Origin of the sequence: Roseovarius aquimarinus, assembly GCF_043661195.1 — a bacterium.
Classification (GTDB): Bacteria; Pseudomonadota; Alphaproteobacteria; order Rhodobacterales; family Rhodobacteraceae; genus Roseovarius; species Roseovarius aquimarinus.
Genome location: NZ_JBIHMM010000003.1, coordinates 556,314 through 611,001 on the forward strand (window position 1 = coordinate 556,314; position 54,688 = coordinate 611,001).

General features: G+C 68.3%; 57 protein-coding genes and 1 tRNA gene (2 of these 58 only partly in view). 37 read left to right on the forward strand and 21 right to left on the reverse strand.

All coding sequences use genetic code 11. The features are described 5' to 3' along the window. The 4 genes from ACGRVM_RS13290 to ACGRVM_RS13305 all read left to right on the forward strand — a co-directional run. Positions 1 to 907, forward strand: partial view of an amidase gene (locus tag ACGRVM_RS13290; RefSeq protein ID WP_377172363.1) — the 3' portion only. 422 nt of this gene lie to the left of the window's left edge; 907 of the gene's 1,329 nt are visible here — the last part of the coding sequence; its start codon lies off the left edge, out of view; it ends in the stop codon at positions 905 to 907. 389 nt (positions 908 to 1,296) lie between these two features. Further along, the gene (locus tag ACGRVM_RS13295; RefSeq protein ID WP_377172364.1) at positions 1,297 to 4,314 is read left to right on the forward strand and encodes a DNA translocase FtsK; all 3,018 of its coding nucleotides are present in this window, start codon (positions 1,297 to 1,299) and stop codon (positions 4,312 to 4,314) included. A 57-nt stretch (positions 4,315 to 4,371) separates the two neighbouring features. Then, positions 4,372 to 4,983: an exopolysaccharide biosynthesis protein gene (locus tag ACGRVM_RS13300; RefSeq protein WP_377172365.1), complete on the forward strand. Its 612-nt coding sequence runs from the start codon at positions 4,372 to 4,374 to the stop codon at positions 4,981 to 4,983. Between the two features lie 102 nt (positions 4,984 to 5,085). After that, positions 5,086 to 5,700: a LolA family protein gene (locus ACGRVM_RS13305; RefSeq protein WP_377172367.1), complete on the forward strand. Its 615-nt coding sequence runs from the start codon at positions 5,086 to 5,088 to the stop codon at positions 5,698 to 5,700. A 37-nt stretch (positions 5,701 to 5,737) separates the two neighbouring features. Here ACGRVM_RS13305 and ACGRVM_RS13310 read toward each other — a convergent pair whose 3' ends face one another. Then, entirely contained in the window at positions 5,738 to 6,322 is a 585-nt protein-coding gene (locus ACGRVM_RS13310) for a transglycosylase SLT domain-containing protein (protein WP_377172368.1), read from the reverse strand. Positions 6,323 to 6,577: 255 nt separating this feature from the next. On the opposite strand from ACGRVM_RS13310, the gene hspQ reads away from it, so the two are divergent. Next, the gene (hspQ, locus tag ACGRVM_RS13315) at positions 6,578 to 6,904 is read left to right on the forward strand and encodes a heat shock protein HspQ (protein WP_377172369.1); all 327 of its coding nucleotides are present in this window, start codon (positions 6,578 to 6,580) and stop codon (positions 6,902 to 6,904) included. Positions 6,905 to 6,928: 24 nt separating this feature from the next. Here hspQ and ACGRVM_RS13320 read toward each other — a convergent pair whose 3' ends face one another. The 3 genes from ACGRVM_RS13320 to ACGRVM_RS13330 form a co-directional block, all read right to left on the reverse strand. After that, positions 6,929 to 8,506, reverse strand: coding sequence for a gamma-glutamyltransferase family protein (locus tag ACGRVM_RS13320; RefSeq protein WP_377172370.1), 1,578 nt, complete (start codon positions 8,504 to 8,506; stop codon positions 6,929 to 6,931). Between the two features lie 291 nt (positions 8,507 to 8,797). Next, the gene (locus tag ACGRVM_RS13325) at positions 8,798 to 9,286 is read right to left on the reverse strand and encodes an ATP-binding protein (RefSeq protein ID WP_377172371.1); all 489 of its coding nucleotides are present in this window, start codon (positions 9,284 to 9,286) and stop codon (positions 8,798 to 8,800) included. Between the two features lie 17 nt (positions 9,287 to 9,303). Further along, positions 9,304 to 9,642, reverse strand: a complete 339-nt coding sequence (locus tag ACGRVM_RS13330; protein ID WP_377172372.1) for an STAS domain-containing protein — start codon at positions 9,640 to 9,642, stop codon at positions 9,304 to 9,306. Positions 9,643 to 9,765: 123 nt separating this feature from the next. On the opposite strand from ACGRVM_RS13330, the gene ACGRVM_RS13335 reads away from it, so the two are divergent. From ACGRVM_RS13335 to ACGRVM_RS13370, 8 genes are all read left to right on the forward strand, one after another. Further along, positions 9,766 to 10,218: a GAF domain-containing protein gene (locus ACGRVM_RS13335; protein ID WP_377172373.1), complete on the forward strand. Its 453-nt coding sequence runs from the start codon at positions 9,766 to 9,768 to the stop codon at positions 10,216 to 10,218. A gap of 92 nt (positions 10,219 to 10,310) precedes the next feature. Then, the gene (locus ACGRVM_RS13340) at positions 10,311 to 10,883 is read left to right on the forward strand and encodes a helix-turn-helix domain-containing protein (protein ID WP_377172374.1); all 573 of its coding nucleotides are present in this window, start codon (positions 10,311 to 10,313) and stop codon (positions 10,881 to 10,883) included. 12 nt (positions 10,884 to 10,895) lie between these two features. Next, entirely contained in the window at positions 10,896 to 11,516 is a 621-nt protein-coding gene (locus tag ACGRVM_RS13345) for a LysE family translocator (protein WP_377172375.1), read from the forward strand. Between the two features lie 2 nt (positions 11,517 to 11,518). Then, on the forward strand, positions 11,519 to 11,911 hold the full coding sequence (locus ACGRVM_RS13350) for a GFA family protein (protein WP_449619169.1): 393 nt from the start codon (positions 11,519 to 11,521) through the stop codon (positions 11,909 to 11,911). Next, complete coding sequence (locus tag ACGRVM_RS13355; RefSeq protein ID WP_377172377.1) at positions 11,905 to 12,282, forward strand: GFA family protein; 378 nt, start codon at positions 11,905 to 11,907, stop codon at positions 12,280 to 12,282. Before ACGRVM_RS13350 ends, ACGRVM_RS13355 begins: the two co-directional genes overlap by 7 nt. Positions 12,283 to 12,298: 16 nt before the next feature. Next, on the forward strand, positions 12,299 to 14,740 hold the full coding sequence (locus ACGRVM_RS13360) for a GcvT family protein (RefSeq protein WP_377172378.1): 2,442 nt from the start codon (positions 12,299 to 12,301) through the stop codon (positions 14,738 to 14,740). After that, a complete protein-coding gene (locus tag ACGRVM_RS13365; protein ID WP_377172379.1) occupies positions 14,740 to 15,195 on the forward strand; it encodes a pyridoxamine 5'-phosphate oxidase family protein in 456 nt (151 codons plus the stop codon). Before ACGRVM_RS13360 ends, ACGRVM_RS13365 begins: the two co-directional genes overlap by 1 nt. Positions 15,196 to 15,276: 81 nt before the next feature. Next, entirely contained in the window at positions 15,277 to 17,754 is a 2,478-nt protein-coding gene (locus tag ACGRVM_RS13370) for a GcvT family protein (protein WP_377172380.1), read from the forward strand. Here the strand turns inward: ACGRVM_RS13370 and ACGRVM_RS13375 are convergent. After that, positions 17,735 to 18,352 carry an enoyl-CoA hydratase/isomerase family protein gene (locus ACGRVM_RS13375; RefSeq protein WP_377172382.1) on the reverse strand — a complete coding sequence of 206 codons (618 nt, stop codon included), beginning with the start codon at positions 18,350 to 18,352 and terminating at the stop codon, positions 17,735 to 17,737. The two genes, ACGRVM_RS13370 and ACGRVM_RS13375, sit on opposite strands and share 20 nt — an antisense overlap. Continuing rightward, positions 18,349 to 19,113 (reverse strand): SDR family oxidoreductase, encoded by a 765-nt coding sequence (locus tag ACGRVM_RS13380; RefSeq protein WP_377172384.1) that lies wholly within the window; start codon positions 19,111 to 19,113, stop codon positions 18,349 to 18,351. Before ACGRVM_RS13380 ends, ACGRVM_RS13375 begins: the two co-directional genes overlap by 4 nt. A gap of 157 nt (positions 19,114 to 19,270) precedes the next feature. Between ACGRVM_RS13380 and ACGRVM_RS13385 the strand changes: the two genes are divergently transcribed. The 4 genes from ACGRVM_RS13385 to ACGRVM_RS13400 all read left to right on the forward strand — a co-directional run bounded on the left by ACGRVM_RS13385 (position 19,271) and on the right by ACGRVM_RS13400 (position 24,209). Next, complete coding sequence (locus ACGRVM_RS13385) at positions 19,271 to 20,791, forward strand: hypothetical protein (protein WP_394624060.1); 1,521 nt, start codon at positions 19,271 to 19,273, stop codon at positions 20,789 to 20,791. Between the two features lie 146 nt (positions 20,792 to 20,937). After that, on the forward strand, positions 20,938 to 22,284 hold the full coding sequence (locus tag ACGRVM_RS13390) for a TldD/PmbA family protein (protein WP_377172386.1): 1,347 nt from the start codon (positions 20,938 to 20,940) through the stop codon (positions 22,282 to 22,284). Beyond that, on the forward strand, positions 22,271 to 23,044 hold the full coding sequence (locus tag ACGRVM_RS13395; RefSeq protein ID WP_377172387.1) for a 3'(2'),5'-bisphosphate nucleotidase CysQ: 774 nt from the start codon (positions 22,271 to 22,273) through the stop codon (positions 23,042 to 23,044). Before ACGRVM_RS13390 ends, ACGRVM_RS13395 begins: the two co-directional genes overlap by 14 nt. Before the next feature lie 163 nt (positions 23,045 to 23,207). Then, positions 23,208 to 24,209: a phosphotransferase enzyme family protein gene (locus ACGRVM_RS13400; RefSeq protein WP_377172388.1), complete on the forward strand. Its 1,002-nt coding sequence runs from the start codon at positions 23,208 to 23,210 to the stop codon at positions 24,207 to 24,209. A gap of 10 nt (positions 24,210 to 24,219) precedes the next feature. On the opposite strand, the gene ACGRVM_RS13405 is transcribed toward ACGRVM_RS13400, so the two are convergent. The 6 genes from ACGRVM_RS13405 to ACGRVM_RS13430 are packed head-to-tail and all read right to left on the reverse strand — an operon-like array spanning position 24,220 to position 28,319. Continuing rightward, positions 24,220 to 24,474, reverse strand: coding sequence for a hypothetical protein (locus tag ACGRVM_RS13405; RefSeq protein WP_377172389.1), 255 nt, complete (start codon positions 24,472 to 24,474; stop codon positions 24,220 to 24,222). Next, a complete protein-coding gene (gene plsY, locus ACGRVM_RS13410; RefSeq protein ID WP_377172390.1) occupies positions 24,471 to 25,076 on the reverse strand; it encodes a glycerol-3-phosphate 1-O-acyltransferase PlsY in 606 nt (201 codons plus the stop codon). The genes ACGRVM_RS13405 and plsY overlap by 4 nt, the downstream gene beginning before the upstream one ends. Further along, positions 25,077 to 26,366: a dihydroorotase gene (gene pyrC, locus ACGRVM_RS13415; protein WP_377172391.1), complete on the reverse strand. Its 1,290-nt coding sequence runs from the start codon at positions 26,364 to 26,366 to the stop codon at positions 25,077 to 25,079. It abuts the gene before it with no gap. Continuing rightward, the gene (locus ACGRVM_RS13420; RefSeq protein ID WP_377172392.1) at positions 26,363 to 26,815 is read right to left on the reverse strand and encodes a hypothetical protein; all 453 of its coding nucleotides are present in this window, start codon (positions 26,813 to 26,815) and stop codon (positions 26,363 to 26,365) included. The genes pyrC and ACGRVM_RS13420 overlap by 4 nt, the downstream gene beginning before the upstream one ends. After that, the gene (locus tag ACGRVM_RS13425) at positions 26,812 to 27,366 is read right to left on the reverse strand and encodes an FHA domain-containing protein (RefSeq protein ID WP_377172393.1); all 555 of its coding nucleotides are present in this window, start codon (positions 27,364 to 27,366) and stop codon (positions 26,812 to 26,814) included. Before ACGRVM_RS13425 ends, ACGRVM_RS13420 begins: the two co-directional genes overlap by 4 nt. After that, the gene (locus ACGRVM_RS13430; protein ID WP_377172394.1) at positions 27,363 to 28,319 is read right to left on the reverse strand and encodes an aspartate carbamoyltransferase catalytic subunit; all 957 of its coding nucleotides are present in this window, start codon (positions 28,317 to 28,319) and stop codon (positions 27,363 to 27,365) included. The genes ACGRVM_RS13425 and ACGRVM_RS13430 overlap by 4 nt, the downstream gene beginning before the upstream one ends. 160 nt (positions 28,320 to 28,479) lie before the next feature. On the opposite strand from ACGRVM_RS13430, the gene ACGRVM_RS13435 reads away from it, so the two are divergent. The 5 genes from ACGRVM_RS13435 (at position 28,480) to ACGRVM_RS13455 (ending at position 35,363) form a co-directional block, all read left to right on the forward strand. Then, complete coding sequence (locus tag ACGRVM_RS13435) at positions 28,480 to 29,277, forward strand: uracil-DNA glycosylase (RefSeq protein ID WP_377172395.1); 798 nt, start codon at positions 28,480 to 28,482, stop codon at positions 29,275 to 29,277. Next, positions 29,274 to 29,891 (forward strand): LysE family translocator, encoded by a 618-nt coding sequence (locus tag ACGRVM_RS13440; protein ID WP_377172396.1) that lies wholly within the window; start codon positions 29,274 to 29,276, stop codon positions 29,889 to 29,891. The genes ACGRVM_RS13435 and ACGRVM_RS13440 overlap by 4 nt, the downstream gene beginning before the upstream one ends. 3 nt (positions 29,892 to 29,894) lie before the next feature. Further along, entirely contained in the window at positions 29,895 to 30,437 is a 543-nt protein-coding gene (gene moaB / locus ACGRVM_RS13445; RefSeq protein ID WP_377172397.1) for a molybdenum cofactor biosynthesis protein B, read from the forward strand. Positions 30,438 to 30,506: 69 nt separating this feature from the next. Further along, positions 30,507 to 31,979, forward strand: a complete 1,473-nt coding sequence (locus tag ACGRVM_RS13450) for an efflux RND transporter periplasmic adaptor subunit (RefSeq protein ID WP_377172398.1) — start codon at positions 30,507 to 30,509, stop codon at positions 31,977 to 31,979. Between the two features lie 3 nt (positions 31,980 to 31,982). Further along, positions 31,983 to 35,363 (forward strand): efflux RND transporter permease subunit, encoded by a 3,381-nt coding sequence (locus ACGRVM_RS13455; RefSeq protein ID WP_377172399.1) that lies wholly within the window; start codon positions 31,983 to 31,985, stop codon positions 35,361 to 35,363. A 4-nt stretch (positions 35,364 to 35,367) separates the two neighbouring features. Here the strand turns inward: ACGRVM_RS13455 and ACGRVM_RS13460 are convergent, their stop codons facing one another. Beyond that, positions 35,368 to 36,180, reverse strand: coding sequence for a protein-disulfide reductase DsbD domain-containing protein (locus tag ACGRVM_RS13460; RefSeq protein WP_377172400.1), 813 nt, complete (start codon positions 36,178 to 36,180; stop codon positions 35,368 to 35,370). Between the two features lie 100 nt (positions 36,181 to 36,280). Here ACGRVM_RS13460 and ACGRVM_RS13465 point away from each other — a divergent pair, with 100 nt between their 5' ends. The 10 genes from ACGRVM_RS13465 to ACGRVM_RS13510 all read left to right on the forward strand — a co-directional run bounded on the left by ACGRVM_RS13465 (position 36,281) and on the right by ACGRVM_RS13510 (position 44,510). Then, complete coding sequence (locus tag ACGRVM_RS13465; protein WP_377172401.1) at positions 36,281 to 36,889, forward strand: YqgE/AlgH family protein; 609 nt, start codon at positions 36,281 to 36,283, stop codon at positions 36,887 to 36,889. Positions 36,890 to 36,975: 86 nt separating this feature from the next. Then, entirely contained in the window at positions 36,976 to 38,325 is a 1,350-nt protein-coding gene (locus ACGRVM_RS13470) for a glutamine synthetase family protein (RefSeq protein WP_377172402.1), read from the forward strand. Between the two features lie 179 nt (positions 38,326 to 38,504). Then, the gene (locus ACGRVM_RS13475) at positions 38,505 to 38,675 is read left to right on the forward strand and encodes a hypothetical protein (RefSeq protein ID WP_394624061.1); all 171 of its coding nucleotides are present in this window, start codon (positions 38,505 to 38,507) and stop codon (positions 38,673 to 38,675) included. Then, on the forward strand, positions 38,672 to 38,839 hold the full coding sequence (hemP, locus tag ACGRVM_RS13480) for a hemin uptake protein HemP (RefSeq protein ID WP_377172403.1): 168 nt from the start codon (positions 38,672 to 38,674) through the stop codon (positions 38,837 to 38,839). Before ACGRVM_RS13475 ends, hemP begins: the two co-directional genes overlap by 4 nt. A 54-nt stretch (positions 38,840 to 38,893) precedes the next feature. Then, entirely contained in the window at positions 38,894 to 40,156 is a 1,263-nt protein-coding gene (locus tag ACGRVM_RS13485) for an imelysin family protein (protein WP_377172404.1), read from the forward strand. Between the two features lie 27 nt (positions 40,157 to 40,183). After that, positions 40,184 to 40,450: a (2Fe-2S)-binding protein gene (locus ACGRVM_RS13490; protein ID WP_377172405.1), complete on the forward strand. Its 267-nt coding sequence runs from the start codon at positions 40,184 to 40,186 to the stop codon at positions 40,448 to 40,450. After that, positions 40,425 to 40,910 carry a bacterioferritin gene (gene bfr / locus ACGRVM_RS13495; protein ID WP_377172406.1) on the forward strand — a complete coding sequence of 162 codons (486 nt, stop codon included), beginning with the start codon at positions 40,425 to 40,427 and terminating at the stop codon, positions 40,908 to 40,910. Before ACGRVM_RS13490 ends, bfr begins: the two co-directional genes overlap by 26 nt. Continuing rightward, entirely contained in the window at positions 40,882 to 42,420 is a 1,539-nt protein-coding gene (locus tag ACGRVM_RS13500; protein ID WP_377172407.1) for a di-heme oxidoreductase family protein, read from the forward strand. The genes bfr and ACGRVM_RS13500 overlap by 29 nt, the downstream gene beginning before the upstream one ends. 1 nt (position 42,421) lies before the next feature. Beyond that, on the forward strand, positions 42,422 to 43,438 hold the full coding sequence (locus tag ACGRVM_RS13505; RefSeq protein ID WP_377172408.1) for an imelysin family protein: 1,017 nt from the start codon (positions 42,422 to 42,424) through the stop codon (positions 43,436 to 43,438). Positions 43,439 to 43,442: 4 nt separating this feature from the next. Then, complete coding sequence (locus ACGRVM_RS13510; RefSeq protein WP_377172409.1) at positions 43,443 to 44,510, forward strand: DUF1513 domain-containing protein; 1,068 nt, start codon at positions 43,443 to 43,445, stop codon at positions 44,508 to 44,510. On the opposite strand, the gene ACGRVM_RS13515 is transcribed toward ACGRVM_RS13510, so the two are convergent. The 5 genes from ACGRVM_RS13515 to ACGRVM_RS13535 all read right to left on the reverse strand — a co-directional run bounded on the left by ACGRVM_RS13515 (position 44,507) and on the right by ACGRVM_RS13535 (position 48,134). Beyond that, positions 44,507 to 44,989 (reverse strand): nucleoside deaminase, encoded by a 483-nt coding sequence (locus ACGRVM_RS13515; protein WP_377172410.1) that lies wholly within the window; start codon positions 44,987 to 44,989, stop codon positions 44,507 to 44,509. The genes ACGRVM_RS13510 and ACGRVM_RS13515 overlap by 4 nt on opposite strands. A gap of 85 nt (positions 44,990 to 45,074) precedes the next feature. After that, positions 45,075 to 45,151 (reverse strand) — tRNA-Pro (locus tag ACGRVM_RS13520). A gap of 89 nt (positions 45,152 to 45,240) precedes the next feature. After that, positions 45,241 to 46,347 (reverse strand): 3-isopropylmalate dehydrogenase, encoded by a 1,107-nt coding sequence (gene leuB / locus ACGRVM_RS13525; protein WP_377172411.1) that lies wholly within the window; start codon positions 46,345 to 46,347, stop codon positions 45,241 to 45,243. A gap of 157 nt (positions 46,348 to 46,504) precedes the next feature. Continuing rightward, entirely contained in the window at positions 46,505 to 47,173 is a 669-nt protein-coding gene (locus ACGRVM_RS13530) for an OmpA family protein (protein WP_377172412.1), read from the reverse strand. Positions 47,174 to 47,291: 118 nt separating this feature from the next. Continuing rightward, a complete protein-coding gene (locus tag ACGRVM_RS13535; protein ID WP_377172413.1) occupies positions 47,292 to 48,134 on the reverse strand; it encodes a methylated-DNA--[protein]-cysteine S-methyltransferase in 843 nt (280 codons plus the stop codon). A 99-nt stretch (positions 48,135 to 48,233) separates the two neighbouring features. On the opposite strand from ACGRVM_RS13535, the gene nth reads away from it, so the two are divergent. Then, positions 48,234 to 48,878: an endonuclease III gene (gene nth, locus ACGRVM_RS13540; RefSeq protein WP_377172414.1), complete on the forward strand. Its 645-nt coding sequence runs from the start codon at positions 48,234 to 48,236 to the stop codon at positions 48,876 to 48,878. Beyond that, entirely contained in the window at positions 48,875 to 49,861 is a 987-nt protein-coding gene (locus ACGRVM_RS13545; RefSeq protein ID WP_377172415.1) for an adenosine kinase, read from the forward strand. Before nth ends, ACGRVM_RS13545 begins: the two co-directional genes overlap by 4 nt. A gap of 259 nt (positions 49,862 to 50,120) precedes the next feature. On the opposite strand, the gene ACGRVM_RS13550 is transcribed toward ACGRVM_RS13545, so the two are convergent. Beyond that, positions 50,121 to 50,939 (reverse strand): sulfotransferase family protein, encoded by an 819-nt coding sequence (locus ACGRVM_RS13550; protein WP_377172416.1) that lies wholly within the window; start codon positions 50,937 to 50,939, stop codon positions 50,121 to 50,123. Between the two features lie 149 nt (positions 50,940 to 51,088). Between ACGRVM_RS13550 and ACGRVM_RS13555 the strand changes: the two genes are divergently transcribed. From ACGRVM_RS13555 to ACGRVM_RS13565, 3 genes are read left to right on the forward strand one after another with little or no spacing between them, the layout of a single operon-like run. Continuing rightward, on the forward strand, positions 51,089 to 52,666 hold the full coding sequence (locus ACGRVM_RS13555) for a DUF5928 domain-containing protein (RefSeq protein WP_377172417.1): 1,578 nt from the start codon (positions 51,089 to 51,091) through the stop codon (positions 52,664 to 52,666). Between the two features lie 12 nt (positions 52,667 to 52,678). Continuing rightward, positions 52,679 to 53,059 carry an HIT domain-containing protein gene (locus tag ACGRVM_RS13560; protein WP_377172418.1) on the forward strand — a complete coding sequence of 127 codons (381 nt, stop codon included), beginning with the start codon at positions 52,679 to 52,681 and terminating at the stop codon, positions 53,057 to 53,059. Next, the gene (locus ACGRVM_RS13565; RefSeq protein ID WP_377172419.1) at positions 53,056 to 53,421 is read left to right on the forward strand and encodes an antibiotic biosynthesis monooxygenase family protein; all 366 of its coding nucleotides are present in this window, start codon (positions 53,056 to 53,058) and stop codon (positions 53,419 to 53,421) included. Before ACGRVM_RS13560 ends, ACGRVM_RS13565 begins: the two co-directional genes overlap by 4 nt. Here ACGRVM_RS13565 and ACGRVM_RS13570 read toward each other — a convergent pair. Continuing rightward, complete coding sequence (locus ACGRVM_RS13570) at positions 53,413 to 53,781, reverse strand: cupin domain-containing protein (protein ID WP_377172420.1); 369 nt, start codon at positions 53,779 to 53,781, stop codon at positions 53,413 to 53,415. The two genes, ACGRVM_RS13565 and ACGRVM_RS13570, sit on opposite strands and share 9 nt — an antisense overlap. Positions 53,782 to 53,839: 58 nt before the next feature. Next, positions 53,840 to 54,688 carry the 3' portion of an ABC transporter ATP-binding protein gene (locus tag ACGRVM_RS13575; protein ID WP_377172421.1) on the reverse strand. 81 nt of this gene lie beyond the right edge of the window, so 849 of the gene's 930 nt are visible here — the last part of the coding sequence; its start codon lies off the right edge, out of view — the gene reads right to left on this strand; the stop codon is at positions 53,840 to 53,842.

The window sequence follows — 54,688 nt, forward strand, 5'->3', positions numbered from 1 at the left end:
GCCGCCTTGCGTGAACGATGCGGGTGCGGTCGCGGGCGGCTCCTCCTCGGGTGCGGCGTCGAGTGTGGCGCATGGGCTGGCCGCCGCCGGGATCGGCAGCGACACGGGCGGCTCGGTCAGGGTTCCGGCGGCCTGGAACGATCTCGTGGGTCTCAAGACGACGGCGGGGCGCATCTCCTGCAAGGGCGCCGTCCCGCTCGCCGCGCGCTTCGACACGGTCGGCCCGATCGCGCGCAGCGTCGAGGATGCGGCGCTGCTTCTAGGCGTGCTCGAGACCGCGCCGCCCGTCGATCTGCGCGGCACGTCGCTTCGGGGCATGCGCTTTGCCATGCTGCAAAGCACGGTGATGGACGATCTGCGCGAGACGCCCGCGCGCGCCTATACGGATGCCTGCGCCCGGCTCGAGGCGGCGGGCGCGACGCTCGTTCCGCTGACGGCGCCCGAAGTGGACGAGGCGATGGCGCTTTCGGCCACGCTCTTCGCCGCCGAAGCCTACGGCACATGGCGCGACGTGATCGAGGCGGACCCGGACAAGATGTTCGGCCCGATCCGTGACCGTTTTCGCGGCGGACGCGAGGTGAGCGCGCCCGATTACGTCGCCGCCTGGCAGAAGCTCGATGCGCTGCGCGCCGCATGGGCCGCGCGGGTGGCGGGCTTCGACGCCGTTCTGATGCCGAGCGCGGCCAACATGCCGCCCGATGCCGCGCGCCTCATGGAGGACGGCGACTATTACGTCACCGAGAACCTGCTGACCCTGCGCAACACCCGCGTCGGCAACCTGATGGGCCTCGCCGCGATCACCCTGCCGACCGGAATTCCGAGTTGCGGGATCATGCTCTGCGGGGCCGCGATGGGCGAGCGGCGGCTCTTGCGCACCGCCCATGCGGCGGAGGCGGCGCTCGGGTAAAGCCTTGGGATCGGGTGTTTATCTTAAGAAATAGCCCCGATGCGCGCCCGGATGCGGCGCGATTGCCAAAAATGCCACAATGGCGCGGCGCGCGGGATGGTTTTGCTGGACGCAAGCGCGCGCACCGCGTAGTTTTGCAGCATACGGGGCGACAATGATCCCGAACCTGAGGCAGTATACATGTATCCCGAGCGGTTTTCGAACCATGCGGTCCGTCTTGTGATGCGCCCCGTCCGGGCTTTGGACGCGCGCGCATCCGGCTTTCGGACCCGGATCCATCCCCCTCAGGTCGATGATGAAACGAGACCGGCCGGGCGCTTCCGCGCGCCGCTGGCGGGGCAGGCGGGCGGTCGTGGCCGCTCCTGCAGGGCGTAAGGACGAGGGACGACATGGCATATCAGACACGCGGGCGCGATCCTCTCTTGGACAGCAACATGGCGCTGGCCATCGAGAAGCGCGGCAAGGAGCTGCTGGGCCTCGGCCTTCTGGGCCTCGCGGCGGTGGCGATGATGATGTTCGCCTCCTACAGCCCCGACGATCCCAGCTGGCTCTCGGCGGTGGACACGCCGGTGCGCAACTGGATCGGCCAGACCGGCGCCACGATCTCCGCGACGCTCTTCATGGTGGTGGGCCTCGGCGGCTGGGGCGTGGCCATCGTGCTGGCGGCCTGGGGGCTGCGCTTCATCCTGCACCGGGGGCAGGAGCGGGCGATGGCGCGGGTCATCTTCGCGCCCATCTGGATCGCGCTCCTGTCGCTCTACGCGGCGTCGCTGACGCCGGGCGCGGAATGGTACGCGAGCCACAGCTTCGGCCTCGGCGGAATTTTCGGGGATACGGTCATGGGCGCGGCGCTGGGCATCCTGCCCATCGGCGCGGCGGCGGGGCTCAAGATCCTGTCGCTGCTCCTTGGCCTCGGCATGCTCGTCATGGGCGCCTTCGTCAACGGCTTCGAGCGCAGCGAGATCCGGCGCGGCCTGCGCTGGACGGCGCTCGGGCTCGTGATGGCCTATTCGCTCGTGGTCGCGCTTCTGTCGCGGGGCGCCACGGGCGCCGCCGGCGCCGCGCGTCAGGCCCGCGCCTCGGTGCAATCGGCGGCCGCCGCCCGCCGCGCCGAGCCGGTGCTGCGCGAAAGCCAGGACCGCAGCCGCAGCGCGCAGCCGCAGGTCCGCCGCAGCGCCCATGCCAAGGTCTACGACGAAGCCTATGACGCGGCCTATGACGGGGCCTTTGACGCCGAGGACATGGACAGCCAGTATCACACGGCGCCGCTCCACGCGCCGCAGCGCGCGTCCGCAAAACCCGCGGGTGGCCTTCTGGGCCGGATCAACCCGCTCGCCCGGAAGCCCGAGCCGATGCCGACGCCCGAACTGGTCGAGCCGCAATCCGTCGCGGGCGATCAGCCGATGCCGGGCGAGGACCGCATCAAGGCGAAGATCGCCGACATCATCAAATCGCGCGTGCGCGCCGCGCCGCAGGCCCCCGTTCAGCAGGCGGCCGCGGCCGCCATCGCGCGGGGCGGACGGCGCGGGCCGATGCCGCTCTTGCTCGACACCACGCGGCGGGGCGGCCTGCCGCCCGAGCCGCCGCTGACCTCCGCCGCCGCGCAGACCCTGCCGCCCGAGCCGCGCCTCAGCGCCGCGATCCCGCCCGCGCCCGAGCCGATCGCCTATGACGCGCAGCCGGATACCTATGCGGATTACGACATGGACGATCTCGACGAGGCGGTGATCCTCGACGACAGCGCCCCCGCCGCGCCCCAGCAGGCGCCGCGCGTGCAGGCGCCCGAACCCAAGAAGGTCGTCCAGCACCTTCAGCGCAAGGCGCCCGCTCCGTCCGCCCGCGCCGCCGCCGAGGCGCAGCCCGCGCTGCAATTCGAGGAGGCCGCGCAGGTCCAGTACGAATTGCCGCCGCTCAGCCTTCTGTCGAGTCCCGACAACATCACTCGCTACCACCTGAGCGACGAGGCGCTCGAGGAGAACGCCCGCATGCTCGAGGTCGTGCTCGACGATTACGGCGTCAAGGGCGAGATCGTCAGCGTGCGTCCCGGCCCTGTCGTGACGATGTACGAGCTCGAGCCGGCGCCCGGCCTCAAGGCCAGCCGCGTCATCGGCCTTTCGGACGATATCGCACGCTCGATGTCGGCCCTTTCGGCGCGGGTCAGCACCGTGCCGGGCCGCACCGTGATCGGGATCGAGCTGCCCAACGACAACCGCGAGATGGTGTCCTTGCGCGAGATCCTGTCGAACCGCGATTTCGGCGACGGCAATCACAAGCTGCCGCTGGCGCTGGGCAAGGATATCGGCGGCGACGCGATGATCGCGAACCTCGCCAAGATGCCCCACCTTCTGATCGCGGGCACCACCGGCTCGGGGAAATCCGTCGCCATCAACACCATGATCCTGTCGCTTCTCTACAAGCTGACGCCGGACGATTGCCGGATGATCATGATCGACCCCAAGATGCTGGAACTCAGCGTCTATGACGGCATTCCGCACCTTCTCAGCCCCGTCGTGACGGACCCCAAAAAGGCGGTCGTCGCGCTGAAATGGACCGTGGCGGAGATGGAGGAGCGCTATCGCAAGATGTCCAAGATGGGCGTGCGCAATATCGACGGTTACAACAGCCGCGTGGCCGATGCGCTCGCCAAGGGCGAGATGTTCAGCCGCACCGTGCAGACGGGCTTTGACGACGAAACCGGCGAGCCCGTCTTCGAGACCGAGAAATTCGCGCCCGAGAAGATGCCCTATATCGTCGTCATCGTCGACGAGATGGCGGACCTCATGATGGTCGCCGGCAAGGAGATCGAGGCCTGCATCCAGCGCCTCGCGCAGATGGCGCGGGCGAGCGGCATCCATATCATCATGGCGACGCAGCGCCCCTCGGTCGATGTCATCACCGGCACGATCAAGGCCAACTTCCCGACGCGCATCAGCTTCCAGGTGACGTCCAAGATCGACAGCCGCACCATCCTGGGCGAAATGGGCGCCGAGCAGCTTCTGGGCATGGGCGACATGCTCTATATGGCCGGCGGCGCCAAGATCACCCGGTGCCACGGCCCCTTCGTTTCGGACGAAGAGGTCGAGGACGTCGTCAACCACCTCAAGAGCCAAGGCCCGCCCGTCTATGTGGGCAGCGTTCTGGAAGGCCCGGATGAGGACAAGGCGAGCAATATCGACGCCGTTCTGGGCCTCTCGACGGGCGGCAACACCGATGGCGAGGATGCGCTCTACGATCAGGCCGTGCAGATCGCGATCACGGACCGGAAATGCTCGACCTCCTATATCCAGCGCAAGCTGGCCATCGGCTACAACAAGGCCGCGCGCCTCGTCGAGCAGATGGAGGAACAGGGCGTCGTCTCGGCGGCGAACCACGTGGGCAAGCGCGAGATCCTCGTCCCCGAGCAATAGCGCCCCGGAACCGGCTGCGCGCCGCGCCGTTAAGCCAGCGGGCAGTCGGAGAAACGCATGGCACGCCAGAGAACCACGGAAGTCGAGGACATGCTCGACTCCATCCGCGATCTCGCGCGGCGGGACGGGCAGGAGACCGTCTCGGTCGGCGAGGTGACGACGGCGATCGGCGGGCGCGGCTTCGGCCCGCTTCTCTTCATCCCGCCCCTTTTCGAGATCACGCCCATCGGCGCCGTGCCGGGCGTGCCCACCTTCATCGCGCTCATCTGCGCGATCTTCGCCGCGCAGCTCGTCGCCGGACGCAGCGATGTCTGGCTGCCCGGTTTCATCGACCGCATGTCGCTGCGCGCCGACCGCGTCGAGAGCGCGGTGCGATCCCTGCGCGGCACCGGCGCATGGCTCGACCGGCATTTCGGCCAGCGGCTCGACATTCTGGCGGGCCGTGTCGGCTCGCGGATCGCGGGAACGCTCATCCTGCTCTTGTGCCTGATGGTGCCGCCCCTCGAATTGGTGCCCTGGGCAAGCTCGGCGCCGATGCTCGCCATCGCCTTTCTCGGGCTCGCCATGACGGTGCGCGACGGGCTCTTGATCCTCGTGGGCCTCATCGCGGCGGCGCTCGCCGCCTTCGGGGCCTATTGGTTCCTCGCCGGAAGCGGGGCGGGCGCCTGAGACCGCCGCATGAAACCGCCGCCCCCCGGCGCATGTTATCGCATATCATCCGCAAACCTGCGACATTGCTCGCATCGAGACCGACAAGACAGGGCCAAACCCATGCATCCTATCAAGACCGCCGCAGCCGCCGTGACACTCCTTCTGGCCGCCAGCCTTCCCGCCGCCGCCGAGAAGCTGTCGCTGGCCGAAGTGTCGCGCTATCTCAACAGCTTTCAGACGGCGAGCGGCGCCTTCACGCAGATCAACGATGACGGCACGATCAGCGAAGGCCGCATCCTCATCAAGCGTCCGGGCCGCGTGCGCTTCGAGTACAAGCCCCCCGAGGAGATGCTGGTGGTGGCCGACGGCGATACGGTGGGCATCATCGACGGCAAGTCGAACGAGGGGCCGCAGGGCTATCCGCTCAATCGCACGCCCCTGTCGATCATCCTCGCGCGCAATGTCGATCTGACCCGCGCGCGCATGGTCACGGGCCATTCGAGCGACGGCACGACCACGACGGTCCGCGCGCAGGATCCCGAGAACCCCGATTACGGCAGCATCGAGCTTGTCTTCACGGCCAACCCGACCGAGCTGCGCCAATGGGTCATCAACGATTCGGGCGGCAGCCGCACGACTGTGGTGCTGGGCGATCTGACGACCGGCGTCAGCATTCCGAACGAGACATTCGTCATACCGGGGATCGGAACCGGCGAAGGCCGGGTCGAGCGCTAGGCACGGCGCGCGGGCGGCAGGTGCCGCCCGCGAACGCTCAGTTGCAGCGCCGCAATTGCGCCTGATAGCGCGCCGCGCGCTCCTCGACGGTGCCGGCGACGCGGACGAGCCACGCTTTCTGGTTGTAGCTGCCCCGCGCAAAGCCGGTGCGGCCCTCGTGATAGGCAAGATACTGGTTCCGCGCGTCGTGCATGGGAATGTTCAGCGACTCGCGCGTTTTCGACATGTACCAGCCCATGAAATCCGTCGCGTCATGGATGTTGTCGCGCCGCGCGCGGCGCGATCCCGCCTCGGCGAGGTATTCGTCCCAGGTCCCGTCGAGCGCCTGACTGTAGCCGAAGGCCGAGCTTTGCCGCCCCATCGGAATGACGCCCAGCGTGTAACGGTACGGCGTGCGCGCGTCCGAGACGAACTTGCTCTCCTGATAGATCGTGGCCATCTGGACATGCGTCGGCACGCCCCAGCGGCGCTCGGCCGCGCGGAAGGCGCGTCTGTATTCGGGGCGTTCCCGCAAGATTGCGCAGGCATCCTCCAACTGGCGGGGAGATTCCCCGTAGCCGCCGCCGCGTCCGCAGGCCGCGACCAGCAACAGTAGAAGGAGCGCGCGAAGCTGTCTGCTCATTGCTGCCTCTGCTCTCGTGTTTTGCGGCAGTCTGCGCTGCCTTGCGTTTATTGGCCTCATATTACGCATTTTCGCGCCGATGGGAAATCACGAATTTGGCCCCGGCGGCGCGCTGTTGCCGATCCGCCGGAGGGCCTCGCGCGGCACGGCGCGGGAATGCCCGGGGGCCGACAGACTGTTTCCGGACCGGGCCGCATCATCGTTGGACAAAGCGCACTTGAAAGCATTAGTCTCAACGTTTAAAGGCTGCGAGCTATGCTGAAGACACGTGCAAAATATCATCTCGGGCAGATCGTCCGCCACAAGAAACACCCCTTCCGGGGGGTGGTCTTCGACGTGGACCCGGAATTCGCCAACACCGAGGAGTGGTATGCCTCGATCCCCGAGGAGAGCCGCCCGGTAAAGGACCAGCCCTTCTATCACCTCCTGGCCGAGAACGAGCAGAGCTATTACGTCGCCTATGTGAGCGAGCAGAACCTCATCGCCGACTATTCGGGCGAGCCGGTCGAGCATCCCGATATCGACGATCTCTTCGGCCCGTTCGAGGACGGCCATTACCCGCTGCATTTCCAGCTGAACTGAGGCCGCGCCCGCGCGGCCCCGTTGTCAGTATCCGAGTGCGCAGCCGTCCTTGCGTGGATCGGACGCGCCTTCGAGCAGCCCCTCCTGATGAATGCGGATCGCCTGCGCGCCGCCGATGGCCTCCTCCGGGATCACCACGTTATGCCCGCGCGCGGCGAGATCCGCGCGCACCGCGTCGGAATAGCCTCGCTCGACGCGCATCTCGCCCTTGTCGGCGAAGGCGCGCGGCGCGTCGATGGCGCTTTGCGGGTCCATCCCGAAATCGGCGATATTCGACAAGAACCGCGCATGCCCCGCAGGCTGATAGGCGCCGCCCATCACGCCGAACGGCATGACGGGGCGCCCGCCCTCGCAGATCATGCCCGGAATGATGGTGTGGAAGGGCCGCTTGCCGCCCGCGAGCTCGTTGGGATGCCCCTCGGCGAGCGAGAAGCCCGCGCCCCGGTTCTGCAATAGGATGCCGAATTTCTCCGACGCGATCCCCGAGCCGAAGCCGTGGAAGATCGAATAGATCAGCGACACCGCCATGCGGTCCTTGTCGACCACGGTGATATAGACGGTATCGCGGTGCATCGCCTCGGTCAGCGGCGCGGCGGAGGGCATCGCGCGGTCCATGTCGATCATCGCCGCGAGGCGCTTGGCCGTGTCCATGCTCAGCATGAATTCGGTGCGCGAGGTGTGATCGGGATCCGCGATGATGCGGCTGCGCGTGTCGTAGGCCAGCTTGGTCGCCTCGGCCTCGAGATGGATCCGCTCCGCGCCGAGCGGGTCCATCGCCGCCACGTCGAACTGCGCGAGAATGTTGAGCATCAGGATCGCCGTCGCGCCCTGCCCGTTGGGCGGATGCTCGACCAGATCGCGGCCCTTGTAGCTGCCGCTGATCGGCTGGGCGTCATCGCCTCGATGCGCGGCGAAATCGGCGGCGACGTGGACGCCGCCCGCGGCGGTGAGCGCGGCCAGCATGTCATCGGCGATCTCGCCCTCGTAGAAGGCCGCGGCGCCTTTCGCGGCGACGCGGCGCAGCACTTCGGCCTGCCCTGGCGCGCGGAAAAGCGTGCCTGCCTTGGGCGCTCTGCCGCCCGGCAGGTAGTGCGTCAGCGCATGGTCCTTGAGCACGCCGCAGGATTCGGCCCAGTCCCACGCGACGCGGGGCGCGACGGGCACGCCTTCTTCGGCATAGCGGATCGCGGGGGCGAGGATCGCATCGAGGCCCAGCTTGCCATGCGCGTCGCTGAGCGCGCAGAAGGCGTGGATGGCGCCGGGAACGGTGACCGCGTCGGCCGTGTAGAGCGGCACGGCGCCCAGCCCGCGCGCGCGCAGATCGGCGGCGCTGGCGCCGCCGGGCGCGCGGCCCGAGCCGTTATAGGCCCGCACGGTATCGTCGCCGGGCCGAGTGAAGAGCGCGAAGAGATCGCCGCCGATCCCGGTCATCTGAGGCTCGCAGATGCCCAGAAGCACCGCGCCCGCGATCGCCGCGTCCATCGCGTTTCCGCCCCGCTCGAGGATATCGACGGCCACCTTGGCCGCGAGCGGATGCGAGGTCGCGCACATGCCCGACGTGGCGAGGACGGGCGAGCGTCCGGGAAGGTGAAAATCGCGCATGGGGCAAACTCCTGCCTGAAAGTGGCGCCGACGTTATGGCGCCGCGTGGCGGATGCCAAGATGCGGAATGTCGGGGATGTTTGAGCCGATGGGGGGATGCAGCCATGCAAAGCGCGCCGCAAAGGTCCTCGACGCCGCGCACTGGGTGGGGGCTGTTAAAACACGGCGCCGAGGGAAGCTTTTGCAGCTACGGGCGCGTGTATGACAGTCCAAACTGTCGGGATTGAGGAGAGATCGGGGCAAGTTTGGGGCAGCGCGGTCATTTCCGGTGCCCCCTTCAACCTGACCGGGTCAGGCTTGCTCGGGGCACCCGTCCTGCGCGCCCAGATCGATTTCGAGATGCAGATGATTGCGCCCGTCCGCGCGCCGATAGTGCAGCGCCTCGGTCAGCGTGTGGATGAGGAACCAGCCGAACCCGCCCTCGGGCAGGTCCGCGGCGCGACCGCCGAGCGCCGGCCTGCGGCCCGGCGGTGGGCAGAGACCCGGCAGCGCCTTGCCCCTGTCGGTGATATCCGCGGCAAGGCGCGTGCCGCCGAGCGTCAGAGCCAGCCGGACCTCGCCCTCGCCGCGCATATCGTAGCCATGCTCGGCCACGTTGTTGAGCACTTCGGCCAGAACGATCTCGGCGGTGCCGCAAGCCGCGTCCGGCATGCCGGCGGCAGCGAGGAAGGCGCGCGCCTCGGCAAGGGCGGCGCGCACCTGGTCCGGAGAGGCGCCGAAGCGCAAATCCAGCCGCGCGGGCGCCTGCGGAGGGGCGGCGCGGCCCCTCGCCGTTCTCACGCGATCCGCTCCGTCATTCAGCCGGCGCGGCGCGGCGCCGCATCCTCGAGCGCGGTGTGGATCGTGAAGATCGTGTGCATGCGCGTGAGGCGGAACACCTTCTCTACATCCGGCGTCAGACGGGCGAGATCGAGCCTGCGGTCCGGCCCCACCAGCTTGAGCGCCGCGACGATAGCGCCGAGCCCGCTCGAATCGATGAAATCCACCGCCCCGAGATCGAGCAGCACGTCGCCCGTCCCGCCCTCGGTCCGCGCGCGCAGCGCCTCCTTGAAGGCGATGGCCGCGCCCGCGTCGATGCGCGGGGCGTTGACGGTAATCATCTGGTAATCGCCGTGCCGGCTGCTGCTGAGATCCATGTGACGCTCCGATGGTTCTGGTCCGCTTGGCCTCAGGCTAGGGGCAATTCGTTACCATCTGGTTCTCGCCCTCGGGAAAAGTTAGATGCGCAAGGGCGAGAGAGCGAGAGAGGGAAGCGATGGATGCGGATCGACTATGACGAAATGGCCAAGGTTCTGGCCAGCCTGACCGAGGGCGAGAACGATACCGTCGCGCTGATGGCCACGATGGCCTGCGAGCTGCATCATGCCGACGACCGGTTCGATTGGACCGGCTTCTACCGCGTGACCGCGCCCGAACTGCTCAAGATCGGCCCTTATCAGGGCGGGCATGGCTGCCTCGTCATCCCCTTCTCGCGCGGCGTTTGCGGCGCGGCGGCGCGCACGGGCGAGGTGCAGCTCGTCGACGATGTCGAGGCGTTTCCGGGCCATATTGCCTGTTCGAGCGGCACCCGTTCGGAGATCGTGCTGCCGGTGCGGGATGCGCGCGGCGCTTTGCTCGGCGTGCTTGATATCGACAGCGACAGACCGTCCGCCTTCGACCACACCGATGCCGAGGGGCTCGCGCTGCTTTTGCGGCAGACCTTCGGGGGATGACCTCCGGGCCCGCGTGAAATTATCCTTGCTTTTTTCACTGCGTAGTCGCAGCGTGAAAATCTGAGCCTTAATTTCACGCCGAGTCGCCCGCCGTGCTGCAATCCGATATCACCGCGCCGAACGCTTCGGGGGCCGATCTGCGCGCCCTGCGCCGCGCGCGCGGGGTGACGCTGGCCGATCTCGCGGCCCGGCTCGGCCGCTCGGTCGGATGGCTGAGCCAGGTCGAGCGCGATCTTTCGCAGCCGGGCGCGGCCGATCTCGCGCAGATCGCGCAGGCGCTCGACGTGCCGCCGTCGCTTCTGATCGCGCAGCCCGCGGCGCCGGGGGACGAGGCGGGCTATATCGTGCGCAGCGGCGCGCGGCGCGCCATCGACGCGGGCAAGCCCGGGCTGACCGAAGAGCTTCTGTCGCCCGATCTCACCGATGATTTCGAGATGATCCACTCGACATTCGCGCCCGGTGCCGCCGCGCCCGGCCCGGTCAGCCGTCCGACGCAGGAGGTGGCCTATATCGTCTCGGGCAAGCTCGATCTGACCATCGACGGGCGCGCCTTCACCGCGCGGGCGGGCGACAGCTTCCGCATCCGGGGCGATACCTTCGCTTGGAGCAATCCCTATCCGCAACCGGCCGTCGCGATCTGGGTGATCGCGCCGCCGGTCTATTGAAGGTGCGCGCGCATGAGCTGGGAGGGCTGGACTGTCTTCGCGAGCTTCTGGGCGGTCTTCGTCACCACGCCGGGGCCGAACGCGGCCAATTGCATCACCAACGGCGTCGCCCTGGGCTTTCGCCGGGCATTGCCGGGGGTCGCGGGCATCCTGACGCAGGCCGCGCTTTTTCTCGCGCTGTCGGCGCTGGGGGTCTCGGCGCTGCTTCTGGCCTCGCCCGAGCTGTTCCAGCTGGCCAAGCTGATCGGGGCGGGGTTCCTCGTCTATCTGGGGATCCGCACATGGCGGCAGGCGGGCCGCGCGCTCCGCGCCGCCGAAACGCGCGGAGGCTCGGTCTATGTCCGCGCCTTCCTGATCGCCACGATCAATCCCAAGAGCGTTGCGGGCTATCTTGCCGCCTTCACGCAATTCGTGCAGCCGGGCGTGCCCATCGGCGCGCAGATGTGGGTGATCGTGCCCACGGCGCTGTCGCTCACCGCGCTCAGCTACATGGGCTACACGGCGCTTGGCGCGGGGCTCGGGCGTTCGGCTCTGGGCGCGGTCGCATCGCGGCCGCTCCGGCGGGGCCTCGCGGTCTGTTTCATCGTCTACGGCGCGCTTCTGGGCGCGACGGCCTTGCCGGGGAGGGCATGAGGATGCTGCGCGGAGCATGTCTTTGCGGCGGCGTGAGCTATACGGCGGGGCCTCCCACGGGCACGGCCATCGCCTGTCACTGCGATGAATGCCGCCGCCAGTCGGGCCACCATTTCGCCGCCGTGCCGGTCTCGAAACGCTCGCTGCGGCTCGAGCGTCAGGACACGCTGCGCTGGTATCGCGCCTCGCAGATCGGCAAGCGCGGCTTTTGCGGCACCTGCGGCGCAACGCTCTTCTGGCGCGGTGACGAGGGCGCGCATGTGCATCTGCTGATGGGCGCGCTGAAGGCGCCGACCGGGCTGCGCCTCGGGGCGCATGTCTGGGTACGCGAGAAGGGCGATTACTACGATATCGGCGCCGACCTGCCGACATATCGGGAGGGCGAGGAATGCTGACCGGGCGATGCCTCTGCGGGGATGTGGGTTTCGAGGTGCGCGGCACCCCGCGCGGCGCCTCGGTCTGCCATTGCGGCCAGTGCCGCACGCAATCGGGCCATGTCTGGGCCTCGGCACATGTGCCCGAGGCGGATCTGACCATCACCGGCTCGCCCTCCTGGTATGCGGCGAGCGAGAGCGCCAAACGCGGCTTCTGCGCCCGTTGCGGCAGTTTCCTCTTCTGGAAGGCGCATGACGAGGACACGATCAGTTTCGCGCTCGGTGCGCTGGATGCGCCTACCGGACTGACGCTCGAGCGGCACATCTTCTGCGACGACAAGGGCGATTACTACGAAATCGAGGACGACCTGCCGCAATTGGCGCGGTCCTGAGACGGGAGACGGAACAATGAGCAACTTCCCCAGCACGGCCCGCGTGGTCATCATCGGCGGCGGCGCGGTGGGCGCCTCCGGCCTCTATCATCTGGCCCGCGCCGGCTGGACTGATTGTGTCCTTCTCGAAAAGAATGAGCTGACGGCGGGCAGCACATGGCACGCGGCGGGCAATTGCCCGACCTTCTCGACCTCCTGGGCGATCATGAACATGCAGCGTTACGGCGCCGAGCTCTATCGCGGGCTGGCCGAAGCGGTGGATTACCCGATGAACTACCATGTCACCGGCTCGCTGCGCCTCGGCCACAGCGAGGAGCGCGTGCAGGAATTCCAGCGCGCCTGCGGGATGGGCCGCTATCAGGGCATGGACATGCGCATGATGTCGCCGGACGAGGCGAAGGCGATGTATCCCTTCCTTGAGACGCATGATCTGAAGGGCGTTCTTTACGACCCGAACGACGGCGATATCGACCCCTCGCAGCTGACGCAGGCGCTGGCCAAGGGCGCGCGCGATCTGGGCGCGCGGATCGAACGGTTCTGCCCCGCCACCGGCGTCACGCGCGACGGCACGGAATGGATCGTGCACACCGAGAAGGGCGATATCCGCTGCGAATATGTCGTGAACGCAGCCGGCTACTACGCGCAGAAAGTGGGCGAATGGTTCAAGCCCTATGGCGGGCGCACCGTGCCGATGATGGTGATGAGCCATCAATACCTGCTGACCGACGAGATCCCCGAGATTGCCGAGCATACCGCCAAGCACGGCAAGCTGCCGCTCCTGCGCGATGTCGACAGCTCCTACTATCTGCGGCAGGAGAAAACCGGCCTCAACCTCGGCCCCTACGAGCGGAACTGCAAGGCGCATTGGATCACGCCGGACGATCCCTTCCCCGAGGATTTCAGCTTTCAGCTTTACCCCGACGATCTCGAGCGGCTGGAATGGTATATCGAGGACGCGATGGCGCGCGTGCCTCTTTTGGGCCAAGCCGGCATCAACAAGGTCATCAACGGCCCCATTCCCTACGCGCCCGATGGCCTGCCGCTACTCGGCCCCATGCCGGGCGTGCCGAACGCGTTCGAGGCCTGCGTCTTTACCTTCGGGATCGCGCAGGCGGGCGGCGCGGGCAAGGTGCTGGCCGAATGGATCACCGAAGGCGGCACCGAATGGGACATGTGGTCTGTCGATCCGCGCCGCTATACCGATTACACCGACAATGACTACTGCATCGCCAAGGGGATGGAGGTCTATGGCCACGAATACGCCATGCATTTCCCGTGGCACGAATGGCCCGCTGGCCGGGACAAGAAGCTGGGGCCGAACGACGCCATCGTGCGCGAGATGGGCGGCGTCATGGGCGCCTACAACGGATGGGAGCGCGCAAACTGGTTCGCCAAACCCGGCGACGATCTGAGCGAGGAGGCGACGCAGACCTGGAACCGCGCCGGCCCTTGGGAGCAGCGTATCCGCGAGGAATGCGAGGCCGTGCGCGACCATTGCGGCGTGCTCGATCTGCCCGGCTTCTCGCGCTTCTGGGTGCGGGGGCAGGGCGCGGACGAATGGCTGCGCGGCTGGGTCACCGGTAGCCTACCCAAGGTCGGGCGCATGAATCTCGTCTATGTCGCCGACCATCGCGGGCGCATCCTGACCGAGCTGTCGTGCATTCGCCTCGCCGAGGACAGCTTCGTTCTCATCACCGCCGCCACCGCGCAATGGCATGACGGCGAGCTGATCCGCGCCGCCGTGCCCGAGGGCGTCACCGTCGAGGAAACGACGACCGAGCGGAGCGCGCTGATCGTCACCGGCCCCGAGAGCCGCAAGATCCTCGCGCCCCTCACCGATGGCGATCTGACGCTGCCGTGGCTCAGCCACCAGCACTGCACCGTCGCGGGCCGCAAGGCGTTCCTGATCCGCGTGAGTTTCGCCGGCGAGCTGGGCTGGGAAGTGCATGCGGCCAACGAGGACATGCCCGACATCTACCGCGCCATCTTGGACGCGGGCGCCAAGCCCTTCGGGATGTATGCGCTCAATTCCCTGCGCATCGAGAAGGGCTATCGCGCGTGGAAGGGCGATCTGAGCACCGATTATTCGCTGCTCGAAGGCGGGCTGGAGCGCTTCGTCAAATTCGACAAGCCGCAGGATTTTCCGGGCAAGGCGGCCCTGCTGAGCGAGAAGCAGCGCGGGAGCAAGAAGCGGTTCGTCACCCTCACCGTGCAGGCCGGGAAGGCCGATGCGCCCTACATGTCGACGCTCTGGCATGGCGGCGAGATCGTGGGCGAGACCACATCGGGCGCCTGGGGCTACCGCGTGAACGCGTCGGTCGCGCTGGGCATGATCCGCGCCGATCTGGCCGAGGCCGGGACCGCGCTCGAGGTCGAAATCTACGGCGAGCGGTTCCCCGCGACGGTTCAGCCGGACGCGCCGCTCTGGGATGCGGACAACGAAAGGATCCGGGCGTGATGCTGGACGCCGCCGCGAAACAGATGATCGAGACGTTCCCGCTCGGCTTCGTCGCCACGGTGACGAAGGAGGGACGGCCCGCGGTCAGCCCCAAGGGCACGTTTCTGGTGCTGGACGACGCCTGCGCCGGGTTCGGCAACATCCGCTCGCCCGGAACGCTGCGCAACCTCGCCGCCGCGCCCTATGCCGAGGTGAATTTCATCGACCCTTTCGCGCGCAAGGCCCTGCGCCTGCGCGGCGCCGCGCGCATCCTGCCCGAGGGCAGCGAGGAGTTCGGCGCGCTGATCGGCCATTGGCGGGCCAAGTGGGGCGATCTGGCGGCGCGCATCACGGATCTCATCCTGATCGATATCGAGGCCGCGCGCCACATGACGACGCCGCCCTATGACGACGGCATGACCGAGGCCGAGATGATCGCGGCCTACAAAGTCAAATTCGCGGAGATCTATCCGTGATCGCCGCCCGTCCCATCGCCCTGCATGACGCGCGTCCGCGCGCTGCCGGTCACTTCAATCTCAAGCTCGGGGAGCGCTGAAATGGATCTGCCCACACAGGCCCGCGTGGTCATCATCGGCGGCGGCGTCGTCGGCTGTTCGGTCGCCTATCATCTGGCCAAGCTCGGCTGGAGCGATGTCGTCCTGCTCGAGCGCAAGGCGCTGACCTCGGGCACCACCTGGCATGCGGCGGGCCTTATCGGTCAGTTGCGCGCCTCGTCCAACATGACGAAACTCGCGCGCTACTCGGCCGAGCTCTATACCGGCCTCGAGGCCGAGACGGGGGTCGCCACCGGCTTCCGTCAGGTCGGCTCGATCTCCGCCGCGCTGACCGCCGAGCGTCTGGAAGAGCTGCACCGCCAGGCCGCGATGGCCCGCGCCTTCGGCGTGCCGGTCGAGGAGCTGTCGCCGGACGACATCAAGGCGCGCTATCCGCATCTGAGCGTCGAGGGCGTGACCGGGGGCGTCTGGCTGCCCACGGACGGGCAGGCGGACCCCGCGAATATCGCGCTGGCGCTGGCCAAGGGCGCGCGGGCGCGCGGCGCGCGGGTTCAGGAGCGCGTCCGCGTGAGCGGCATCGCGAAGGCGGGCCGCCGTGTCACCGGCGTCGATTGGGTGGCCGACGACGGCAGCGCGCAGGGCCATATCGCCTGCGACATGATCGTGAATTGCGCGGGCATGTGGGGCCACGAGGTGGGGCGCATGGCGGGGGTCAACGTGCCGCTCCACGCCTGCGAGCATTTCTACATCGTGACCGAGCCGATCGAGGGGCTGAGCCAGCTTCCGGTCCTGCGCGTGCCGGACGAGTGCACCTATTACAAGGAGGATGCGGGCAAGATGCTGGTCGGCGCCTTCGAGCCGCACTCGAAACCCTGGGGCATGCACGGCATTTCCCCCGATTTCGAATTCGATCAGCTTCCCGAGGATTTCGACCATTTCGAGCCCATTCTCGAGGCCGCCTGCACCCGTATGCCGATGCTGGCCGAGGCGGGCATCCATACCTTCTTCAACGGGCCTGAGTCCTTCACGCCCGACGACGCCTATCACCTCGGCCTCGCGCCGCAGATGGACAATGTCTGGGTCGCGGCGGGCTTCAACTCGATCGGCATCCAATCGGCAGGCGGGGCGGGGCATGCGCTCAGCCTCTGGATGGAGGCGGGCGAGAAGCCTTTCGATCTGGGCGACGTGGACATCGCGCGGATGCAGCCGTTTCAAGGCAACAAGACCTATCTCTTCGAGCGGAGCAAGGAGACGCTGGGCCTGCTCTATGCCGATCACTACCCCTACCGCCAGAAGGCCACCGCACGCGGCATCCGGCGCACGCCCTTTCATCACCATCTGCTGAACGAGGGGGCCGTGATGGGCGAGGCGGCGGGCTGGGAGCGCGCCAACTGGTTCGCGCGCGAGGGGCAGGAGCGCGAGTATCGCTATAGCTGGAAGCGCCAGAACTGGTTCGAGAACGCGGCGGCCGAGCATCGCGCGATCCGGGAGAATGTCGGCATGTACGACATGTCGTCCTTCGGCAAGCTGCGCGTCGAGGGGCCGGATGCGGAGGCGTTTCTGAACCATGTCGGCGGCGGCGATTTCAGCGTGCCGGTGGGGCGCATCGTCTATACGCAGTTCCTCAACTCCAAGGGCGGGATTGAGGCGGATGTGACCGTCACGCGGCTGAGCGAGACGGCCTATCTCGTGGTCACACCCGCCGCGACGCGGCTGGCCGATCAGACATGGATGGAGCGGCAGCGGGGCGATCGTTCGGTCGTCATCACCGATGTGACGGCGGGCGAAGGCGTGCTGGCCGTGATGGGGCCGAACGCGCGGCGCGTGCTTCAGGCGGTCTCTCCCGCCGATTTCTCGAACGCCGCCAATCCTTTCGGTACCGCGCAGGAGATCGAGCTGGGCATGGGCCTCGCCCGCGCGCACCGCGTCTCCTACGTGGGCGAGCTTGGATGGGAGATCTATGTCGGCGCCGACATGGCTGGCCACGCCTTCGAGGTGCTGCGCGAGGCGGGCCGCGCGCATGGCATGGCGCTCTGCGGCATGCATGCGATGGACAGTTGCCGGATCGAAAAGGGTTTCCGCCATTTCGGGCATGACATCACCAGCGAGGACCATGTGCTGGAGGCGGGGCTCGGCTTTGCCGTGAAGACGGGCAAACCGGGTTTCATCGGCCGCGATGCCGTCCTGCGCAAGAAGGACGAGGGGCTGGCCGCGCGGCTGGTGCAGTTCCGCCTGACCGATCCCGAGCCGCTCCTCTATCACAACGAGCCGATCCTGCGCGACGGCGAGATCGTGGGCTATGTCAGCTCGGGCAATTACGGCCATCACCTCGGCGGCGCCATCGGCATGGGGTATGTGCCCTGCCGGGGCGAGAGCGCCGAGGACGTGCTCGCCTCGCGCTACGAGATCGACGTGGCCGGAACGCGGGTGCGGGCCGAGGCGAGCCTCAGGCCGATATACGACCCGCAAGGCGCGCGGGTGCGGGGCGACGCGGAGGCGATCAGGGACACAGCCGCTTGATCGCGGCGACATGCGCGGGCGTCGCCGCCAGCGCATGATCGGCCAGCCCAAGTGCCGCGGCGCGCAGATCCTCGGGCGCGGCGATGCGGTCGAAAAGGCCCCAGTCGAGCGCGGTTTGCGCGTCCACCCGCTCGCCGGCGAGCAGCATGCGCCGCGCGCGCGCCGGACCGACGAGGGCGGCGAGCCGGGCGGGATCGCTCGGCTGGGGCAGGAAGCCGCGCTGCATGACTGGATAGAAGACCTGCGCGCCCGGAACCGCCACGCGGAAGTCGCAGGCGAGCACCATGCCGATGGCGCCGCCCGCGACCGTTCCGTTGAGTGCCGCGATGCTGAGGCAGGGCAGGGCGGCGATGGCCGCGCTGAGCCGCTCCCATTCGGGCGCGGTGGCGAGGCCGCTCGTCATCTCGCCGAGATCCGCGCCCGCCGAAAAGACCTTGCCGCTGCCGGTGAGGATGAGAAGGCGCGCGGTCTCGTTCCGCCCCGCCTCTTCCGCGATCTCGGCCAGCCGGGTCAGCATCGCGGCGCCGAGCGCGCCGGCCTTTTCCTCGCGCGCGATGGTCGCCGTCCAGACGCCGCCGTCCCGCTCGAGCGCGATCACGCGCCGCTCTCCAGCCCGATGGCCGCGCGGATGCCGGGATCGCGCAGCCTGATTTCCTGGCCGAGATACCCGTCCGCGCCGCTGCCGCACATCCAGAGCAGGGCCTTGGCGGGCCAATCGGCGGGAATGTGATCGGACCAGTCGAGCCGGCTGACCGGATTGACGCCGCTGGCCTTGATGTCGCGCTGCATCTGCGTGGCGACGGTGCCGGGCGAGAGGCCCATGACCCGCAGGCCATGCGCCGCGCCTTCGCCATGGGTGGCGGCGGTCAGCATCGCCGCCCCGGCCTTGGACGCGCAATAGCTGCTCCAGCCCTCATAAGCGTCATGCGCCGCACCGGACGAGACCGTGAGGATTGTACCGCCGCCCGCGCGTTTCATGCCGGGCATCGCGGCGCGCATGCCGTGAAAGACGCCCTTGAGGTTGATGTCGATGGCGCGGCCCCATGCCTCGGGATCGGCCTCGTCCAGCATCGCGATCGGCTCGATCACGCCCGCATTCCCGACCAGCACGTCGAGCCTGCCGAACCGCTCTTCGGCCAGCGCGACGGCCTTCGCGACATCGCCGTAGTCGGCGACATCGCCGGTGATCGTCTCGGCGCCGAGTGGCTCGGCCACATCGCGCAGCGCATCCGCGGAGCGCGCCATCAGGACCAGATGCGCGCCGGCCTCCGCGAAGACGCGCGCGGCCTCGGCGCCGATGCCGCGGCTCGCGCCGGTGATGAGAACCGATTTGCCGGTCATGTCGGGGCTGTGGGGCATGCTGTCTCTCCTCGGTCGGGCTGCCTGCCCTGCCTTGCTAGCGTCCGGCGCGGGCCGGGTCCAGCGCGCCGCGCTCGGCGATGTGCCGCCGGGGCGCCCTTGACGCTGCTCCGCAATCGCCCGAAGCTGGCGCCGACACAGCATCGGAGCCAAGCCCATGATGACATCTCACGCGACAAGGCCGGCGTTGCGCCGCGCCGCCGCCAGCGCATTCGCCCTTCTCGCCGGGACCGGCGCCGCCATGGCCGATGTGACCCCGGCCGAGGTCTGGGCCGATTGGCAGGCCTATCTGACCGATTTCGGCTTCGACGTCACCGCGACCGAAACCGAGGTCTCGAACGGGCTCCAGCTGACCGATATCGTGATGACACAGACCCTTCCCGAAGGCGCGGGCACGACGACGATCAGCTTCTCCGAGCTGACCATGCGCGGCAATGGCGACGGCACCGTGGCCGTGGTCTATCCGGCCGAGATGCCGATCAAAGTGAGCGCGACCGGGCCGGAAAATTTCGACCTCGATCTGCTCTATCGCTCGAACGACATCTCGACCACGGTGTCGGGCGATCCTTCCGAGATGACCTACGAGACGCGCGCCGCCTCCATCGGCATCGACGTGACCGAGCTGACCGCCGAAGATACGCGGATCGATCTCGGAGAGACCGGCCTCGAGATGCAGGATCTGACGAGCCGCACGGTGATGAGCATCGAGGGCGGGCGGAGCGCCGCGCAGGTCGTCACCGCCGGGCTGACGAGCTATGATTTCGCCATGACCGACCCCGAGGGCCAGCCCTTCGAGGTGTCGGGCGAGATCGAGCGCATCGAGATGACCGGCGATTTCGCCATTCCCGAGGGCGCCGACATGAACGACATGACCGCGGCGCTGGCCCAAGGCTTCAAGGTGAACGGCGATTATCGCTTTGGCCCCGGACGCGGCACGTTCCGGGGCGGCGCGGAGGGCGCCGTGACCACGGGCGAGACGACGAGCGAGGGCGGCACGCTCAACCTTCGGATGGACGAGACCGGAATCGCCTATGGCGGTACGTCCGACGGCTCGACCGCGTCGATCACCATCCCGCAACTGCCCGTGCCGATGTCGATGGCGATAGATCAATCGTCCTTCGAAGCAGCGGTGCCGCTGATACAATCGGGCGAGCCACAGCCGATGGCGCTCAGCTTCCTTCTGGGGGGCGTGACGCTCGGCGACAACGTCTGGGCGATGTTCGACCCGCAAGGCATCCTGCCCCGCGATCCGGCCACGGTCGAGCTCGACCTCGACGGCATGGCGACGGTGCTGGCCGATCTGATGGACCCCGCCGCGATGCTGGATGCGGATGACGAAGCACCCTTCACGCTGAACGCGCTGACGCTGAACCGCCTTCTGGTGAGCCTTGCGGGCGCGGAACTGACGGGCGAGGGCGACGTGACCTTCGAGGGCGCGCCGACCGAGGCCTTCGACATGCCCGCGCCGGTCGGCTCCGCCTCCTTTGTGCTCACCGGCGCCAACGCGCTCCTCGACAAGCTGGTCGAGGCGGGTCTGCTGGGCCAAGAGAACGCGATGGTCGCGCGTATGACGCTGGGCGGGGTCGCCGTCGCGGGCGAGGGCGAGGACACGCTGAAATCCGATATCGAGTTTACCGAAGGCGGCGGGATCGTCGTCAACGGCATGCGGATGAAGTGATCCGGGCGCGGTCCCGCGAGGGCCACGTCAGATAAGGAGCGGGCCGGGGCACATCCCCGGCCCGTTCGCGTTGCAGGGCCCGGCGCGCCCTTGCTTCGGGCGGCGCGGCGGACTACCTCAGGCACGACTTCGAAAGGCTGGTCTCGATGACGCAATTTCCCGACGATCTCGCGCAGGCGCTGCTGGATGCGGCGCGCCGCGCGGGCGCCGATGCCGCGGATGCGATGGTGGTGAGCGGTGCCGCGCAGGTGATCGACGTGCGCGGCGGCGCGCTCGAGCAGGCGGAGCGCTCCGAGGAGATCGAGCTCGGTCTGCGGGTGCTGGTCGGGCAGCGGCAGGCCAGCGTCTCCTCCTCCGATATCCGCCGCGAGACGCTCGGCATCCTGGCCGAGCGTGCGGTCGCCATGGCCCGCGAGGCGCCCGAAGATCCGCATGCGGGGCTCGCCGATCCCGCGCAGCTTGCCCGCGACTGGGATCTCGCGGCGCTCGAGCTGGCCGATCCCGCGCCCGAACCCGACCCCGCCGAATTGCAGCGCCGCGCCGCCGAGGCCGAGGCCGCCGCGCTCGCGGTCGAGGGCGTGAGTCAGGTTCAGGCCGCGACCGCCGGCTACCAGCAGAGCCGCACGGCGATGGCCGCGACCAACGGCTTCGCCGCAACGCATATGCGCACGGATTGGTATGTCTCCTGCGCCGCCATCGCCGGGACCGGCACGGGGATGGAGCGCGACTCGGACGGCGACGCGCGCATCTGGGACGCCGATCTGCGCGCGCCGGGCGATATCGGCACCCGTGCGGGCCAGCGCGCCGCCGAACGCCTCGGGGCGCGGCGCCCCAGGACGGGCGCCTATCCTGTGCTCTTCGACGAGCGGATTTCGACCTCGCTGATCGGCCATCTGCTGAGCGCGGCGAACGGCGCGGCGGTGGCGCGCGGCGCCACGTGGCTGCGCGGCAAGCTGGGCGCGCAGGTTCTGCCCGAGGCGCTCAGCGTCATCGAGGACCCGCATCGCCCGCGTGTGGCCGGATCGCGGCCCTATGATGCCGAAGGCCTGCCCACGCAGCGCCGCGCCATCGTCGAGAACGGCATCCTCACCGGCTGGGTTCTCGATCTGGCCAGCGCGCGGCAACTCGGCATGCAGTCCACCGCCAATGCCAAGCGCGGTCTGTCCGGCCCGCCCCGGCCCGGCACGTGGAACATCGCGCTGACCCAAGGCTCCGCCAGCCGCGAGGACCTGATCCGCGACATGGGCACCGGACTTCTGGTGACCTCGATGATCGGCTCGACGATCAATCCCAATACCGGCGACTACTCGCGCGGGGCGTCGGGCTTCTGGATCGAGAATGGCGAGATCGCTTACCCGGTGAACGAGCTGACCATCGCGGGGAACCTCAACGACATGCTGATGCGGATGACACCCGCGAACGATGCGCGGACGCATCTGGGGTCGGTGGTCCCGTCGCTGCTGGTCGAGGGGATGACCCTTGCCGGCACATGATCTGCCCCTGCTGATCGAGGCCGCGCGGATGGCGGGCGAGGTGGCGACCTCCTTCGTCGGCGGCCCGGTCAGGCGCTGGGAGAAACCCGAGGAGGCCGGCCCCGTCACCGAGGCCGATCTGGCGGTGAACGAGGCGCTGGAAGCCAAGCTGCGCGGCGCGCGTCCGGCCTATGGTTGGCTGAGCGAGGAAAGCGCGCATGATCCCCTGCGCGCCGAGGCGCCCCGCACCTTCATCATCGATCCCATCGACGGCACGCGCAGCTTCATCGACGGCAGCCGCGCCTGGGCGCACGCGCTCGCGGTCTGCGACGAGGGGCAGGTGACCGCCGCCGTGGTCTACCTGCCGATGATGGACCTCATGTATGCCGCCGCGCTGGGCGAGGGCGCCACGCTCAACGGCGCGCCGATCCGCGCCAGCGTGATGGACCGCACCGATGGCGCGCGTCTTCTCGCTGCCCGCCCCACGCTCGAGCCGCGCCACTGGCGGGGCGAGGTGCCGGGCTTCCGGCGCGAGCATCGCCCGTCGCTCGCTTACCGCCTCGGGCTGGTGGCCGAGGGGCGCTTTGATGCGATGCTGACGCTGCGGCGGACCTGGGAATGGGACGTCGCCGCGGGCGATCTGATCCTGCGCGAGGCGGGCGCGCGCTCCACCGACAGGCGGGGCAATCCGCTGCGCTTCAACAACCCGGTTCCGCAGGTCGACGGCGTGCTCGCGGCTGGCCCTCTTCTTCACGGCGAGATCATGGGCGCGCTGGCCTGAGAGCCTCGCGCGCGTCGTCAATCGCGTGGCCAGTGCCGCAAAGAGCCTTGCGCCGCCGTAACCGCCCTGTAACACGGCACTCCAAGCGCCGCCTCCCGGATGGCGACGATCCTCCGCCGGCCTTTCAGTGTCCCGCGGTGCCGTTTGCCGAAAGGAAGAGATCATGGCGCAAACCGACATGCCGCTGGCCGAGCTTCTGATTCATCTCGAAAAGCTGGCCCAGCAATCGCTCGGCCTTTGGGACATGCCGCCGAATGCCCGTGCCCGCCTCATCAATGTCTCGGAGAACGCGACCTATCTCGTCGAAGCCGATGGCGGCTGGAAGGCGGTCCTGCGCATTCACCGCGAGGCCTATCACACCCGCCGCGCCATCGAGTGCGAGCTGGCCTGGATCGCGGCGCTGAAAGCGTCGCGCGCCGTCGTCACGCCCGAAAGCCGCGCGGGCAAGGACGGCGAGGTGATCCAGGTGGGCCGGATCGACTCGCTGGAGAAGCCGCGCTTCATGGTGCTCTTCGAATTCGTCGAAGGCACGCAGCCCGACGAGGCGGGCGATCTGGAAGGCCCGTTCGAGGAGCTGGGCGAGATCGCGGCGCGCACGCATGAACACTCGAAGTCCTGGCGGCGCCCCGAGAATTTCGAGCGTCTGGTCTGGAACGTCGAGACGATCTACGGCGCGCGCACCAACTGGGGCGACTGGCGCGATGCGCCGGGTGTCACGCCGGAAATCGCGGCGGTGCTCGAGCGTGTCGAGGCGCGGGTGCGCGCGCGGCTCGAAGCCTTCGGAGCGGGTCCGGATCGCTATGGGCTGATCCACGCGGATATGCGGCTGGCCAATCTTCTCAGGGACGAAAACGGCACGCGGCTCATCGACTTCGACGATTGCGGCTTCGGCTGGTTTCTCTACGATTTCGCCGCCGGCATCAGCTTCATGGAGGACGACCCGCGCATTCCGGCGCTCAAGGCCGCATGGGTGCGAGGCTACGAGAAGGTGCGCAGGCTGAGCGCCGCCGAGAAGGCCGAGATCGACACGTTCGTGATGCTGCGGCGCATGGCGCTTCTGGCGTGGATTGGCAGCCATATCGAGGCGCCCGAGCCGCAGGCCCTCGCCCCCGATTTCGCCCGCGTCTCGGCCGAGCTCGGCGAGGCTTGGCTGGGCGCGCGATAGCGATGCCGCGTCACTCCGGCTCGAGCGCCAGAACGAAGCGGACGACCTTCTCCTCGGGCATCTCGCAGGGTTTCAGCCGCGCGCCCGATGCGAGGCGGTAGAGGTTGAGGCTGATGTAATCCGGCCCGCCGAGTTCTTTGGCCACCAGCTTCTGCGCGGCGCCGCCCGCAAGATCGCTCCGCGTGACGAGATAGCGCCGCCCGCTGGCGCGCCCATGGAAACTGCCGAGCGGCAGCGCATCGAACGCCGACAGAAAGTCCTTCACTTCTGCCCGATGCGCGGCTCGGTCCCCGCGCGCATCCGCGCGATGTTGGCGCGGTGCCGCCAGACGATCAGCGACGCGACCAGAACGCCCAGCACCAGAAGCGATCCCTCGCCGAGAAGCAGCATCCAGACCGGCGCGCTGAGCGCGGCCACCAGCGCCGAAAGCGAGGAGATGCGCAGAAGCGCCGCTGTGGCGAGCCATGTCGCGCAGGCCAGAAGCCCGACCGGCCATGCGAGCGCGAGCATGAGGCCGAGGAAGGTCGCCACGCCCTTGCCGCCGCGAAAGCCGAGCCAGACCGGAAAGCAATGACCGAGGAACGCGGCGAGGCCCGCGATCTGCGCCGCATCCTCGCCCGCGAGGCCGCGCGCCAGAAGCACCGCCACCACGCCTTTGAGACCGTCCAGAAGCAGCGTCAGCGCCGCCGCCGTCTTGGACCCGGTGCGCAGGACATTCGTCGCCCCGATATTGCCCGACCCGATCTCGCGCAGGTTTCCAAGACCCATGACGCGCGCGAGGATCATCCCCGACGGAATGGAGCCGAGCAGATAGCCGATCGCCGCCCAAAGAAGCAGCAGCGCGGCGGAGGTCTCGATCATCGGCATCTATTCGGCCTCGTATACTGCGGCGCCGCCGACATAGGTGGCCAGAACGCGGCCCTGCATGCGGGCGCCGTCAAAGGGCGTGTTCTTGGATTTCGAGCGCAGCGCGAAGCGGTCGAGCACGAAGGGCTTATGCGCGTCGAAAAGCACGAGATCGGCCGGCGCGCCCACGGCGAGCCGCCCCGATTGCAGCCCGAGCCGCTTGGCCGGGTTGAGCGCCAGCGCACGGAAGAGCACTGGCAACTCGAGCTCGCCCGAATGATAGAGCCGCAGCGCTGCCGGAAGGAGCGTTTCGAGCGCGACGGCGCCCGACGCGGCCTCCTCGAAGGGCAGACGCTTCGATTCTTCGTCCTGCGGCGTGTGCATCGAGCTGATCGTGTCGATCAGGCCCGTGCGCACGGCTTCGATGATCGACTGGCGGTCCTCCTCGCTGCGCAGCGGAGGCTTCACCTTGAAGAAGGTGCGATAGCCCGACACGTCGAGCTCGTTGAGCGTGAGATGGTGGATCGACGTGCCCGCCGTGATGTCGAGCCCGTTGCGCTTGGCGCGCTCGAGTGCGGGCAGGGCGCGGGCGGTGGTGATCTGGTCCGCGTGATAGCGTGCGCCGGTCATCTCCAGAAGCGCGATATCGCGGTCGAGGCCCATCCGCTCGGCCATCGGGCTGACCGCTGGAAGGCCGTAGAGAGAGGCGAACTTGCCCGAGGTGGCGGCGGCGCCCGCCGAAAGGCCCGGATCCTGCGGATGCGCGATGACGAGCGCGCCGAGCCCGCGCGCATAGGTCAGCGCGCGCGCGAACACCTTGGTGTCCCGCACGACATGATCGCAATCGGTGAAGGCGACGGCGCCCGCATCCATGAGAAACCCGATCTCGGTCATCTCACGCCCCTCGCGCCCCTTGGTCAGAGCGGCCATGGGCAGGACATTGACCGGCGCGGCCTCGTTCGCGCGGCGGCGCGTGAACTCGAGAACCTCGGGGCTGTCGATCGCGGGCAGCGTGTCGGGGCGCGTCGCCATCGTGGTCACGCCCCCGGCGGCAGCGGCAAGGCCCGCCGAGCGGAAGGATTCCTTGTGCCGCTCGCCCGGCTCGCAGACCTTGGCGCCGATATCGACGATGCCGGGCGCCAGATGCTTGCCGTTCGCGTCGATCACGCGCGCGGCGCGCGGCATGTCCGCCTCGGCGCCCTCGGGCGTGATGCGGCAGATGCGCCCCTCCTCGATCAAGAGGCTGCCGCGTGTGACGGTGCCTGCTTCGGGGTCGATCAGCTGGGCGTTGGTGATGAGCGTGGCTGTCATGCGCAAGAGACTCCGGCGGCCACCGCGATGCGCGTCTGCACGCGCTGGCGGTCGGCAAGGTATTTCAGAAGATGCTTGTCGCCGGCGCGCGTGACCACCTGCACCGCCGAGCCGAAGCCGCGCACGGCGCTTATCTCGGCCAGCGCGATATCGGTCGGACCGGGGCCGAGAAGGCGCGCGTCGGTCAGGCGCCACTCGAAGGTGAGCGCCTCGCTCGACAAATAGAAGGCCCTGAGCGCGATGGCGGCCAATCCGCCGACCGCGCCCGTCCAGACATGCGGATTGCCGAGCGCGGCGAGCGCCGCCATGCCCGCCGCCATCGCCGCCGCCGCCATCAGCGCATGGTCGCGCCAATAGGTGGCGCGGTCGGCGCGAAAGACGTTGCGCACGCGCTCGCCCTCATCGAGGGGCACGGGCGCATTGTCCGGGCGCAGGACCGGATCGCTCATGCCGCGATCCAGACCATCAGTGCGACGAGAAGGGCCAGCACGAGAAGCACGATCGTGGCGACGCGGCCCGACATCGCGGCATCCGACGGCGCCTTGCGCGCGGGCGGCGCGTCGGGCGCGGCCTCGGGCACGCGCGCGGAGGCATCGGGAAGCGCGCCGAACGTGACCGGATCCTGCGGCTCGAAGAAGGTGCCGACGAGGCTCAGCGGGGCGCGGGGGCGCAGCGTCTGCGCGGTGCCCTGAAAGGCGCGCGAGGTCACCACCATCAGCACGCCCTCCTGCGCCGCGAGGCGCGCGCGCATCGGCTCGATCTGGTCGTCGGGGATCGCATGCCCCTCGGCGAGATATCCCGCAAGGCCGACCCCCGCGAGATCGGCGGCGTCGAACACCTCGACATGCGCCGGATCGAGCGCCTCGGCCCCCAGAGCCTCGCGCAGGGGCCAGCTGCCATTGCGGGCGGTGAAACCGCCGATCCTGTCCGCCGGGATATCGACGGAAAAGACGCGCACCACGCCGGTCTCGGTCGCCTTGATCTCGATCCTGTCGCTCATACCATCACCGTTTTCGGGGCCGCGCGCGCCCTGAGGTTGCGCGCCAGAAGATCCATCGCCGCCATGCGCACTGCGACGCCCATCTCGACCTGTTCGTGAATGACGCTGCGGCGGATATCATCGGCCAGCTCGCCGTCGATCTCGACACCGCGATTCATCGGGCCGGGATGCATCACGATGGCGTCGGGCGCCGCATGCGCCAGCTTTTCGGCGTCGAGCCCGTAGCGGTGGTAATACTCGCGCTCGGAGGGAATGAAGCCGCCATCCATGCGCTCGCGCTGAAGCCGCAGCATCATCACGACATCGACCCCCTCGAGGCCCTTCTTCATGTCGTCATAGACCTCGACACCGAATTCGCCGATGCCCGCGGGCATGAGGGTCGGCGGGCCGATGAGGCGGATGCGGTTTTCCATCTTGCCCAAGAGGATGATGTTCGAGCGCGCGACGCGGCTATGGGCGATGTCTCCGCAAATGGCGATGTTGAGGCGATGCAGCCTCCCCTTGGCGCGCCGGATCGTCAGCGCATCCAGAAGCGCCTGCGTCGGATGCTCGTGCCGCCCGTCGCCCGCGTTCAGCACCGCGCAATTCACCTTCTGCGCCAGCAGGTCCACCGCGCCGGAATGCGGGTGGCGCACCACCAGAAGATCAGGATGCATCGCGTTCAGCGTCATGGCCGTGTCGATCAGCGTCTCGCCCTTCTTGATGGAGCTCGCCTGCATCGCCATCGACATGACATCCGCCCCGAGCCGTTTGCCCGCCAGCTCGAAACTGGCCTGCGTGCGGGTGGAATTCTCGAAGAACATGTTGATCTGCGTGAGCCCGGCCAGCGCATCGCCATGCTTGGCGCCGCTGCGGCCCTGCTCGGCATAGGTATCGGCGAGGTCCAGCACGGCGCGGATATCGTGGGGGGCGAGGGGCTCGATCCCCAGAAGGTGGCTGTGGGCGAAGGTCACCGGCATCTCCTCGTCGGGCAGTCCGCGGGGTTATCGCATGGCGGGCGGCGGCGTTCAATCGGCAAGCCGGCGCGCGCGGCGCCGCCGGGAGAATGAGTATTTTCGCCAAGATGAAGCAGGGACGCTTTCGCAGGCGCGGCGGGCGGAGTAGCGTGGCGGCATGGATTCGGCATTGGATTTTCACGGGCTGCGCGCGCTTCTGCAATGGCAGGTCGAGCTGGGCGTCGACGAGGCGATCGGCGACGTGCCCGTGAACCGCTACGATCTGGAGGAGGCGGCGCCCAAGGCGCCGCAAGCGCGCGCCGCGCCGGCGCAGCCGCGTGCCGCGCAGGTGGCGCCGCCGCAGGCGGGGGCGAGCGACGCTGAGGCCGTGGAGGCCGCGCGCCGCGCCGCAGGCGGGGCGCAGGATCTGGACGCGCTGCGCGCCGCGCTCGCCGCCTTCGAGCATTGCGAGCTCAAGCGCGGCGCGCGCAACCTCGTCTTCTCGGATGGCGTGCGCGGCGCGCGCGTCATGGTCATCGGCGAGGCGCCGGGCCGCGACGAGGACCGCGAGGGCCGCCCTTTCGTGGGGCAGGCGGGCCGCATGCTCGACCGGATGCTGGCCGCGATCGGGCTGAGCCGCGAGGAGAACGTCTACATCACCAATGTGGTGCCCTGGCGCCCGCCGCAGAATGCCGACCCGAAGCCCGCCGAGATCGAGATGATGCGCCCTTTCGTCGAGCGTCACGTCGCTCTGGCCGCGCCCGAGATCGTGATCGTCATGGGCAATATCAGCAGCGATTGCGCGCTGCAGAAACGCGGGATCACCAAGCTGCGCGGCGAGTGGCACGAGGCGTGGGGGCGGCCGGTGCTGCCGATGACGCATCCGGCCTATCTTCTGCGCACGCCGAGCGCCAAGCGCGCCGCCTGGGCCGATCTGCTGGCGGTGCAAGCGCGACTCAGGGGGATGCAATCGTGATCGATCCGTGGCTCTTGCTGGCCTTTCTGCCCGCCGCGCTCGCGCTCAACCTGACGCCGGGGGCGGACATGATGTTCTGCTTCGGCCAGGGCCTGCGCGCCGGGCCGCATCCCGCGATGGCGGCGAGCGCGGGCATCGCCCTCGGCTCGCTCTGTCACGCGGCGGCGGCGGCGCTGGGCGTGAGCGCGCTCGTCGCGGCGGCGCCCTGGCTCTTCGACGTGATCCGCTGGCTCGGTGTCGGATATCTTCTGTGGCTGGCGCTGGGGGCGCTGCGCACCGGCCCGCTCGAGGCGCGGGGCCGCCCGATGAGCCCCGCGCGGGCCTTCCGGGAGGGGCTGGTCGTCAATCTCACCAATCCCAAGGTGATCCTCTTCGTGCTGGCCTTCCTGCCCCAATTCGCCGATCCCTCGCGTGCGCTGCTGCCGCAATTTCTGGTGATGGGAATCATGCTCGGTATCGGCGGGCTGATCGTGAACGGCGCCGTCGGCGTCTTCGCTGGCGGGCTGGGCCGGCGCCTCGCCCGCGCGCCGCGCCTCGCACGCGGGATGGGCATCGCCACCGCCGCGATCTTCGCCGCGCTCGCCGCGCGGCTCGCCATTCTGGAAAGGTCCTGATCCATGAGCCGTATCGACGAGAGCCGCGAGTTCATCCCCGTGCGCATCGCCATTCTCACCGTCAGCGACACCCGCGAGGCGGGCGACGACCGCTCGGGCGACACGCTCGTCCAGCGGCTCGAGGCGGCGGGCCATGTTCTGGCCGCTCGCACGATCGTGAAGGACGAGCGCGCGGCCATCGCCGCGCAGCTGCGCGCGTGGTGCGAGGATGCGGGGATCGACGCGATCATCTCGACCGGGGGCACGGGCCTGACGGGCCGCGACGTGACCGTCGAGGCGCATCGCGACGTCTACGAGAAGGAGATCGACGCCTTCGGCACCGTCTTCACCCATGTCAGCATGGCCAAGATCGGCACCAGCGCCGTCCAGAGCCGCGCGACGGCGGGCGTGGCGCTGGGCACCTATCTCTTCGCGCTGCCCGGAAGCCCCGGCGCCTGCAAGGATGCGTGGGACGAGATCCTGGCGCTCCAGCTCGATTACCGCCACCGGCCCTGCAACTTCGTCGAGATCATGCCGCGCCTCGACGAGCATCGCCGGCGCAAGTAGCGCGCTTGGTATCCGGGTGCCGCGCCTTATATGTAAAGGCGTCGCGCCAGCTCGAAGGACCGCCCCGCCATGCATTTCCTGCGCCGCAGCCTGACCGGCCTGATCCTGATGTCGCTGACATTGGGTATGCTCGCCTATGCGGCCCATCTGCTGAGCGCCTCGGTGCAGGCGCGCATGGAGCGCAGCCCCGGCCCCGGCGCGCGCGAGGAGCGCGAATTCGCCGTCAAGGTGGTGCAGGCGACGCCGCAGACCATCGCGCCGACGCTGACCGCCTATGGCGAGGTTCAGAGCCGCCGCGCGCTCGAATTGCGGGCCAAGGCGGCGGGCACGGTGATCGAGCTCGCCGAGGCTTTCGAGGAAGGCGGGCAGGTCGCGGCGGGGCAGGTGCTGGTGCGCATCGATCCTGCCGATGCCCGCACGCTGCGAGACCGCGCCGAGAGCGATCTGATGGACGCGCGCGCCGAGGCGCGCGAGGCCGGGCGCGCGCTGGAATTGGCCGAGGATGAATTGGCCGCCGCGCGCGATCAGGCCGCGCTTCAGGAGCGCGCGCTCGAGCGGCAGCGCGGTCTCGAGGAGCGCGGCGTTGGCACCTCCGCCGCTGTCGAGACGGCCGAGCTGGCCGCCGCCGCCGCGCGCGGCAGCGTGCTCACGCGCCGGCAGGCCGTGCTGGGCGCCGAGGCGCGCATCGATCAGGCCGAGACGGCGACCGCGCGCGCCGAGCTTGCGCTGGCCGAGGCAGAGCGGCGGCTGGAGGACACCACGCTCACCGCCGCCTTCTCGGGCGCGCTGTCGGAGATCATGGTCGACGAGGGCGCGCTCGTGAGCAACGGCGAACAGCTTGCCACCCTCATCGACCAGAACGCGCTCGAGGTCGCCTTCCGCGTCTCGACGGGCCAGTTCGCGCGGCTGCTGGACGAGGAGGGCCGCCTGCGCGAGGCGCCCGTGACCGCCGTTCTCGAGGCATCGGGTGCGCGTCTCACGGCGCCCGGTATCGTCACCCGCGCAAGCGCCGCCGTGGGCGAGGGACAGACGGGGCGCCTCGTCTTTGCGCGGCTCGAGGCGGCGCAGGGTCTCAAGCCCGGCGATTTCGTCACCGTCGAAGTGGCCGAGCCGCCGCTGGCGAATGTCGTGCGCCTGCCGGCCGGGGCGCTCGGCCCCGATGGGGCGGTGCTGGCGCTGGGCGAGGACGGGCGGCTTCAGCCCATCGCGGTCACGCTGCTGCGCCGGCAGGGCGACCATGTGCTCGTGCGCGCCGCCGAGGGCGCGCCCGATCTTGCCGGGCGCCGCGTCGTCACGCAGCGCAGCCCGCTTCTGGGCGCCGGGATCAAGGTGCGTCCCCTCGGCGAGGCGGCGGAGGCCGAGAGCCCCGAGAGCGCCGAGACGGTCGAGCTGAGCGAGGAGCGCCGTGCGCGCCTCATCGCGTTCGTCGAGGGCAGCCGTGACATGCCCGACGCGGTGCGCACCCGTCTTCTGGATCAGCTTGCGCAGGCGCGTGTTCCCGTCAGCGTCGTCGCGCGGCTCGAAACGCGGATGGGCGGCTAGGCCGTGGCGGGCCGCGTCACCGAAGGGCCGGGCGGCATCCTGTCGTGGTTCACGCGCCATCCCACGGCGGCGAACCTCTTGCTGGTGGTCATGGTCGTGCTGGGCCTCGCCGCCGTGCCGAACATGCGCGCGCAGTTCTTTCCCGATGTCGTGATCCAGAGCGTGACCGTCTCGGTCGAATGGGACGGGGCGGGCGCCGAGGATATCGACGCCGCCATCGTTCAGGTGCTCGAGCCCGACCTCTTGGCCATCGAGGGCGTCGAGAGGACGAGCGGCGCCAGCCGCGAGAATTTCGGCACCATCAATGTCGAGTTCCAGCCCGGCTGGGACATGTCGCGCGCCGCGACCGATGTGCAGGCCGCCGTGGATGCGGTGACGACCCTGCCCGACGCCGCCGAGGAGCCCGAGGTGCGGCGCGGCAGCTGGTCCGACCGGGTGACGGACGTGGTCATCACCGGCCCCGTGAGCGCCGATCAGCTCGCGCTCTATGCCGACGAGCTTGTCACGCGCCTTTTCGCCGAAGGCGTGACGCGCACGACGCTGCGCGGCGTGGCCGCGCCGCAGATCCTCGTCGAGGTGCCGGCGCTCCAGCTGATCGAGCACGACATCACGCTGACCGAGATCGCCGCGATCATCTCCGCGGAGGTCGATGCCGATCCCGCCGGCGATGTGGAAGGCGCCGATACGCGCGTGCGCACCGGCAGCGAAAAGCGCGATCCCGAGCAGATCGCCGCCATCACCCTGCGCGGCGACATGGGCGACACGCGCCTGACCGTGGGCGACGTGGCCGAAGTCAGCATTTTGGGCGCCGCGCGCGAGCGCTCGTATTTCGTCGGCGGCGATCCGGCCATCTCGCTGCGCGTCGATCGCTCCGAAGGGGGCGATGCGCTCGCCATTCAGGAGACGGTCGAGACCGTCGCCGCCGAGATGGCCACGACCCTGCCCGAGGGAGTCGGCATCGATCTCATCCGCACCCGGTCCGAGCAGATTTCGGGGCGCCTCAGCACGCTTCTGGACAATGCGGCGACGGGGCTTGCGCTCGTCGTGGCGCTCTTGTTCCTTTTTCTCAACGCGCGCACGGCCTTCTGGGTGGCGGCGGGCATTCCCGTGGCGCTGCTCGCTGCCGTGGCGCTGATGTTCGCGGCGGGGATCACGATCAACATGATCTCGCTTTTCGCGCTCATCATCACGCTCGGCATCGTCGTCGATGACGCCATCGTGGTGGGCGAGCATGCCGATGCGCGCGCGCGCGCCCTGGGCGAAGCGCCGGTCGTCGCCGCCGAGAACGCGGCGCGGCGCATGGCCATGCCGGTCTTTTCCGCGACCGCCACCACCATCATCGCCTTCGGCGGGCTCATCACCATCGCGGGCAGTTTCGGCGATCTGATCGCCGACATCCCGTTCACCGTGATCGTGGTTCTGGCTGCCTCGCTCGTCGAGTGCTTCCTGATCCTGCCCCATCACATGAGCCACGCGCTCGCCGCCTCCGGCGCGCGGCACTGGTACGACGCGCCCTCGCGCGTCGTCAATCGCGGCTTCGAATGGGCGCGCGAGCGGGTGTTCCGCCCCGCGATGGCAGTCGTGATCCGCGCGCGCTATCCGGTGCTTGCCGGGGTCGTGCTGATCCTTGCGAGCCAGGCCGCGCTTTTCGTGCGGGGCGACGTGACCTGGCGCTTTTTCAACGCGCCCGAGCAAGGCAGCGTCACCGGGAATTTCGCCATGGCGCCCGGCGCGACGCGCGAGGACTCGATGGAGATGCTGCGCGAGATGCAGCGCGCGACCGAGGAGCTTGCCGCCGAATACGAGGCCGAATACGGGCAAAGCCCGCTCGACTACGTGATCGCCGAAATCGGCGGCAATGCAGGGCGGGGGCTGTCGGGCACCGGCACCAAGGAGCCGGACCAGCTCGGCGGTATCTCGATCGAGTTGATCGAAGCCGATCTGCGCCCCTACAGCAGTTTCGAATTCGCCGCCGATCTCGAGGCGCGGATCGAGCGGCATCCGCTGGCCGAGACGATCAGCTTTCGCGGCTGGCGCAGCGGGCCGGGGGGCGACGCGCTCGACGTGCAGTTCTCGGGCGCGGAGGCGGCGACGCTCAAGGCCGCGTCGGAGCGTCTCAAGGAATCGCTCTCGACCTTCCCCGAGGTAAGCGGTCTCGAGGACGATCTGCCCTACGACAAGCAGGAGCTGGTGCTCGACCTCACCCCGCAGGGCGCTGCGCTCGGCTTCGGCATCGAAGATCTGAGCCGCGAGCTGCGCGCGCGTCTCAACGGGATCGAGGCGGCGACATTCCCGGTCGGGCCGCGCAGCGCCGAGATCCGGGTCGAGCTGCCCGAGGGCAGCCTGACCGCCGATTTCCTCGAGCAGACGCAGCTTCGCACGCCGGGAGGCGCCTATGTGCCGCTCTCCGAGATCGTCTCGGCCGCAACGCGCGACGGCTTTTCCACCGTGCAGCGCGAGAACGGCGTGCGCATCGTGAGCGTCACGGGCGACATCGCGCAGGAGGACGCAGCCCGCGCGGCTGAAATCCGCACGCTCTTGGAAGACGATATCCTGCCGCGCATCGCCGCCGAATTTCAGGTCGATTGGGACATGTCGGGCCTCGCCGAGCAGGAGAGCGATTTTCTGAACGACGCGCTTCTGGGCCTCATGCTGACGCTGATCGGCATCTATCTCGTGCTGTCGCTGGTCTTCGGGAGCTGGACGCGGCCGATGGTCGTCATGGCAATCATTCCCTTCGGCCTCGTCGGCACGATCTACGGCCATCACGCATGGGATGTGCCGCTCAGCATGTTCACCGTCGTGGGCCTTCTCGGCATGACCGGCATCATCATCAACGACTCGATCGTGCTGGTGACCACGATCGACGAGCATGCGCGCACGCGCGGCCTCATCCCGTCGATCATCGACGGCGCGGCGGACCGGCTGCGGCCCGTGATGCTGACGACACTGACGACGGTTCTGGGCCTCACCCCGCTTCTGTTCGAGCGCAGCCAGCAGGCGCAGTTCCTCAAGCCCACGGTCATAACGTTGGTTTATGGTCTCGGCTTTGGAATGTTGCTCGTGCTCCTTGTGGTGCCAGCGCTCATAGCGGTGCAGCATGATGTGGGGCGGCAGATGGCGGCGCTGCGGCGCGGGATGCGGTTCCGCGCGGCGCGGGTGCGGGGCGCGATGCTGGGCGGTGCGGCGCTTCTGCTGGCGTGGTTCGGCGCCACGCTCGGCTGGGCGATCTGGCAGGGCGATTTGCCTGCGCCGCTCGCCGCGCTGATGCCTTTGGAGGGTGTGCCGGGCGCGCTCGTGCTGTTCGCGGCGGGGGCGATGGCGCTCGTTTTCGCGCTCTACGCGGCCCTTGCGACCGCGCAGGCGCTGCGCCGCCGCGTCTGAGCGCTTAGCCCGCCGGGCAGCCCTTGATATCGACCGCGCTGCCCTCGCCGATCACCGTGAGGCGCAGGCCCGAGCGGTCGAGCGCGAAGGCGCGCCCCTCGACATGGGCAAGCTGCGTCTCGGCGATGAGCGTGCCGCCCTGCCGGGCCAGACGCGGCGGCGCGATCCAGATATTGGGGTCCGCCGCTTCGATCACCAGCGTCTCGGCGCCACCCACGGGCGGCAGCGCGATCTCGGCGCGCAGCGCGAGGCGCCCCTGCTTGCCGGGCGCGATGGTGCAGGCGACGCGCCCCACCCCCGCCTCCGCCGCGCCCATCGGGCGGTCGGCGAGCGCGGCGATGATGCGCGGATCGCGCTTCGATGCGCCGCTGGGCAAGTCGGCGGCAAGATCGAGCGTCAGGGGGATGCAGACATCGCGGCAGACCCCCAGCTCGACCGAGCCGTCGAGCGCGACGTCGCCCCCCGCCTGCGGCAGCACTCGCAAAGGCAGGATGAGCGTGCCGTGATAGCCGATGGCCATCATGCCGCCCTGGTCGATCCGCTCGGGCGTGGGCCATTCGATCTCGACGCCGGCAAGGTTCTGCGAGCCACGCCAATCGAAACGGGGCGGAATGCCGATATCGCCGGGCGCGCGCCAATAGGTCTTCCATCCGGGCGCCAGCCGCAGCTCGAGCGCGGCCATGTGCGTGCCGTCCTCCGCGCGCCAGCCGGGCAGAAGGCGGGCGGCGTTCACGGCCTCCAGCGCCTGGGCGGTGGCGGGCAGCGGGGCTATGAGGCCGAGCGCGAGCGCGGCGAGATGCGGGATCAGCTTTTTCATCCCTCTCCTTTGCGCCATCGCACGCGCCCTGCCAACTCACAATCGGGTCAACGCACGCGGCCCCCTTGTAATGATCCGGGCGAGCCGCCATCCTGATTGCATGATCGGAACAGGCGACACGCGCGAGACACACCAGCCTTCGGCGCTGGACGATATGGACCTGACGGGCCGCATGCTCATCGCGATGCCGGGCATGTCCGATCCGCGATTCGAGCAATCGCTCGTCTTCATCTGCGCTCATTCGCATGAGGGCGCGATGGGCCTCGTCGTCAACAAGATGGCGGACGATCTGAAGCTCGCGGACCTGCTCGAGCAGCTCGATATCGAGGCGACACCCGGCGCGCGGCGGCTGCCCGTCCATTTCGGCGGCCCGGTCGAGACGGGGCGCGGCTTCGTGCTGCACGATGCGGGCTATGCCTCCTCGATCTCGACGCTGAAGGTGAGCGACGGATTCTCGATGACCGCGACGCTCGACATTCTCGAGGACATGGCTTCGGGGGCAGGGCCGGACGCGGCGCTGATCGCGCTCGGCTATGCCGGCTGGGGGCCGGGCCAGCTCGAAGGGGAGATCGGCCAGAACGGCTGGCTGATCTGCGACGCGGACGCCAAGCTGGTCTTCGGCACACGCCCCGAGGCGAAATGGGCCGATGCGCTCGGGCGGCTCGGGATCAGCCCGCTGACCCTCTCCGCCGAGAGCGGCACCGCCTGAGCGCGCCGCGCCGCGATCCTCCTTGCGGCGGGAGGGGCGCGCGTGGCAAGACGATGCGGCATATCCCCCAAAGCGAGACGCGCGCGATGCCCCTTCAAGATGTCAAAGCCTGGCTCGAGGCGCGGCCCGAGATGGACTCGATCTTCGCCTGCGTGTGCGATCTGAACGGCGCGATGCGCGGCAAGCGGGTGCCGGTCGATCATGTGGACAAGGTTGTCGAAGGCGGGCTGCGCATGCCGCTCTCGATCGTCGGCATGGATATCTGGGGCGAGGATATCGAGAAGAGCGAGCTCGTCTTCGAGACGGGCGATGCGGACGGGCTGTGCGAATTCATCGGTCGCCCGCTCATCCCGATCAGCTGGACCACCCGGCCCACCGCCCTCGCCATGCTGATGATGCGCGAGGAGAGCGGCGCGCCCTTCGACGGCGATCCGCGTCAGGCGCTGGCGCGCATCGCGCGCAAATTCAAGGCGCATGGGCTGACGCCCGTCGTGGCGACCGAGCTCGAATTCTATATCTGCGATCCCTCGGGCGACCGCCCGCAGGCCCCGCGCTCGCCCGTCACGGGCAAGCGGCTCGATTCGGACGGGGCCATGTCGCTCGACGAATTGCAGCATTTCGACGACTTCCTGAACGATGTCTACGACACTTGCGAATTGCAGGGCATTCCCGCCGATGCGGCGATCTCCGAGAACGGCGCGGGCCAGTTCGAGATCAACATGATGCATGTCGCCGACCCGCTGCGCGCCGCCGACGATGCCGTGCTCTTCAAGCGTCTGGTGCGCGGCATCGCGCGCAAGCACGGCTTTGCCGCGACCTTCATGGCCAAGCCCTATGGCAACCTCTCGGGCAGCGGCTTTCACGTGCATTTCTCGCTGGTGGACGAAAACGGCGTGAACGTCTTCGACAGTGGCGATGAGCATGGCTCGCCGCTGATGCTGAACGCCGTCGCCGGTCTGATGGCGACGATGCAGGAGAACACGCTCACCTTCGCGCCCCACGAGAATTCCTACCGCCGCCTGATGCCGGGCGCCCATGCCCCGACCGCCGTGGCCTGGGGCTACGAGAACCGCACCGCCGCGATTCGCATTCCGGGCGGCAGCCCCAAGGCGCGCCGGATCGAGCACCGCGTCGCGGGCGCGGACGCCAACCCCTATCTCGTGCTGGCCAGCATTCTGGGCGGCGCGCTTCTGGGGATCGAGAACGAGATGACGCCCGAGCCGCCGATCACCGGCGATGCCTATTCGATGAAGCTCGACACGCTGCCGCTCGACTGGGCGACGGCGATCTATGCGTTTCGCAAGGGGCCGCATGTGCCGGGCATCTTCTCGAAACGCCTGCAAACCATGCTGGTCGAGTGCAAGACGCAGGAGCTGCGCACGTTCGCGCGGCATGTCACGGACCTCGAATATCACAGCTATCTCGAGATCGTCTGAGAGGCGCGACGCGCGACAGATGAGCGTCTTTCGGCGCGCAATATTTTCTGACTAAAAAAGTCAGATTGACATGCCTGATAAAATAACTCAGAAATTGAAGGTGAGCCAGCCACTCCGGCACGCGCCGCGCGGCGCATATCGGGGGAGCCGATGACAGTCACCACTTCAGGACGCGCATCATGCAACTCCAGCCCGCCGCCGCCCCTTCGCCGGCCCGTCCCGACCTCGCCGCATCCCGCCCCGAGAGGGCGGAGCTCGTGCAGCGCTGGTGCGACGGGTGCGGCCTCGAGGGCTCGTCGCTCGAATGGATGCTGGACCGCACGCGCACACCTCGCGAGGCCCGGACATGACCCTTCAGCCCAAGACGATCCAGATCGACCCCACCGCCGCAAGCCTGCCCACCTATGACGTTCGGCACCTCGTGCTGGGCGGCGACCAGGCGCAGATCGTGCTGGAGGACAAGGTCTATACCCTGCGCATCACCCGCGCGGGCAAGCTGATCCTGACCAAGTAATTCCGGGGGCCGCGGCCCCCGTTCACCAACGCACACCACCGACAAGGACCCTTCATGCTTCGCATCATCCTCGGCTCGACTGCGCTGACAGCCGCGCTCGCACTTCCCGCCGCCGCCGCAAGCCGCGCGGACGTGCTCCGGACCTATGCCGATATCGCCCAGGCGGGATACGAGGACAGCGCGGCGCTCGCCGGTGCGCTGGGCGAGAAGGTGGATGCGCTGATCGCCGCCCCTTCCGCCGAGGCGCTCGGCGCGGCGCGGGCGGCATGGATCGCGGCGCGCGTGCCCTATCAGCAGACCGAGGTCTTCCGCTTCGGCAACCCGATCGTCGACGATTGGGAGGGCAAGGTGAATGCCTGGCCGCTGGACGAAGGGCTCATCGACTATGTCGATGCCTCCTATGGCGGCGCCTCGGACGAGAATGGGCTGAAGGCGCTCAATGTCGTCGCGCATGAGAGTTTCGATCTGTCGGGCCGGACGGTGGACGCGCGCCGCATCACGCCGGAGTTTCTTTCCGAGACGCTCCACGAGGCGGGCGGCAGCGAGGCCAATGTCGCCACGGGCTATCACGCGATCGAGTTTCTTCTCTGGGGGCAGGACCTGAACGGCACCGATGCGGGCGCGGGCGACCGGCCCTGGACGGACTATGCCGCGGGCGACGCCTGCACCGGCGGCAATTGCGAGCGGCGCGGCGAATACCTCGCGGCGGCGAGCGATCTGCTGATCTCGGATCTCGAGTTCATGGCCGCGCAATGGGCCGAAGACGGCGCCGCGCGCGAGGCCGTGCTGGGCGACGAGGCCGCGGGCATCGCCGCGATGCTGACCGGCATGGGCAGCCTCAGCTATGGCGAGCAGGCGGGCGAGCGGATGCGCCTCGGTCTCATGCTCAACGACCCCGAGGAGGAGCATGATTGCTTTTCCGACAACACCCATAACAGCCACTACTATGACGGGCTGGGCATCCAGAACGTCTATAGCGGCCAATATGTGCGCGTCGACGGCTCGATGGTCGAAGGCCCGTCGCTGGCCGATCTGACCGCCGAGGTCGATCCCGCGCTCGACGCCGAGATGCGCGCGAAGCTCGCCACGACCATGCGCGCGCTGGGCCGCATCAAGCTCGCCGCCGAGGCGGGCATGGCCTATGACCGGATGCTCGCGCGCGGCAACGACGCGGGCGAGGCGCTTATCATGGGCGGTGTGGACGGGCTGATCGACCAGACCCGCACCATCGAGCGCATCACCGCCGCGCTCGACCTCGAGGGGATCACCTTCGAGGGCTCGGACAGCCTCGACGATCCCGAGGCGGTGTTTCAGTAGACAAGGGATGAAGCCGGAGGACCGAACATGATCGTCTGTCATTGCCAGCATATCACCGACCGCGACATCGACGCCGCCATCGACTGGATGCGTGCTTCGGATCCTTCAGCGCTCATCACGCCGGGCAAGGTCTATCGCGCCTTGGGAAAATCCGCCGATTGCGGTGGATGTATGCCCCTCTTCCTGTCTACCATGCGTCGGAACGACAACCTCGAGATCCCCATGCAGCTGCGCAATCTGAGGGCGCTGCCAACACAGGAGAGACCCCATGCAAGGCGACAAGAAAGTCATTGAATATCTCAACGCGGCGCTGCGCTCCGAGTTGACCGCGGTCAGCCAGTACTGGCTGCATTTCCGCCTTCAGGAGGATTGGGGTCTCGGCCACATGGCCAAGAAGAGCCGCGAGGAATCCATCGAGGAGATGCATCACGCCGACAAGCTGATCGCGCGCATCCTCTTTCTCGGCGGTCATCCCAACCTGCAAAAGCTCGATGCGCTGCGGATCGGGCAGACGCCCAAGGAAACGCTCGAATGCGATCTCGCCGCCGAGCATGACGCCCGCACGCTCTACATGGAAGCGCGCAAGCATTGCGAATCCGTGGGCGACTTCGTGTCGAAGAACATCTTCGAGGAATTGCTGACCGACGAGGAAGGGCATATCGACTTTCTCGAGACCCAGCTCGATCTGCTCGCGAAAGTGGGCGAGGAAAAATATGCTCAGCTCAATGCAACGAGGATGGACGAGGCGGAGTAAGCTCTCCGCTTTCGCCATCGTCATCGGCGCGGCCCTCTCCACCGCCGCGCTGGCCGGACCGCTCGACGAGCCGCACCTGCCCATCATCCCCCGCACCGAGGCCGAAGCCGCGCGCGTCGCGGACGCCGTGCGCGCGCCCGAGGATTTCTCGGCGCCCGAGCGGTTCGAGACGCTGCCCGCGGGCGCGGCGACCGTGCGCGTGCGCAACTCGGCCGATGCGTTCTCGGACCCGTCGAACAATATCGGCTTCGACGGCGAGCTGAAATTCAAGGTCGGCAACGGGCTCTTCCGCAAGCTCTGGGTCTCGTCGCCCTCATCGGCGCTCGCCTCCGACGGGCTTGGGCCGCTCTTCAACGCGCGCTCCTGCCAGAGCTGCCACATCAAGGACGGACGCGGCCATCCGCCCGAGCCGGGGGACGAGAACGCGATCTCGCTTTTCCTGCGCGTGTCGATCCCGGACGAGGCCGCGGCCATTGGCGGGATCGCGGAATACCTCGGCACTGCCCCGGATCCGACCTACGGCACGCAGCTTCAGGATTTCGCGCTGCCGGGGATCCCTGCCGAATACCGGCTCGAGGTGGACTATGTGGAGATTCCCGTCGCCCTGTCGGGCGGCGAGACGGCGAGCCTGCGCGCACCCACCTACCGGGCCGAAGATCTGGGCTACGGCCCGCTTCATCCGCAGGCGATGCTGAGCCCGCGCATCGCGCCGCAGATGATCGGCCTCGGTCTTCTGGAGGCGATTCCGGCGGCGGATATCCTCGCGCTCGCCGATCCTGACGACGCCGATGGCGACGGCATTTCGGGGCGCGCCAATATCGTGTGGTCCGCCGAATACGACATGCCCATGCTGGGACGCTTCGGGCTCAAGGCCGGCTCGCCCACGGTGCGCGAGCAGAGCGCAGGTGCCTTCGCGGGCGATATCGGTATCTCGAACCCGATCTTCGCGGACCCTTTCGGCGAATGCACCACCATCCAGGACGCCTGCCGCACCGCACCCCATGGCGATGGCGACGAGCGCGTGCACGAAGTGGACGGGGTCGGCCTCGATCTCGTGACCTTCTACAGCCGCAATCTCGGCGTTCCGGCCCGGCGGGACGTGGACGCGCCCGAGGTTCTGCGCGGCAAGCAGGTCTTTCACGACACGGGCTGCGCCTCCTGCCATACGCCGAAATTCGTCACGCACCGGCTCGACGATCAGCCCGCGCAGAGCTTTCAGCTCATCTGGCCGCATACCGACATGCTGCTGCACGACATGGGCGAGGGGCTGGCCGATCACCGCCCCGAGGCGCGGGCGAACGGGCGCGAATGGCGCACGCCGCCGCTCTGGGGCATCGGCCTGACCGAGCGGGTCAGCGGGCATACCTATTTTCTCCATGACGGCCGCGCACGCTCGCTCCTGGAAGCGGTGCTTTGGCATGGCGGCGAGGCGCAGGCCGCGCGCGATACCGTCGCCGAAATGCCGCCCGAGGACCGCGCCGCCCTCGTCAGCTATCTGGAGAGCCTTTGACATGCGCCACCTGATCGCCGCCGTCATCGCGCTGACCCTGCCGCTCGCGGCCACGGCCCAGGGGACGGGGGACATCGCCCGCGATGCGGTGGAGCGCCACGTCCTGCCGCGTTTCGAGGCGCTGGACGCCGCCTCCACCGCGCTTGCCGGCGTCGCCGCCGAGCATTGCGCGCCGGACGCACCCGCGCTGCGCGAGGCTTATCAAAGCGCGTTCGACGCGTGGATATCGGCCAGTCATCTGCGCTTCGGCCCCACCGAGGCCGAGGACCGCGCCTTCGCGCTCGCCTTCTGGCCCGACACGCGCGGCCTGACGCCGCGCAGCCTGCGCACGCTCATCACCGAGGCCGATCCGGTGATCGACAGCGCCGAGAGCTTCGCCGATGTCTCGATCGCCGCGCGCGGCTTCTATGCGCTCGAGATGGTGCTTTTCGATCCCGAGATCGCCGCGCTGGGCGACGAAGCCTATCGCTGCGCGCTGACGGAGGTCATGACCGAGGATATCGCGGCGCTGTCGCGCGCGATCCTGACGGACTGGCAGGAGGGTTATGCCTCCGCGCTCACCGATCCGGGCGAGGGCGGCCCGTACCGAACCGAGGCGGAGCCGCTTCAGGAGCTTTTCAAGGCGCTCACCTACGGTCTCGAGTTCACGTCCGACAGCCGGCTGGGCCGCCCGCTCGGCACGTTCGATGCGCCGCAGCCCGCGCGGGCCGAGGCCTGGCGCTCCGGCCGCTCGCTGCGCCATGTGCGCCTGTCGCTCGCCTCGCTCGCCGATCTGGGCGCCATCCTCGCGCAGCGCGATCCCGCGCTTCGGGCCCGCCTCGCCGCCGCGTTCGGCGCGGCGCTCGAGTCCGCCGAGGCGCTGGACGATCCGGTATTCGCGGGCGTGACGGACCCGCAGGCGCGGCTGCGCGTCGAGTCGCTGCAAGCCGCGATCGAGCGGGCGCGGGACATCGTGCGCGACGAGCTCGGGCCGGAGCTGGGCGTCGCGCCGGGCTTCAACGCGCTCGACGGGGATTGACCGCATGACCGGACGCCGCGGGTTCCTGGCCGGGATGCTGGCGACGGGCCTCGCTCCGGCGGCGAGCTGGGCCGATGCGGGGGCGCCGCGCTGGCTCTCGGCGGCCGGCCTGCCGGATGGCGGCTTCGTCCTCTGCGGGATCGGCGCCGCGATGGATCTCAGGTTTCGCATCGCGCTCCCGGCGCGGGGTCATGCCGCCGCCGCCCATCCCGAACGCCCCGAGGCCGTGGCCTTCGCCCGCCGCCCCGGCACCTTCGCCATCGTGATCGACTGCGCCGCGGGCCGCCGCAAGGCCGAGCTGGCCGCGCCCGAGGGGCGGCATTTCTACGGACATGGCGCCTTCTCGCTCGATGGGCGCTGGCTCTACACAACCGAGAACGATTACGAGGCGGCGCGCGGCGTCATCGGCGTCTGGGACGCGGATCGCGGATACGCGCGCGTGGCCGAATTCGACAGCGGCGGCACCGGCCCGCACGACATCCGGCGCCTTCCGGGGAGCGATACGCTCGTCGTCGCGAATGGCGGGATCGAAACGCATCCCGACGCAGGCCGCGCCAAGCTGAACATCCCGGTGATGCGCCCCAATCTGAGCTATCTCGAGGAGGGCGCCGTCACCGAGACGGTGAGCCTCGCGCCGGATCTGCACAAGGGCTCCATCCGGCATCTCGCCGTGTCGCATGGCGGCGATGTGGCTTTCGGGCTGCAATGGCAGGGGGGCGAGGACGGGCCGGCGCTTCTGGGTCTGCACCGGCGCGGCGAGGCCGTCCGGCTAGCCGAGACGCCCGAAGGCGCGCTGCGCGCGATGCAGGGCTATGTCGGCAGCGTCGCCTTCGCGGCGGGACAGCGCGAGATCGCCATCACCTCGCCGCGCGGCGGGCAGGTGCAGATCTACGACATGCGAACGGCCGGCTTTCTGCGCAGCGAAGCGGTGGCGGATGCCTGCGGGGTCGCGCCCTGCCCGGGCGGCCTCATCATAGCTTCCGGCACGGGCGATTTGCGCCGCATCGGGCGCATGCCGGACCGTGCTGCGCATCCCGGCCTCATGTGGGACAATCACCTCGTCGCGCTCTAGGCGCGCATCCTGGCCTTCTGGTGCCGCTCATGAAGCGCGCGCATATCCTCGAGAAGCTCCGTCACCGGCCCGTAGGCGCGCACGCCAGGCGCGACGGGCGCGATGCCCAGCTGCGTGACGGGGCCGGGAGGGCGGCCGAATTCCTCGGTCCATTGGGCAAGCTGCTGCGCGGAATGAATGAAGACCACGGGGCCAAGCCCGACCCAGCCATGCGCGGCGGCGCACATCGGACAATGCTCGCCCGAGGTATACATCGTAGCGGTCCGCCGATCCTCGGCGTTCAGGTTCTGCGCCGCCCATCTGGCCAGCTCGATTTCGGGATGCTGTGTCGGGTCTCCGGTCACGGCGCGGTTGCGCGCCTCTTGCAGGACGGTGCCGTCCGCCGCCACGAGCACCGAGCCGAAGGGCGCATCGCCCGCCTCGAGCGCCTCGGCGGCGAGCACGATGCAGCGCAGAAGATGATCGTTGGGAGTAGGCACGTCGAAGGACCCCGGAAAGCAACAACGGATAAAACGCCGCCGGATGCGGAATGGTTCCGCGGGATCGTCGAAATTTCGTGAAAACTGGTCGGGCTGAGAGGATTCGAACCTCCGACCCCCTGCTCCCGAAGCAGGTGCGCTACCAGGCTGCGCTACAGCCCGACCGTGGCGCGACGGATAGACGAGGGGGCGGCGCTTTGCAATCCCTCAAATGCGCGGCGCCGGGTGCGGAACCCGGCGCCGCCGCAGGCTCAGAGGCTGGCGTCGAGCGCGGCCAGAATGGCGTCGCCCATCTGCGCGGTGGTGAGCGGGGTGCCGCCCTCGGGGCCCATGAGATCGGGCGTGCGCGCACCATCGGCCAGCACCTTTTCCACCGCACGCTCCAGCCGGTCGGCCTCGGCGCCCTGATCGAAGGAATAGCGCAGCGCCATGGCGAAGCTGAGGATGCAGGCGATGGGGTTCGCCTTGCCCTGACCCGCGATATCGGGCGCCGAGCCGTGCACCGGCTCGTAAAGGGCCTTGGGCCGGCCATTGGCCATCGGCGCGCCGAGGCTGGCCGAGGGCAGCATGCCGAGCGAGCCGGTAAGCATCGCCGCGGCGTCCGAGAGAAGATCGCCGAAGAGATTGTCGGTCACGATCACGTCGAACTGCTTGGGGTTGCGGCAAAGCTGCATCGCGCCCGCATCGGCATACATGTGCGACAGCTGCACGTCCGGATAGCTTTCGGCATGCACCTTCGTGACGACCTCGCGCCAGAGAACGCCCGATTCCATGACATTGGCCTTCTCCATCGAGCAGACCTTGTTGCCCCGGCGGCGCGCCAGCTCGAACGCGGCGCGCGCGACGCGGTCGATCTCGCTCTCGGTATAGCGCTGGGTGTTGACGCCCACGCGCTCGTTGCCTTCGGTGAAGATGCCGCGCGGCTCGCCGAAATAGATGCCGGAGGTCAGCTCGCGCACGATCATGATGTCGAGGCCGGCCACGATATCGCGCTTGAGGCTGCTGAAATCCGCCAGCGCGTCGAAGCATTGCGCGGGGCGCAGGTTGGCGAAGAGGTCCATCTCCTTGCGCAGGCGCAGAAGACCGCGCTCGGGCTTCACCGAGAAATCGAGATCGTCGTATTTCGGCCCGCCCACGGCGCCGAGCAGAACCGCGTCCACCTCCTGCGCCTTGGCCATCGTGTCGTCATGCAGCGGCGTGCCGTGCTTGTCATAGGCGCAGCCCCCGACCAGGTCCTCGCTCACATCGAAGGGCATGTCGCGCTTCTTGCCATACCAGTCGATGATGCGGGTGACTTCGGCCATGACTTCGGGGCCGATGCCGTCACCGGCGAGGATGAGAAGGGAAGGGGTGCTCATATGGGGCGTCCTTTGCGTGATCGGGTCGGCCAATCGGGTATAGCGAAGGCGCCCTAGCGTCAAGAAAGCCCGGCTCGGGGGCCGGGCTTCGGTGGCATGCATACGGATTTGAGGTCAGCAAGGCGAGGCGGCCGGGGCGCCGCCTCGCATGCCTTCGTCACTGCGCGGTCGGCAGGATCACGATCTCGACGCGGCGGTTCTGTGCCTTGCCCTCGGGCGTCAGGTTCGACGCGATGGGCTGATCCTCGCCGCGCCCGAAGGTGGTGATGCGCGCGCCGCCGACGCCGCCCTCGCGCAGCACGGACGCGACCGCGTCCGCGCGGCGCTCGGAAAGGTCCTGGTTATAAGCGGCCGAGCCGGAATTGTCGGTATGACCGATCACCTGCACGGTGCTGCCGGGATAGTTGCGCAGGCTCTCGGCGACGGTGAAGAGATCGCCGCGCAGCGCGCCGTTCACATTGGCGCTGTCCACGTCGAAGACGATGTCCTGCGGCAGCGTCACGATCAGGCGGTCGCCGGTATTGGTGATCTGCACGCGCTCGTTCTCGAGATCGCGGCGCAGCTCGGCCTCCTGCTTGTCCAGTGCGTTGCCGATGGCCGCGCCGCCCACGGCCCCCAGCACGCCGCCGATGACTGCGCCCTTGCCCTTCTTGTCGCTCGCCACGGCGCCGGTCAGCGCACCCGCGATGCCGCCGATCAGCGCGCCCTGCTGCGTGCGGTTGGGGGCGGCACCGCTCCCCTGAAGGTTTGCGGGGCCTTCGCAGGCCGCGGTCAGCATCAGGGCCGCGCCCGCGACGCACAGAAGGGGTTTGTTTGCTCGGATCATGGAAAATCGCCTCTTGAATGATGCCCGCTCGAGCGGACTTGGGGCGACTATAGGCAGGGCGGGCAGGATGCCCAATACAGTTTTCCGTGAAAATCGGCAGCAATCCGCGCACATCCTCTCAGGCCTCCGCGCGCGCCGCCTCCCAGGCGAGGATGCCGCGCTTGACCGGAAGGCCCCAGTGATAGCCGCCGAGCCCTCCCGACTTGCGCAAGGCGCGATGGCAGGGGATGAGCAGGCTGATGGGATTGCGCCCCACGGCGGTGCCGACGGCGCGCACGGCGCGCGGATGGCCGATCGCCTCGGCGATGTCCGAATAGGTCGTCACATGCCCCGAGGGGATCGACAAGAGCGCCTCCCAGACCTTGATCTGGAAGGGCGCTCCGATGAGGTAGAGCGGCGCGGCCTCGTTCCGCGCGGCGCCGAAAGCGGCGAGCGCCCAGGGCCGCAGCCGCATCGGATCCTCGACGAAGCGGGCCTCGGGCCAGCGCCCGGCGAGATCCGCCATCGTCGCCTCGCTTCCCGCCTCGGCGGCGAAACCGATGCCGCAGATGCCCTTCCGGGTGCCCATGACGAGCGCGAGGCCGAACGGGCTGTCGAACCACCCCCAATGGATGGTGAGCCCCGCGCCGCGCCGCGCGAAATCGCCGGGGCTCATCGCCTCCCAGCGCAGGAAGAGGTCATGGAGCCGCCCGGTGCCCGACAGGCCCGCCGCATCCGCCGCTGCCAGCGTGGTGTGCCGCGCGGCCAGAAGCGCCTTGGCGTGGTTCAGCGTGAGATATTGCTGGTAACGCTTGGGCGAGACGCCCGCCCAGGCCGAGAAGAGGCGCTGGAAATGCGCGGCGCTCATGCCCATCTCGGCGGCCAGCGCATCGAGCGTCATGCCCGGCCCGCCCGCGTCGATCACCTCGATGGCGCGGCGCATGACGTTGAAATGATAGCTCTGCTCGGTCTCGATGGTCATGGCGCGGGTCCTGTTTCTGCGTATGATCCTAGGCCGCAGGCCGCGCCCCCGCGACCCGAATGTTGCGCAATGCCCGAAATGCCGCCATACCCTGCGGCGATGAGCAAGCAACTCGACTATCACACGATCCGCGCCATCTTCGAGCGCTTCCACGAAGCCGAGCCCGAACCCGAGGGCGAGCTCGAGCATGTGAACGCCTATACGCTGGTCGTGGCCGTGGCGCTGAGCGCGCAGGCGACCGATGCGGGCGTGAACCGCGCGACGCGCGCCCTCTTCGAGGTGGCCGACACCCCTCAAAAGATGCTCGATCTGGGCCTCGAGGGGCTGACCGAGCATATCAAGACCATCGGGCTCTTCCGCCAGAAGGCGAAGAACGTGATGAAACTCAGCCAGATCCTCGTCGAGGAATACGGCGGCGAGGTGCCCAATTCGCGCGCCGCGCTGCAATCGCTGCCGGGCGTCGGGCGCAAGACGGCGAATGTCGTGCTCAACATGTGGTGGGGCATGCCCGCGCAGGCGGTCGATACCCACATTTTCCGCGTCGGCAACCGCACCGGCATCTGCCCCGGCAAGGACGTGGTCGCGGTCGAGCGCGCGCTCGAGGACCATGTGCCCGCCGATTTCCAGAACCACGCGCATCACTGGCTGATCCTGCACGGGCGCTACCATTGCAAGGCGCGCAAGCCCATGTGCCCCACCTGCCTGATCCGCGATCTGTGCCCCTTTGAGGACAAGACCCAATGACCAAATACCAAACCGTCGGTATCGGCAATGCCGTCGTCGACGTGATCTGCCGCAGCGACGATGCTTTTCTCGACCGCATGGGGATCGAAAAAGGCGTGATGCAACTGATCGACGCGCCCCGTGCCGAAGAACTGCTGGAGGCCATGGACAACCGTGCGCAGAGCGCCGGTGGATCGGTCGCGAACACCATCGCGGGCCTCGCCGCGCTCGGGCTCGATACCGGGTTCGTCGGGCGGGTGCGCGACGACGAGCTGGGGCGCAGCTATGCGCATGACCTCACGCGGCTCGGCGCCGCCTTCGTCAACCCGCCGGCGGAGGGCGCGGGCCTGGCGACCTCGCGCTGCATGATTTTCGTCTCGCCCGACGGCGAGCGGTCGATGAACACGTATCTCGGCATCTCGACCGAGCTCGGCCCCGACGACGTGCCGGGCGGCGTGGCCGAGGCGGCGGAGCTTCTGCTGCTCGAGGGCTATCTCTTCGACAAGCCCGAGGGCAAGACCGCCCTCTCCGACGCCGCCGCCGCCTGCCGCGCGGCGGGAGGCAAGGCGGGCATTTCGCTCAGCGATCCCTTCTGCGTCGATCGGCACCGGAGCGATTTCCGCGCGCTGATCGGCGGGCTCGATTACGTGATCGGAAACGAGCATGAATGGGCCTCGCTCTTCGAGGCGCGCCATCTCGACGAGGCGCTGGGGCGCGCCGCCGAAGCGTGCCCCCTCGTCGTCTGCACCCGCTCGGGCGCGGGCGTCGTCATCATCGAGAACGGCGCGCGCATCGATGTGCCGGTGCGCCACGTCACGCCCGTCGACACGACCGGCGCGGGCGATCAATTCGCCGCGGGCTTTCTCTATGGCCTCGCCACCGGCGCGCCGCTCGACGTGGCGGGGCGCATGGGCTGCATCGCGGCCGGCGAGGTGATCGGCCATTACGGCGCCCGCCCCGAGGCCGATGTGAAATCGCTTTTCGCCGCCGAGGGCTTGATCTGACCGACGGCGCGCGGGGCCGCCGCGGGAGTCGAGTATTTTCGCCAAGATGAAGCAGGGGGTGCGCGCCCCGTCTCCGGCGTCGGTCGCAGCCGTCGCGATGCAGACCGGAGGCGGGGGCGCGGCTTTTCCTTGAGCGGTCATCGGCTCCCCAGCCTGTACCGCGCCCCCGAGCATGGCAGGAGATGATTAAGAAAGGCTTAGCGGCTTTTCTTGGTGAAAATACCCGAGCGCCCGGCTTCGATGGGGAATGCCGGCGGCGTTACTCGCCGAGCTTGGCATGGACCTCGTCGAGGTCGATCTCGCCGACCGGCATCTTGTTCGACGGATCGGTGAAGTCGTATTTGAAAAGCTCGAAATCCTGCTTGTAGATCTCGTAGACGAGATGCATCGCGAGATCGTCGAAATAATCCTCGACCGGGTGCGCGCGTTTCGGGCCATGCCCCTCGCTCTCGTTGAAGCGGGGGATGGTCTCGAGATCGACCTGATGGGGCGTTTCGATCGCGTTCAGCACGTCCTGCATGCCGTCGTTGAAATGCTCGGTCCAGAAGATGCGGTCATAGGTGCCGCCATTCACGATGAAGGTGCTCACATGGCCCGACATGGCGGACCAGTGAATGTCCGGCTCCATCGGGCGGCGCCAGCGGATGGTATCCCGCGCGAAGAGCAGGAAGCGCCGGAAGCTCGCGATCTGATCGAACTCCTGCTTGCCGTCCTCGCCGCCGACCTCGATCCCGTATTTCTGAACGAGCAGCGGCACGAGCTTACCGCGATAGCGCTTGCCGTTGCGCTGGATGCCGCAGATCTTGTCGAAGAAGCTGCTGAGAATGCGCGTGTAGGGGTTGCGCACGCAGGTGAAGGCGTAGGAGCCGTGCGATTTCACATTGGCCGAGATGCGCGCCTGGCTTTCGTCGAGGGCCCATTTGTGCATGCCGCCCTTGGCGTCATGGATGTCGCCGTCGAAGAACTCGCCATGATCGGAATAGTACATGATCTGGCCGATGGTCGAGCAGGCGCATTTCGGCACCACGCGATACACCACGCTTTCGCTCTGCGTCATCCACGTTCCGGGAAAGCCCATGATCGCCGCCCTCTGCCAAACCTCTTGTGTCCCGTTCAGGACTTATTGTTCTTTACCGCCATAAAACAGAATGATTGCGGTTTCATCAACGCGTGAACGTGTTTATCACTGTAAACAATCAGCGAAACAAGGGCTAGTCTGTTTCCATAATGGCGAAAATTGCCTATATCCTTCTGTGCCATAAGGATCCGGCCGCCGTGATCGCGCAGGCCGAGATGCTGACGGCGGCGGGCGATTGCATCTCGATCCATTTCGACAGGCGCGCCGACCCCGCGCATTTCCGCCAGATCAAGACCGCGCTCGCCGGCAATCCCAATGTCTGTTTCGCCAAGCGGCGCATCAAATGCGGCTGGGGCGAGTGGAGCCTCGTGGAGGCGACGCTTCTGGCGGTCGAGGCGGCGGTGCGCGCCTTTCCGCGCGCCACGCATTTCTACATGCTTTCGGGCGACTGCGCGGCGATCAAGTCGGCGCGCTATGCGCATGACTTTCTCGACGCCGATGATGTCGATTACATCGAGAGCTTCGATTTCTTCGAGAGCGACTGGATCAAGACGGGCATGAAGGAGGAGCGGCTGATCTATCGCCACTTCTTCAACGAGCGCAAGAACAAGCGCCTGTTCGACGCGTCCTTCCACCTGCAACGCCGCCTCGGCCTCTCGCGCGAGATCCCGCGCGACATCCAGGTGCAGATCGGCAGCCAGTGGTGGTGCCTGCGCCGCCGCACGATCGAGTGGATCCTCGACTTCACGCGTCAGCGGCGCGACGTCATGCGCTTTTTCCGCACGACATGGATCCCGGACGAGACCTTCTTTCAAACCCTCGTGCGCCATATCGTGCCCGAGGCCGAGATCCGCGCGCGCACCCTCACCTTCCTGATGTTCACCGATTACGGGATGCCGCAGACCTTCTACAACGATCATTACGATCTGCTCTTGAGCCAGGATTTCCTCTTCGCGCGCAAGATCAGCCCCGAGGCGACGGAGCTGAAGACGCGCCTTGCCGCGCTCTATGCCGACGATGCCGCAGAGTTCAAGATTTCGAACGAGGGGCGCAGCCTCTTCAAGTTCCTGACCGGGCGGGGCCGGATCGGGCGCCGCTTCGCCAGCCGGTTCTGGGAGACCGAGAGCACGCTGGGCCGCCACCGCGAGCTGATGATCATCGTGTGCAAGAAATGGCACGTGGCCAAGCGCCTGCTTCAGCAGATCCGGCAGGTCACGAATGTGCCGGCCACCGAATATCTCTTCAACGAGGAGGGCACCGATCTGCCCGATCTGGGCGGCATCCAGGCCAGCCTCGGCAAGCGTACGCGCCACCGGCGCGCGCTGATGCGCATGCTCTTCGACTATCACGACACGGACCGGATGATCGTCTGTATGGATCCGGGCAATCTCGATCTCCTGGAGGATTTCAGCGGCGATCGCTCGACCACCCGCCTGCTCGAGATTCAGTGCACCTTCACGGACGCGTATCTCGTCGGCCATGCGATGCGCGTCGGCCTCGCGGGCGAGCAGACCTCGCGCGAAACGCTCGAGCGCCTTCTGCCCACCATCCGGGGCGAGACGACCTTCGAGAGCGACAAGATCCGCGACGCCGATTTCGAATTTCACTACATCATGCGCGAGACCGACACGGACGAGGAAAACGCCGTTCCGATCTCGAAATTCCTGAGCATCGGGCACGAGCAGGCGCTCAGCATCGCGCGCACCGATCATCTCTTTGCCGACTGAGGAGGGCACGCATTGGCCTACAGCTATGACGACCAGAACATCTTCGCCAAGATCCTGCGCGGCGAGATTCCCAACGACACGGTGCTCGAGACCGCGCATTGCCTCGCCTTCCGCGATATCGCGCCGCAGGCCCCGGTGCATGTGCTGGTGATCCCCAAGGGCGCCTATGTCAGCTACGATCATTTCGCCGCCGAGGCGAGCGATGCCGAGATCGCCGATTTCACGCGCGCCATCGGCGAGGTCTGCCGGCTGTGCGATCTGCATGGCGGGGGCGGCGAAGGCGGCTTTCGCGTGATCTCGAACGCGGGCCCGCATGCATCGCAGGAAGTGCCGCATCTTCATGTCCATGTGCTGGGCGGCCGGCCCCTGGGCGGCCTGCTGGCCAAGGGGTGAGCGGCGAGCCGGGCGATGCCGCGGATTTCGCCCGCACGCCAGAGCCGCCTTACTATGCGGTGATCTTCACCAACCTGCTGTCGTCCGACGACGCGGGATATGCGGCGATGGGCGCGGCCATGTTCGATCTGGCGCTGGCCCAGCCCGGCTGCCTCGGCGCCGAGAGCGTGCGCGGACCCCGCGGCTTCGGCATCACGGTCTCCTATTGGCAGAGCGAAGCCGATATTCTCGCATGGAAGGCCGAGGCGCAGCATGTCGCCGCGCAAAAGCACGGCATCCCGCGCTGGTACGCCCATTACGAGCTGCGCGTCGCGCGGGTGGAGCGGGCCTATTCAGGCCCCGAGGGGCGCGGCCTAGCCTAGCTCGGGATCGTCCAGATCGGTCTGGATCCAGCGCGCGCTCAGGTGGATGTCTGTTGTCTCGAGCGGGCCGGGTCCGAGGCTTTCGTATTTGTGCGGCACGTCGGCGGGGCCCATCAGGATATCGCCCGCCTCGGCGTCGATCTTCTGCGCGCCGATGGTGAAGCGCGCGCGGCCCTGCCGCACGATGAAGACCTCGTCATAGGGGTGGACATGCCATGCCGGGCCGTCGCCGACCTCCTCGGTCGAGAAGAAAAGGACCGTCACCTCGGTGCCGAGATCGCGCCCCTCGAAGCGGCCCTTCCACAGATGCGAGGCATCGCCCCACTCGGCGGCGGTGATCTTCCGTGCGGATCTGGGCATGGCGGCGCTCCTTCGGCAAGGCGGGCGGGGCGGCAAGGCGCCCGGCGCCGCCAAAACCCTAGCGGCTGCGCGTCAGTTCCAGAAAAACGTCCTGAAGATCGGCCTGCTCGGTGCGCACGTCGCGGATGCGGATGCCCGCGCCCTTCACGGCATCGAGCACCGCCTCGGCGCTGACCTGCCCCGCGCTGTAGCTGAAGGCGAGCGCACCGCCGTCGCGGCGCGTGACCTCGATCCCCTCGGCCTGCGGCAGCTCCGCGACCTCGCCGTCGGGGATGATGACCATGCTGCGCGTGTCGAGCTGCGCCAGAAGGTTGGATGTGCTGTCGCGGGCCACCATCTCGCCGTGGTTGATGATGGCGATCTCGTCGCACATCTCCTCGGCCTCCTCGAGATAATGCGTGGTCAGGATGATCGTCATGCCGCGCTCGTTCAGCTTGCGCACATTTTCCCAGAGCATCTGGCGCAGCTCGATATCGACGCCCGCCGTCGGCTCGTCCAGCACGAGGATGCGCGGATCATGCACCAGCGCCTTGGCCAGCAGAAGCCGCCGCCGCATCCCGCCCGAGAGCGTGCGCGCATAGGCCTGCGCCTTGTCGGCAAGGCCCACCAGCTCGAGAATCTCGTCGCTGCGCCGCTGGGATTTCGGCACGCCGTAAAGCCCCGCCTGCACCTCGAGCGCGGCGCGCGGCGTGAAGAAGGGATCGAGGTTCAGCTCCTGCGGCATGACGCCGATTGCGGCCCGGCTCTGGCGCGGGTTCACGTCCTGATCGAAACCCCAGATACGCGCCGTGCCCGACGTCTTGAGCACGAGCCCCGCGAGGATGTTGATGAGCGTCGATTTGCCCGCGCCGTTCGGCCCCAGAAGTCCGAAAACGGAGCCTGCCGGAATGTCGAGATCGATGCCCTT

What these genes read in the sequence shown, in the direction of transcription:
- ACGRVM_RS13360 (WP_377172378.1), top strand. Translation starts at nt 12,299, where the DNA reads ATGAGCAACTTCCCCAGCACGGCCCGCGTGGTCATCATCGGCGGCGGC.
- ACGRVM_RS13485 (WP_377172404.1), top strand. Translation starts at nt 38,894, where the DNA reads ATGCTTCGCATCATCCTCGGCTCGACTGCGCTGACAGCCGCGCTCGCA.
- ACGRVM_RS13535 (WP_377172413.1), bottom strand. Translation starts at nt 48,134, where the DNA reads ATGACCATCGAGACCGAGCAGAGCTATCATTTCAACGTCATGCGCCGC.
- ACGRVM_RS13490 (WP_377172405.1), top strand. Translation starts at nt 40,184, where the DNA reads ATGATCGTCTGTCATTGCCAGCATATCACCGACCGCGACATCGACGCC.
- bfr (WP_377172406.1), top strand. Translation starts at nt 40,425, where the DNA reads ATGCAAGGCGACAAGAAAGTCATTGAATATCTCAACGCGGCGCTGCGC.
- ACGRVM_RS13400 (WP_377172388.1), top strand. Translation starts at nt 23,208, where the DNA reads ATGGCGCAAACCGACATGCCGCTGGCCGAGCTTCTGATTCATCTCGAA.
- ACGRVM_RS13420 (WP_377172392.1), bottom strand. Translation starts at nt 26,815, where the DNA reads ATGAGCGATCCGGTCCTGCGCCCGGACAATGCGCCCGTGCCCCTCGAT.
- plsY (WP_377172390.1), bottom strand. Translation starts at nt 25,076, where the DNA reads ATGCCGATGATCGAGACCTCCGCCGCGCTGCTGCTTCTTTGGGCGGCG.
- ACGRVM_RS13530 (WP_377172412.1), bottom strand. Translation starts at nt 47,173, where the DNA reads ATGATCCGAGCAAACAAACCCCTTCTGTGCGTCGCGGGCGCGGCCCTG.
- ACGRVM_RS13390 (WP_377172386.1), top strand. Translation starts at nt 20,938, where the DNA reads ATGACGCAATTTCCCGACGATCTCGCGCAGGCGCTGCTGGATGCGGCG.
- ACGRVM_RS13435 (WP_377172395.1), top strand. Translation starts at nt 28,480, where the DNA reads ATGGATTCGGCATTGGATTTTCACGGGCTGCGCGCGCTTCTGCAATGG.
- ACGRVM_RS13300 (WP_377172365.1), top strand. Translation starts at nt 4,372, where the DNA reads ATGGCACGCCAGAGAACCACGGAAGTCGAGGACATGCTCGACTCCATC.
- ACGRVM_RS13310 (WP_377172368.1), bottom strand. Translation starts at nt 6,322, where the DNA reads ATGAGCAGACAGCTTCGCGCGCTCCTTCTACTGTTGCTGGTCGCGGCC.
- ACGRVM_RS13370 (WP_377172380.1), top strand. Translation starts at nt 15,277, where the DNA reads ATGGATCTGCCCACACAGGCCCGCGTGGTCATCATCGGCGGCGGCGTC.
- hemP (WP_377172403.1), top strand. Translation starts at nt 38,672, where the DNA reads ATGACCCTTCAGCCCAAGACGATCCAGATCGACCCCACCGCCGCAAGC.
- leuB (WP_377172411.1), bottom strand. Translation starts at nt 46,347, where the DNA reads ATGAGCACCCCTTCCCTTCTCATCCTCGCCGGTGACGGCATCGGCCCC.
- ACGRVM_RS13320 (WP_377172370.1), bottom strand. Translation starts at nt 8,506, where the DNA reads ATGCGCGATTTTCACCTTCCCGGACGCTCGCCCGTCCTCGCCACGTCG.
- ACGRVM_RS13555 (WP_377172417.1), top strand. Translation starts at nt 51,089, where the DNA reads ATGGCGAAAATTGCCTATATCCTTCTGTGCCATAAGGATCCGGCCGCC.
- ACGRVM_RS13475 (WP_394624061.1), top strand. Translation starts at nt 38,505, where the DNA reads ATGCAACTCCAGCCCGCCGCCGCCCCTTCGCCGGCCCGTCCCGACCTC.
- ACGRVM_RS13470 (WP_377172402.1), top strand. Translation starts at nt 36,976, where the DNA reads ATGCCCCTTCAAGATGTCAAAGCCTGGCTCGAGGCGCGGCCCGAGATG.
- ACGRVM_RS13355 (WP_377172377.1), top strand. Translation starts at nt 11,905, where the DNA reads ATGCTGACCGGGCGATGCCTCTGCGGGGATGTGGGTTTCGAGGTGCGC.
- ACGRVM_RS13545 (WP_377172415.1), top strand. Translation starts at nt 48,875, where the DNA reads ATGACCAAATACCAAACCGTCGGTATCGGCAATGCCGTCGTCGACGTG.
- ACGRVM_RS13500 (WP_377172407.1), top strand. Translation starts at nt 40,882, where the DNA reads ATGCAACGAGGATGGACGAGGCGGAGTAAGCTCTCCGCTTTCGCCATC.
- ACGRVM_RS13330 (WP_377172372.1), bottom strand. Translation starts at nt 9,642, where the DNA reads ATGGATCTCAGCAGCAGCCGGCACGGCGATTACCAGATGATTACCGTC.
- ACGRVM_RS13510 (WP_377172409.1), top strand. Translation starts at nt 43,443, where the DNA reads ATGACCGGACGCCGCGGGTTCCTGGCCGGGATGCTGGCGACGGGCCTC.
- ACGRVM_RS13465 (WP_377172401.1), top strand. Translation starts at nt 36,281, where the DNA reads ATGATCGGAACAGGCGACACGCGCGAGACACACCAGCCTTCGGCGCTG.
- ACGRVM_RS13305 (WP_377172367.1), top strand. Translation starts at nt 5,086, where the DNA reads ATGCATCCTATCAAGACCGCCGCAGCCGCCGTGACACTCCTTCTGGCC.
- ACGRVM_RS13570 (WP_377172420.1), bottom strand. Translation starts at nt 53,781, where the DNA reads ATGCCCAGATCCGCACGGAAGATCACCGCCGCCGAGTGGGGCGATGCC.
- ACGRVM_RS13425 (WP_377172393.1), bottom strand. Translation starts at nt 27,366, where the DNA reads ATGAGCGACAGGATCGAGATCAAGGCGACCGAGACCGGCGTGGTGCGC.
- ACGRVM_RS13365 (WP_377172379.1), top strand. Translation starts at nt 14,740, where the DNA reads ATGCTGGACGCCGCCGCGAAACAGATGATCGAGACGTTCCCGCTCGGC.
- ACGRVM_RS13380 (WP_377172384.1), bottom strand. Translation starts at nt 19,113, where the DNA reads ATGCCCCACAGCCCCGACATGACCGGCAAATCGGTTCTCATCACCGGC.
- hspQ (WP_377172369.1), top strand. Translation starts at nt 6,578, where the DNA reads ATGCTGAAGACACGTGCAAAATATCATCTCGGGCAGATCGTCCGCCAC.
- ACGRVM_RS13550 (WP_377172416.1), bottom strand. Translation starts at nt 50,939, where the DNA reads ATGGGCTTTCCCGGAACGTGGATGACGCAGAGCGAAAGCGTGGTGTAT.
- ACGRVM_RS13505 (WP_377172408.1), top strand. Translation starts at nt 42,422, where the DNA reads ATGCGCCACCTGATCGCCGCCGTCATCGCGCTGACCCTGCCGCTCGCG.
- ACGRVM_RS13460 (WP_377172400.1), bottom strand. Translation starts at nt 36,180, where the DNA reads ATGAAAAAGCTGATCCCGCATCTCGCCGCGCTCGCGCTCGGCCTCATA.
- moaB (WP_377172397.1), top strand. Translation starts at nt 29,895, where the DNA reads ATGAGCCGTATCGACGAGAGCCGCGAGTTCATCCCCGTGCGCATCGCC.
- ACGRVM_RS13450 (WP_377172398.1), top strand. Translation starts at nt 30,507, where the DNA reads ATGCATTTCCTGCGCCGCAGCCTGACCGGCCTGATCCTGATGTCGCTG.
- ACGRVM_RS13385 (WP_394624060.1), top strand. Translation starts at nt 19,271, where the DNA reads ATGATGACATCTCACGCGACAAGGCCGGCGTTGCGCCGCGCCGCCGCC.
- ACGRVM_RS13295 (WP_377172364.1), top strand. Translation starts at nt 1,297, where the DNA reads ATGGCATATCAGACACGCGGGCGCGATCCTCTCTTGGACAGCAACATG.
- ACGRVM_RS13350 (WP_449619169.1), top strand. Translation starts at nt 11,519, where the DNA reads ATGCTGCGCGGAGCATGTCTTTGCGGCGGCGTGAGCTATACGGCGGGG.
- nth (WP_377172414.1), top strand. Translation starts at nt 48,234, where the DNA reads ATGAGCAAGCAACTCGACTATCACACGATCCGCGCCATCTTCGAGCGC.
- ACGRVM_RS13335 (WP_377172373.1), top strand. Translation starts at nt 9,766, where the DNA reads ATGCGGATCGACTATGACGAAATGGCCAAGGTTCTGGCCAGCCTGACC.
- pyrC (WP_377172391.1), bottom strand. Translation starts at nt 26,366, where the DNA reads ATGACAGCCACGCTCATCACCAACGCCCAGCTGATCGACCCCGAAGCA.
- ACGRVM_RS13345 (WP_377172375.1), top strand. Translation starts at nt 10,896, where the DNA reads ATGAGCTGGGAGGGCTGGACTGTCTTCGCGAGCTTCTGGGCGGTCTTC.